Annotated in this window: 46 protein-coding genes and 1 tRNA gene (1 of these 47 running past the window's edge); 19 read left to right on the forward strand and 28 right to left on the reverse strand. The window is 49.4% G+C overall.

Annotation, left to right across the window (positions count from 1 at the left end; genetic code table 11):
* From E5354_RS05320 to E5354_RS05345, 6 genes are all read left to right on the forward strand, one after another.
* Positions 1–370, forward strand: partial view of an NUDIX hydrolase gene (locus E5354_RS05320; protein WP_135946684.1) — the 3' end only. It extends 371 nt beyond the left edge of the window; the window shows 370 of its 741 coding nt (coding positions 372–741); its start codon lies beyond the left edge, outside the window; the stop codon is at positions 368–370.
* 15 nt (positions 371–385) lie between these two features.
* Positions 386–1,876 carry a xylulokinase gene (locus E5354_RS05325; protein ID WP_135946685.1) on the forward strand — a complete coding sequence of 497 codons (1,491 nt, stop codon included), beginning with the start codon at positions 386–388 and terminating at the stop codon, positions 1,874–1,876.
* Positions 1,877–1,923: 47 nt separating this feature from the next.
* Positions 1,924–3,240 carry a xylose isomerase gene (gene xylA, locus E5354_RS05330; RefSeq protein WP_135946686.1) on the forward strand — a complete coding sequence of 439 codons (1,317 nt, stop codon included), beginning with the start codon at positions 1,924–1,926 and terminating at the stop codon, positions 3,238–3,240.
* Positions 3,241–3,539: 299 nt separating this feature from the next.
* Positions 3,540–4,715 (forward strand): SGNH/GDSL hydrolase family protein, encoded by a 1,176-nt coding sequence (locus tag E5354_RS05335; protein ID WP_135946687.1) that lies wholly within the window; start codon positions 3,540–3,542, stop codon positions 4,713–4,715.
* Positions 4,716–4,751: 36 nt separating this feature from the next.
* On the forward strand, positions 4,752–6,233 hold the full coding sequence (xylE, locus tag E5354_RS05340) for a D-xylose transporter XylE (RefSeq protein WP_135946688.1): 1,482 nt from the start codon (positions 4,752–4,754) through the stop codon (positions 6,231–6,233).
* 148 nt (positions 6,234–6,381) lie between these two features.
* Complete coding sequence (locus tag E5354_RS05345; protein ID WP_135946689.1) at positions 6,382–6,756, forward strand: hypothetical protein; 375 nt, start codon at positions 6,382–6,384, stop codon at positions 6,754–6,756.
* Here the strand turns inward: E5354_RS05345 and E5354_RS05350 are convergent.
* The 10 genes from E5354_RS05350 to E5354_RS05395 all read right to left on the reverse strand — a co-directional run bounded on the left by E5354_RS05350 (position 6,734) and on the right by E5354_RS05395 (position 16,601).
* The gene (locus E5354_RS05350) at positions 6,734–8,017 is read right to left on the reverse strand and encodes a M64 family metallopeptidase (protein WP_135946690.1); all 1,284 of its coding nucleotides are present in this window, start codon (positions 8,015–8,017) and stop codon (positions 6,734–6,736) included. The two genes, E5354_RS05345 and E5354_RS05350, sit on opposite strands and share 23 nt — an antisense overlap.
* Positions 8,018–8,027: 10 nt before the next feature.
* Positions 8,028–9,404 (reverse strand): MATE family efflux transporter, encoded by a 1,377-nt coding sequence (locus E5354_RS05355; protein WP_135946691.1) that lies wholly within the window; start codon positions 9,402–9,404, stop codon positions 8,028–8,030.
* Positions 9,405–9,432: 28 nt separating this feature from the next.
* Positions 9,433–9,957, reverse strand: coding sequence for a low molecular weight protein-tyrosine-phosphatase (locus tag E5354_RS05360; protein ID WP_135946692.1), 525 nt, complete (start codon positions 9,955–9,957; stop codon positions 9,433–9,435).
* Positions 9,954–11,108 (reverse strand): lipid-A-disaccharide synthase, encoded by a 1,155-nt coding sequence (gene lpxB / locus E5354_RS05365; RefSeq protein ID WP_135946693.1) that lies wholly within the window; start codon positions 11,106–11,108, stop codon positions 9,954–9,956. The genes E5354_RS05360 and lpxB overlap by 4 nt, the downstream gene beginning before the upstream one ends.
* Before the next feature lie 85 nt (positions 11,109–11,193).
* Positions 11,194–11,652: a hypothetical protein gene (locus E5354_RS05370; protein WP_135946694.1), complete on the reverse strand. Its 459-nt coding sequence runs from the start codon at positions 11,650–11,652 to the stop codon at positions 11,194–11,196.
* 6 nt (positions 11,653–11,658) lie between these two features.
* On the reverse strand, positions 11,659–12,264 hold the full coding sequence (locus E5354_RS05375) for a hypothetical protein (RefSeq protein ID WP_135946695.1): 606 nt from the start codon (positions 12,262–12,264) through the stop codon (positions 11,659–11,661).
* A gap of 67 nt (positions 12,265–12,331) precedes the next feature.
* Positions 12,332–13,762 (reverse strand): DUF3078 domain-containing protein, encoded by a 1,431-nt coding sequence (locus E5354_RS05380; protein ID WP_135946696.1) that lies wholly within the window; start codon positions 13,760–13,762, stop codon positions 12,332–12,334.
* A 119-nt stretch (positions 13,763–13,881) separates the two neighbouring features.
* On the reverse strand, positions 13,882–14,619 hold the full coding sequence (gene ubiE, locus E5354_RS05385; RefSeq protein ID WP_135946697.1) for a bifunctional demethylmenaquinone methyltransferase/2-methoxy-6-polyprenyl-1,4-benzoquinol methylase UbiE: 738 nt from the start codon (positions 14,617–14,619) through the stop codon (positions 13,882–13,884).
* A gap of 23 nt (positions 14,620–14,642) precedes the next feature.
* On the reverse strand, positions 14,643–15,593 hold the full coding sequence (locus tag E5354_RS05390) for a phosphoribosylaminoimidazolesuccinocarboxamide synthase (RefSeq protein WP_135946698.1): 951 nt from the start codon (positions 15,591–15,593) through the stop codon (positions 14,643–14,645).
* Between the two features lie 33 nt (positions 15,594–15,626).
* Entirely contained in the window at positions 15,627–16,601 is a 975-nt protein-coding gene (locus E5354_RS05395) for a PhoH family protein (RefSeq protein ID WP_135946699.1), read from the reverse strand.
* A gap of 194 nt (positions 16,602–16,795) precedes the next feature.
* Here E5354_RS05395 and E5354_RS05400 point away from each other — a divergent pair, with 194 nt between their 5' ends.
* Both E5354_RS05400 and E5354_RS14180 read left to right on the forward strand, forming a co-directional pair.
* Positions 16,796–17,884 (forward strand): DNA cytosine methyltransferase, encoded by a 1,089-nt coding sequence (locus E5354_RS05400; RefSeq protein ID WP_135946700.1) that lies wholly within the window; start codon positions 16,796–16,798, stop codon positions 17,882–17,884.
* Positions 17,884–20,511, forward strand: coding sequence for a DNA cytosine methyltransferase (locus E5354_RS14180; RefSeq protein WP_136419360.1), 2,628 nt, complete (start codon positions 17,884–17,886; stop codon positions 20,509–20,511). The genes E5354_RS05400 and E5354_RS14180 overlap by 1 nt, the downstream gene beginning before the upstream one ends.
* Here the strand turns inward: E5354_RS14180 and E5354_RS05410 are convergent.
* On the reverse strand, positions 20,499–21,395 hold the full coding sequence (locus tag E5354_RS05410) for a DUF6268 family outer membrane beta-barrel protein (protein ID WP_136410849.1): 897 nt from the start codon (positions 21,393–21,395) through the stop codon (positions 20,499–20,501). The genes E5354_RS14180 and E5354_RS05410 overlap by 13 nt on opposite strands.
* Before the next feature lie 239 nt (positions 21,396–21,634).
* On the opposite strand from E5354_RS05410, the gene E5354_RS05415 reads away from it, so the two are divergent.
* The 3 genes from E5354_RS05415 to E5354_RS05425 are packed head-to-tail and all read left to right on the forward strand — an operon-like array spanning position 21,635 to position 22,972.
* The gene (locus tag E5354_RS05415; protein WP_135946701.1) at positions 21,635–22,369 is read left to right on the forward strand and encodes a hypothetical protein; all 735 of its coding nucleotides are present in this window, start codon (positions 21,635–21,637) and stop codon (positions 22,367–22,369) included.
* Between the two features lie 10 nt (positions 22,370–22,379).
* Positions 22,380–22,676: a hypothetical protein gene (locus E5354_RS05420; RefSeq protein WP_123395560.1), complete on the forward strand. Its 297-nt coding sequence runs from the start codon at positions 22,380–22,382 to the stop codon at positions 22,674–22,676.
* Between the two features lie 11 nt (positions 22,677–22,687).
* Positions 22,688–22,972 carry a hypothetical protein gene (locus E5354_RS05425; RefSeq protein WP_135946702.1) on the forward strand — a complete coding sequence of 95 codons (285 nt, stop codon included), beginning with the start codon at positions 22,688–22,690 and terminating at the stop codon, positions 22,970–22,972.
* A 72-nt stretch (positions 22,973–23,044) separates the two neighbouring features.
* On the opposite strand, the gene E5354_RS05430 is transcribed toward E5354_RS05425, so the two are convergent.
* From E5354_RS05430 to E5354_RS05445, 4 genes are all read right to left on the reverse strand, one after another.
* Entirely contained in the window at positions 23,045–25,060 is a 2,016-nt protein-coding gene (locus E5354_RS05430) for an alpha amylase C-terminal domain-containing protein (RefSeq protein ID WP_135946703.1), read from the reverse strand.
* Between the two features lie 255 nt (positions 25,061–25,315).
* Entirely contained in the window at positions 25,316–27,052 is a 1,737-nt protein-coding gene (locus E5354_RS05435; protein WP_135946704.1) for a hypothetical protein, read from the reverse strand.
* Between the two features lie 17 nt (positions 27,053–27,069).
* On the reverse strand, positions 27,070–30,042 hold the full coding sequence (locus E5354_RS05440) for a tetratricopeptide repeat protein (protein ID WP_135946705.1): 2,973 nt from the start codon (positions 30,040–30,042) through the stop codon (positions 27,070–27,072).
* A 126-nt stretch (positions 30,043–30,168) separates the two neighbouring features.
* A complete protein-coding gene (locus E5354_RS05445) occupies positions 30,169–31,587 on the reverse strand; it encodes a DUF3943 domain-containing protein (protein WP_354668929.1) in 1,419 nt (472 codons plus the stop codon).
* A 297-nt stretch (positions 31,588–31,884) separates the two neighbouring features.
* Between E5354_RS05445 and asnA the strand changes: the two genes are divergently transcribed.
* A complete protein-coding gene (gene asnA, locus E5354_RS05450; RefSeq protein WP_135946707.1) occupies positions 31,885–32,919 on the forward strand; it encodes an aspartate--ammonia ligase in 1,035 nt (344 codons plus the stop codon).
* A 74-nt stretch (positions 32,920–32,993) separates the two neighbouring features.
* Here the strand turns inward: asnA and E5354_RS05455 are convergent, their stop codons facing one another.
* Positions 32,994–35,384, reverse strand: coding sequence for a glycoside hydrolase family 2 TIM barrel-domain containing protein (locus E5354_RS05455; RefSeq protein WP_123395567.1), 2,391 nt, complete (start codon positions 35,382–35,384; stop codon positions 32,994–32,996).
* Between the two features lie 209 nt (positions 35,385–35,593).
* Between E5354_RS05455 and E5354_RS05460 the strand changes: the two genes are divergently transcribed.
* The gene (locus E5354_RS05460; protein ID WP_123395568.1) at positions 35,594–35,974 is read left to right on the forward strand and encodes a DUF6291 domain-containing protein; all 381 of its coding nucleotides are present in this window, start codon (positions 35,594–35,596) and stop codon (positions 35,972–35,974) included.
* A gap of 87 nt (positions 35,975–36,061) precedes the next feature.
* On the opposite strand, the gene E5354_RS05465 is transcribed toward E5354_RS05460, so the two are convergent.
* The 8 genes from E5354_RS05465 to E5354_RS05500 all read right to left on the reverse strand — a co-directional run bounded on the left by E5354_RS05465 (position 36,062) and on the right by E5354_RS05500 (position 45,914).
* Complete coding sequence (locus tag E5354_RS05465) at positions 36,062–37,111, reverse strand: BF3164 family lipoprotein (RefSeq protein WP_135946708.1); 1,050 nt, start codon at positions 37,109–37,111, stop codon at positions 36,062–36,064.
* Positions 37,108–37,965 (reverse strand): GLPGLI family protein, encoded by an 858-nt coding sequence (locus E5354_RS05470; RefSeq protein WP_135946709.1) that lies wholly within the window; start codon positions 37,963–37,965, stop codon positions 37,108–37,110. The genes E5354_RS05465 and E5354_RS05470 overlap by 4 nt, the downstream gene beginning before the upstream one ends.
* A 12-nt stretch (positions 37,966–37,977) precedes the next feature.
* Positions 37,978–40,590 carry a TonB-dependent receptor gene (locus E5354_RS05475; RefSeq protein WP_246863749.1) on the reverse strand — a complete coding sequence of 871 codons (2,613 nt, stop codon included), beginning with the start codon at positions 40,588–40,590 and terminating at the stop codon, positions 37,978–37,980.
* A gap of 75 nt (positions 40,591–40,665) precedes the next feature.
* Complete coding sequence (locus E5354_RS05480) at positions 40,666–41,952, reverse strand: M56 family metallopeptidase (RefSeq protein WP_123395571.1); 1,287 nt, start codon at positions 41,950–41,952, stop codon at positions 40,666–40,668.
* Entirely contained in the window at positions 41,949–42,317 is a 369-nt protein-coding gene (locus tag E5354_RS05485; protein WP_123395572.1) for a BlaI/MecI/CopY family transcriptional regulator, read from the reverse strand. Before E5354_RS05485 ends, E5354_RS05480 begins: the two co-directional genes overlap by 4 nt.
* 257 nt (positions 42,318–42,574) lie before the next feature.
* Complete coding sequence (locus E5354_RS05490; protein WP_135946710.1) at positions 42,575–43,348, reverse strand: hypothetical protein; 774 nt, start codon at positions 43,346–43,348, stop codon at positions 42,575–42,577.
* Positions 43,345–43,806, reverse strand: a complete 462-nt coding sequence (locus E5354_RS05495) for a hypothetical protein (RefSeq protein WP_135946711.1) — start codon at positions 43,804–43,806, stop codon at positions 43,345–43,347. The genes E5354_RS05490 and E5354_RS05495 overlap by 4 nt, the downstream gene beginning before the upstream one ends.
* A 410-nt stretch (positions 43,807–44,216) precedes the next feature.
* Positions 44,217–45,914: a hypothetical protein gene (locus E5354_RS05500; RefSeq protein WP_123395575.1), complete on the reverse strand. Its 1,698-nt coding sequence runs from the start codon at positions 45,912–45,914 to the stop codon at positions 44,217–44,219.
* 258 nt (positions 45,915–46,172) lie between these two features.
* On the opposite strand from E5354_RS05500, the gene E5354_RS05505 reads away from it, so the two are divergent.
* Together E5354_RS05505 and E5354_RS05510 are read left to right on the forward strand one after the other, a co-directional pair.
* Complete coding sequence (locus E5354_RS05505; protein ID WP_168353833.1) at positions 46,173–46,664, forward strand: RNA polymerase sigma factor; 492 nt, start codon at positions 46,173–46,175, stop codon at positions 46,662–46,664.
* A 1-nt stretch (position 46,665) separates the two neighbouring features.
* The gene (locus E5354_RS05510) at positions 46,666–47,217 is read left to right on the forward strand and encodes a hypothetical protein (protein WP_135946713.1); all 552 of its coding nucleotides are present in this window, start codon (positions 46,666–46,668) and stop codon (positions 47,215–47,217) included.
* Between the two features lie 178 nt (positions 47,218–47,395).
* Here E5354_RS05510 and E5354_RS05515 read toward each other — a convergent pair whose 3' ends face one another.
* The gene (locus E5354_RS05515) at positions 47,396–48,481 is read right to left on the reverse strand and encodes a hypothetical protein (RefSeq protein WP_135946714.1); all 1,086 of its coding nucleotides are present in this window, start codon (positions 48,479–48,481) and stop codon (positions 47,396–47,398) included.
* Positions 48,482–48,493: 12 nt separating this feature from the next.
* Positions 48,494–49,573: a DNA adenine methylase gene (locus E5354_RS05520; RefSeq protein WP_135946715.1), complete on the reverse strand. Its 1,080-nt coding sequence runs from the start codon at positions 49,571–49,573 to the stop codon at positions 48,494–48,496.
* A 443-nt stretch (positions 49,574–50,016) separates the two neighbouring features.
* On the opposite strand from E5354_RS05520, the gene E5354_RS05525 reads away from it, so the two are divergent.
* From E5354_RS05525 to mobV, 4 genes are all read left to right on the forward strand, one after another.
* Positions 50,017–51,264: a tyrosine-type recombinase/integrase gene (locus E5354_RS05525; protein WP_135946716.1), complete on the forward strand. Its 1,248-nt coding sequence runs from the start codon at positions 50,017–50,019 to the stop codon at positions 51,262–51,264.
* A gap of 853 nt (positions 51,265–52,117) precedes the next feature.
* Positions 52,118–52,549, forward strand: coding sequence for a helix-turn-helix domain-containing protein (locus E5354_RS05530; RefSeq protein ID WP_135946717.1), 432 nt, complete (start codon positions 52,118–52,120; stop codon positions 52,547–52,549).
* On the forward strand, positions 52,546–53,889 hold the full coding sequence (locus E5354_RS05535) for a YfjI family protein (RefSeq protein ID WP_135946718.1): 1,344 nt from the start codon (positions 52,546–52,548) through the stop codon (positions 53,887–53,889). The genes E5354_RS05530 and E5354_RS05535 overlap by 4 nt, the downstream gene beginning before the upstream one ends.
* Positions 53,890–54,287: 398 nt before the next feature.
* The gene (gene mobV, locus E5354_RS05540; RefSeq protein ID WP_135946719.1) at positions 54,288–55,913 is read left to right on the forward strand and encodes a MobV family relaxase; all 1,626 of its coding nucleotides are present in this window, start codon (positions 54,288–54,290) and stop codon (positions 55,911–55,913) included.
* Between the two features lie 33 nt (positions 55,914–55,946).
* Here mobV and E5354_RS05545 read toward each other — a convergent pair whose 3' ends face one another.
* Both E5354_RS05545 and E5354_RS05550 read right to left on the reverse strand, forming a co-directional pair.
* Positions 55,947–57,053 (reverse strand): carboxypeptidase-like regulatory domain-containing protein, encoded by a 1,107-nt coding sequence (locus E5354_RS05545; protein WP_135946720.1) that lies wholly within the window; start codon positions 57,051–57,053, stop codon positions 55,947–55,949.
* Between the two features lie 474 nt (positions 57,054–57,527).
* A tRNA-Leu gene (locus tag E5354_RS05550) sits at positions 57,528–57,609 on the reverse strand.
* Positions 57,610–57,671: the final 62 nt, after the last annotated feature.

The raw sequence follows: 57,671 nt of genomic DNA on the forward strand, positions 1-57,671 counted from the left end.
GAAAATCGACCGCGCAATCGACAAGTCGCTTGATGCCCACAAGGCCGGTTGGGTGCCGTTGAACGATGTCAAGCGCCTGGCATTTGACCATAACCTCATTCTCGCCGAGGCGATGCATCGCATCAGGGATGCGGCCGAGGTGAATCCGGTGATGCTCTTTGACCTGTTGCCCCGAAAATTCACCGCATCGCAATTGCGCACAATGTTTGAGCTTATCTACGGCCATGCGATCGATGTGCGCAACTTCCACAAGAAAATAGCAATGATGGACTATGTGGTGCCTCTTGAGGAGAGGCAGCAGGGCGTGGCTCATCGTGCGGCGCGTTACTACAAATTTGACCGAAAGATATATAATAAGAACAGACGATAACCAATTATATAAGCTATGTACTTATTAGGATATGATATAGGCAGCTCGTCGGTAAAAGCGAGCATCGTTAATGCCGAAACAGGAAAGTGTGTTTCATCGGCTTTATTCCCCAAGTCGGAGGCCGAGATTATTGCAGTTAAGCAAGGTTGGGCCGAGCAGCGCCCCGAGCAGTGGTGGGAACACCTGAAGCAGTCGACAGCCGCAGTGCTTGCCGAGTCAAAGGTGAATCCGGCCGACATAAAGGCAATCGGAATCTCCTATCAGATGCATGGACTTGTGTGCATCGACCGTGACCACAATGTGCTTCGTCCCGCCATTATATGGTGTGACTCCCGCGGAGTTCCCTACGGCGAGAAGGCATTTGACGAGCTCGGTCATGAAAAGTGCCTGAGCCACCTCCTCAACTCTCCCGGCAACTTCACCGCCACCAAGCTCAAATGGGTGAAGGACAACGAGCCCGAGGTGTTTGAGCGCATCGACAAAATCATGCTTCCCGGCGATTATATAGCAATGAAGCTCACCGACCGTGTGTGCACTACCGTATCGGGACTTTCCGAAGGTATGTTCTGGGACTTCAAGAACGGCCGGATAGCCGACTTCCTCATGGAGTATCTCGGATTCAGCAGCTCGATAATACCCGAAATCGTGCCCACATTCTCGGTACAGGGTCAGGTTACCGCCCATGCAGCCGCCGAACTCGGTCTTGCCGAGGGTACTCCGGTGTGCTACCGTGCCGGCGACCAGCCCAACAACGCTTTGTCGCTTAACGTATTCAACCCCGGTGAAATCGCCTCTACCGCAGGAACCTCGGGCGTTGTTTACGGTGTAAACGGCGAGATAAACTATGATCCCAAGTCGCGTGTCAACACATTCGCTCATGTCAATCACACCAATGAGCAGACACGCCTCGGCATATTGCTGTGCATCAACGGCACCGGCATCCTTAACTCCTGGATTAAGCGCACCGTGGCTCCCGAAGGCATCAGCTATCCGGCCATGAACGACCTTGCCGCACAGGCTCCCATAGGAAGCGAAGGCGTGAGCATACTCCCCTTCGGCAACGGAGCCGAGCGCGTGCTTAAGAATCGTGAAATCGGCAGCTCGATTCACGGTGTAAACTTCCTGAAGCATGGCAAGCAGCACATCGTGCGAGCAGCCCAGGAGGGTATCGTATTCTCGTTCCAGTACGGAATCGAGATAATGGAGCAGATGGGAATGGATGTGAAGAAGATTCACGCCGGACACGCCAACATGTTCCTCAGCCCGCTCTTCCGCGAAACACTTGCCGGTGTGAGCGGTGCCACCATAGAGCTGTTTGACACCGACGGTTCGGTAGGCGCAGCCAAGGGCGCAGGCATAGGTGCCGGAATCTACAAGGACAACAACGAGGCTTTTGCAACACTCGACCGCATCGAGGTTATCGAGCCCAAGGAAGCCGACCGTCAGGCCTATCGCGACGCCTACGGATTGTGGAAGCAGCGCCTTGAAACCATCTTGAACAAATAATCACTATTACATAAAAACTAAAAGAAACTTTTTAAACAAATTCTATTATGGCAACAAAAGAGTATTTTCCCGAGATCGGTAAAATTAAGTTTGAAGGTAAGGACAGCAAGAATCCTCTCGCCTATCGTTACTACGATGCTGAGAAGGTAGTGCTCGGTAAGAAAATGAAGGATTGGTTGAAGTTTGCCATGGCATGGTGGCACACACTTTGCGCTGAAGGCGGCGACCAGTTCGGTGGCGGCACCAAGAAGTTCCCCTGGAACGAAGGCGATGCCATGACAGTTGCAAAGCAGAAGGCTGATGCTGGTTTTGAAATCATGCAGAAGCTCGGAATCGAATATTTCTGTTTCCACGATACCGACCTTATCGGTGACCTTGGCGAAGACATCGCCGACTACGAAGCCCGCATGGTTGAAATCACCAACTACCTGAAGGAAAAGATGGCTCAGACAGGCATCAAGAACCTTTGGGGTACTGCCAACGTATTCGGTAACGGCCGTTACATGAACGGTGCTGCTACCAACCCCGACTTTGACGTAGTAGCTCGCGCTGCAGTTCAGATCAAGAACGCTATCGACGCAACTATCGCCCTCGGTGGTACAAACTATGTGTTCTGGGGTGGCCGCGAAGGTTACATGAGCCTTCTCAACACTGACCAGAAGCGTGAAAAAGAGCATCTCGCAACTATGCTCCGCATCGCTCGCGACTACGCTCGTTCAAAGGGCTTCACCGGAACATTCCTCATCGAGCCCAAGCCCATGGAACCCTCAAAGCATCAGTATGATGTCGACACTGAAACTGTAATCGGCTTCCTGAAGGCTCACGGTCTTGACAAGGACTTCAAGGTGAACATCGAGGTTAACCACGCTACTCTCGCAGGTCACACATTCGAGCACGAACTTGCAGTGGCTGTTGACAACGGCATGCTCGGTTCAATCGACGCTAACCGTGGTGACTATCAGAACGGCTGGGATACCGACCAGTTCCCCATCGACAACTTCGAGCTCACTCAGGCCATGATGCAGATCATCCGCAACGGCGGCCTCGGCAACGGCGGTACCAACTTCGACGCTAAGACTCGTCGTAACTCTACCGACCTTGAGGACATCTTCATCGCTCACATCGCTGGTATGGACGCTATGGCTCGTGCTCTTGAAAGCGCAGCTGCTGTTCTTGAGGAATCTCCCTATAAGGAGATGATCAAGGAGCGTTACGCTTCATTCGACGGCGGCAAGGGTAAGGAATTTGAGGATGGCAAACTCTCACTTGAGGATGTTGTAGCTTATGCCAAGACTCAGGGCGAACCCAAGCAGACCAGCGGCAAGCAGGAGCTCTATGAAGCTATCGTAGCCATGTATGCCTAAATGACGCCTTCTTCATCAGCATTTAATTCAGATATATATTCTGAAGCTTGAATAAGGGAGAGTCTGACCGGCGGCGTGCAACGACCCGGTCGGACTCTCTTCTTTTTAACCGATGTCAAGGCTCATGATGCCGATGAACCCCGACCAATCATTATATTATAGTTAACCTTGATGAACATGACTGCCGAGCCGTGACGAGGAGTTGATCACAGCCCGTCGGCCGCTTGACAGGAGTGTGATTTAGACAATCAGCCGGACGTGCCGGGCCATAGATTGGTGATAACTTCAGATTTATGAATATGAAAAGAGTTTTTTTGTTTATAACGGGCCTGTTGCTCACCGTTTCGCTGTCAGCCGCTTCAAAGTGGACGGGTACATGGGCTACTGCTCCTGAATATACGGGCAAGGGCGATATGCCAAAGACGATGACGCTTACCGGAAATGCGCTCCGACAGGTGATTCACGTGTCGGTGGGCGGTGACGAACTTCGTCTTAAGCTGTCGAATGAATTCAGCGACGAGCCGGTTGAGATTCGCTCGGTCTACATAGCCGATGCAGCCGAAGGCGAGAAGATTAATCCCCGCACGGTGCGTTACCTTAAATTTGACGGAAAGGAGAGCGTGACGATAGAGCCTCACGGCTCGGTCTACAGCGATGCCGTCAAGTATGACCTCAAGCCGCTGCAGCTGTTGTCGATAACCATCAACTACGGAGACAAGACTCCCGAGCACGCTACTTCACATCGCGGTTCACGCACCACATCCTACATCATGGAAGGCCTCTCCAAGCCTAATAAGGAGTTTGTCCCCGCTGAAAAGCTTGAACACTGGTACAATATATGCGCCCTTGAGGTGATGGCCGACGGCAAGGAGTGCATCGCGGTGCTCGGTAACTCGATAACCGACGGACGCGGCACGACAACTGACAAGCAGAACCGCTGGACCGATGTGTGTGCTGAGGCTCTTAATGGAGAAGTGGCCGTATTGAATCTTGGAATAGGCGCCAACTGTGTGCTTCGCGGAGGAATCAGCGAGCCTGCAGTGAAGCGTTTCGACCGTGACATAATGGGGCAGAACGGATTGACCGGAATCGTGATCTATGAAGGCATAAACGACATAGGCGGAAGCCGTCACGCCGAGAAGACAGCCGCCGAGCTGATCGAGGCCTACACTTCGTTTATCGAAAAGGCGCGTTCAAAGGGCCTTAAAGTGTATGGCGGCACAATCTCACAGATTGGCAACACCGATTATTGGTCATACTTCCATGAGGCTACCCGCCAGGCGGTGAATGAGTGGATACGCACATGCGGAAAGTTTGACGGCGTGATCGATTTCGATGCCGTGCTTGCTGATCCCGCCAATCCTTTGAGATTGAATCCCGATTATAATTTTGACGGACTTCATCCTAACGCCGCAGGCTATAAGGCGATGGGTAATGCCGCCGCCGAAGTGCTCTTTCCGGAAAAAATTAGATAAAACCAAACTTTAATAATAAACTTAACTTTATTAATTATGAATTACCAAGAAAAAGGCAGTAAAACATATCTGTTTTCCATAGTCCTTGTCGCCGTGCTCGGTGGCCTGCTCTTCGGTTACGACACCGCTGTGATATCGGGTGCCGAGAAGGGTCTTCAGGCTTTCTTCCTCGGAGCCAAGGATTTCGTCTATACCGATGTGATTCACGGTATAACATCGTCAAGCGCGCTGCTCGGATGTATTTTGGGTAGTGCTTTGTCTGGTTTCTTCGCTACTCGATTCGGCCGCAAGAAGTCGTTGATTATCGCCGGATTTTTCTTCTTTGTTTCGGCTCTCGGCTCCTACTATCCCGAATTCCTCTTCTTCGAGCACGGTAAGCCCGATTTCAACCTCCTTATCGCATTCAACATCTACCGCATCATCGGCGGTGTGGGTGTGGGTCTTGCTTCGGCCATCTGCCCCATGTATATTGCCGAGGTGGCTCCGTCAAACATCCGCGGTACGCTCGTGTCGTGGAACCAGTTTGCAATCATCTTCGGTCAGCTTGTGGTTTACTTCGTCAACTTCATGATTCTTGGCGAGCACACCAACCCCATCATCGAGAAGACTGCCGAAAACATCTACTACGTGCTTCCCACATCCGACGCATGGACCATCATGACAGGATGGCGTTACATGTTCGGTAGCGAGGCATTTGTTGCCGCAGTGTTTACCGTGCTTGTTTTCTTGGTTCCCGAGTCACCGCGTTATCTTGCGCTTGTTGGCCGTGACAGCCGCGCCCTTGAGGTGCTTGCACGCATCAACGGCATCACCAAGGCCCGCGAGATTCTTGCTGACATCAAGTCGACCGTCGAGGTCAAGAGCGAACGCCTCTTCTCATTTGGCGTGATGGTGATATTTGTCGGCGTTATGTTGTCGGTTTTCCAGCAGGCAGTGGGTATAAACGCCGTGCTCTACTATGCACCGCGCATATTCGACTCAATGCACATGGGCGACCCCATGGTGCAGACCGTCATCATGGGTATCGTCAACATCTCGTTCACACTTGTGGCTGTGTTCACCGTTGAGAAGCTCGGCCGCAAGCCGTTGTTGATCTGGGGTTCTATCGGCATGGCTGTCGGTGCATTCGGTGTGGCTATATCCAACCTTGTCACCGTTCCTCCCATCGTTCCCGTTGTCAGCATCATGGTTTATTCGGCTTCGTTCATGTTCTCTTGGGGCCCGATATGCTGGGTGCTTATCGCCGAGATATTCCCCAACACCATCCGTGGTGCGGCTGTGGCTGTCGCCGTTGCATTCCAGTGGATATTCAACTTCATCGTGTCGAGTACGTTTGTGCCCATGTACAATATGCGTCTTGGCGAGATGGGCGATAAGTTCGGTCACATGTTTGCCTATGCGCTCTACGGCGTTATCTGCGTCGTTGCCGCCATATTCGTTTACAAGCTTGTTCCTGAAACCAAGGGTAAGACTCTTGAGGATATGACCAACCTTTGGCGCAAGAAATCGGCTAAGTAGATTTCCCTTATAACCAAAATAGTTGCGGTCGTCGCGTGATTGTCACGAGGCGACCGCTTTTTTTTACCCGCAAAGTGAGCTTCGCGACATTATGGGGTGAAATCGGGGCTTCCCGCTCGCTATCTTTGCCGAAAAAGGAGGAGTAATTATGAATATCAAAGCGGTTATATTGGCGGGCTTTATTTTGTGCGGATGCACGCGTATGGTCTATTTGCCTTCGGAGTCGGTGAAGAGCGATATGCTTTTGAGGGGAAGCGTGTCGGTCGACACGATATATGCCCGCGACAGCATCATTGTCGACAGGAGCGGCGACACTGTGCGTGAACGCAGCTACAGGCTCATATATAAAACAAGAGCGGTGCATGACACCACTCTTGTTGCTCGGGCCGACAGTGTTGTGTCGACTGTTGTTGTCGACGGCAAGGCCGAAGCGTCACGTAACATCAAGTGGATTGCCGTGTTTGTCGCTACGGTGGCGGCCGTCGTGTTGACCTTGAGGTTTATTTCGTATAGAAGTCGATGAGCAGGCTTAACGCGCGTTGGCAAGCGGGGCAGAATGCCGGCCAGGTGTTGTTGCGCATGCGGCATTGGTCGGCCGGACGGTAGACGCCCTTGAACACGTAGCCTCCGCCTTCATATACACCCACGGGATATTTGTCGGCATTTTTGGGATCGGTGGGCACGGGTGTGCCTTCGGGCACTATCGACTGCCATTTTGACGGAAAATCGACGAGGGTTGTGATGTTGGGCTCCCACGGCTCTATGTCGAGCGGATATGATTCGTCCATGATGTCGTTCTCGTAGAAGTATTCGTCGGCAAGTCCGCCGAAGCTGTGGCCGAATTCATGCACTACCACGGGCCTGAAGTCGCGGTGGCGGGCTGTGGTGAGGGTGTAGGAGTTGTATATGCCACCGCCGCCGTATTCGGGCGTGTTGGCGAGTATTATTATGTGTTCGTAGGGTATTCCTGCGAGAGCGTCGTGTACATCCTGCAGATTGCCGGTGGTGAGGTAGCGGTCGGAGTAGAATGTGCTGAAATGTGAGGAGAACGCTGTCTTTTTCCAGTCGCCGAGTCGCGGTACGCTTACGCCGCTGTCGATTGAGGGCGAAGCCACGGCCACGAAGTTGAAGTCGTCGGCACGCGACTTGAAGGGCTCGTGTTTCAGGATCGACTCCACGGCCACGGCTGCGTGATGGTAGAAGCTGTCCATCTCGGCGGTGGTGTAGCCCTCGGCCAGGATGGCCACATCGATTGCCTTTTCAGGGTGCGAGCTGCGGTGGATATAGCGGTGAGGTGTTACGTTGGTGATGCCTTTCACCGCAATCAGTTCATCGTCGGCGCGATAACGGTGAGTCATCGAGGCGATTGTGTCGTGGCGGTTGTTGAGCAATGCTATGTCGATTAATGCGGGAGCCTTGGGCAGGGGCACAAGATAGGTGTTCTGAAAGGCTTTGGGGGTTGTCGATGCCTCCTCGGTCGACAGCCATTCATTGAACAGCGATGAGAATGAGTGGCGGTAGATGGTGTCGCCGGTGGCCTCGTCGCGCACGGTTATCTGTCCGTTTCCGGCAAGCGGAAGCTCTTTCAGGCGATGTCGGCGGCCGCTCCATTCGGGCAGTACGGCCTGCTTGTCGAGCATAACATGGCATCCCTTTGTGTCGGCTCCGAATATGTAGTCGAGGCGCAGGGTCTTGTTGTTGAAGAAGGTGTCGAAGTCCTGAGCTGTCAATGTGCAGCACGACATGGCGACAATTGCTGATAGCAGAAGTTTTGTTATTTTCATAATCGGTGATTTATATTTGTGCTGTGGGATTGAGCCGGTTTTCGCGTGACAGCGTCCTGAATTGCCATGCGACCATCATTATGGTTACTACCGTGGCAAAGAGGTCGGAGGTGGGGAATGATGCCCACACGCCGTTGAGCCCGTACATGCGGGGCAGTGTCAGCAACAGCGGTATAAGGAAAATCACCTGGCGTATAAGGCTCAGGAATATCGATTTTCCGGCTTTGCCTATTGACTGGAACAGGGTTGTCGAAACAATCTGGAAGCCTACGACCCAGAATGCAAGCAGTGATATGTGCAGCGAGTTGACTGTGGCGGCTATTAGCTCGCTGTCGGTCGTGAAGGCCATTGCTATGATGTCGGGGAACAGTATTCCCACTGCGGCTCCTGTCGAGGTGACCACGGTGCCGGCGAGTGTCGAGAGCCAGAATGCGCGTTTGAGTCGGTGGCGCAGTCCGGCTCCGTAGTTGTAGCCGAGTATGGGCTGTACGCCCTGGCATATTCCCACCACTACCATGCACAGGAGCGAGGTGTAGGTCGTGAAGATGCCCACCGCCCCTATGGCTATGTCGCCGCCGTAGGCGTAGAGGGTGCGGTTGATGATTATGTTTATGGCCGAGCTCGTGAAGTTGACGATGCTCGGAGCCGCACCGATGGCGACGATCGACCATATTATGTGCCAGCGCAGGCGGTATATGCCCCGGGTGAAGCGCACCGTCGATGTGGGCTTGAAGAAGTGATAGAGCACAAACACCATGCCGATGGTCATCGATATGTCGGTGGCTATCGCTGCTCCTTTTATGCCCATTTTCAGGACGAATATGAAGATGGGAGCCAGGATTACATTGCACCCGGCACCGATAAACATCGTTATCATGGCCTGCTGCGGATAGCCCGAGGCTCGCATGACATTGTTGAGGCTGTACATGACATTCATGACCAGCATGCCGGGAAAGAGATAGACGATGAAATCGCGGGCGTAGGGAAGCGTGTTGGCCGATGCTCCGAATGCCATGAGAATGTCGTCGATGAATATAGCGAAGAATGTCAGGTAGATAACGGCGTTTATGAGTATCAGCACGAGCGAGTTGCCGAGCACAAGCTGGGCACCCCGGTAGTCCTTCTGTCCGAGCATTATCGACACTCTTGCGGCGGCACCGGCTCCGATGAGCACGCCTATGGCGGTGCACACATTGGTCACGGGAAATGTTATGGCGAGTCCCGCAATGGCATCGGCACCCACGCCGCGCCCTATGAATATGCGGTCGACGACATTGTAAAGCGACATGACCACCATGCCCACTACCGCGGGCAGACTGTATTCCCATAGCAGACGTCCGATGGGTCGGGTGGCGAGTGCCTTTAGATTGCCTGATGTTTTTTCCATTGCCGTTGTTGTGTGATTGGGTTTGTCGTTATCGCGATGTGTCGTTGCGCATCGCCGTTATGTCGTCGTAGAGGTTTCGGCATCCGTCCTCAAGCAGGTCGAGCACGAGTTCAAAGCCCTCGGCTCCCTCGTAGTAGGGGTCGGGCACGTGGTCATAGCGGGTGGCCATTCTCACAAATTCCATCATGGGGACTATCTTGGCTTCGTCGTCGAGGGTGGGAGCCATGGAGCGCAGATTGCGTTCATTGGCCGAGTCCATCGGTATTATCAGGTCGAAGTCGCTGAAGTCGCTTGGTGTGAACCTGCGTGCGCGGTGGGTGAGATCGTAGCCTCGGCGGGTGGCGTGTATACGCATTCGGCGGTCGGGCAGGTCGCCCGAATGTCCGCCGTAGGTTCCGGCCGAGTCAATCACCCAGTCGTTGTCGTCGTTGTGCGAGCTTACGATAGAGCGCAGGATGCCTTCGGCGGCCGGGGAGCGGCATATATTGCCGAGGCACACCATAAGCACCCTCACCGGGCTCTCTTCTTTTGCAGGTATATGGGGTAGTTTCATTTCCTTTCTGATTCTTTTTTTTCTAAAGAGTTTTCCTCGACTATTATGCGGGCTGTGCGTTGCGCTGCATCGGAGTTGCCGAGAATCTCCCTCATGCGTCGGTAGCCTTCAAGCTGGTTGTCGTGACCCGGTCGGCCGGGAAGTATGTTGCCCAGCTCGCGACCCACGAGTTTTGGGGTACACAGGTGTACGAGCATTTCAGGCACAATCGGTGCGTCGGCTATCAGATTGGGAAGTGACACGTAGGGAACTTTCAGTATCTTCTCCATGATTTTGTAGGAGAGCTTTACTCCATTGGCGCGGTAGCACACCACTTGCGGGGTATTCAGCAACGCACACTCAAGGGTGGCGGTGCCCGATGTAACGAGAGCGGCTTCGGCGAAGTGCATCAGGTCAAATGTCGCGTTGTTCACGATGGATGTTCCCGGGTCGATGTAGTAGCCGTAGTACGACAGGTCGATGCCCGGTGCGCTTGCCACTACGGGCATGTAGTCGGGATACATGTCGGCGGCCGCCTGCATCACCGACAGGTTGTTCTTGATTTCGCTTCGGCGGCTTCCCGGCACGAGCGCTATTATGGGACGGTCGGGCAGGTTGTGGCGTTTAAGGAACTCCTCGCGTGACGGGAGGTTGGTCTTGCGGTGAGCCACCTCCTCGACCGACGGATTGCCCACGTAGGTGACATCGTAGTCGTGGCGTGACTTGTAGAAGCCGACTTCAAAGGGGAAGATGGCAAACACGCGGTCGACATAACGCTTTATGTCGCGCACGCGATGCTCTTTCCATGCCCACACCTTGGGCGAAATGTAGTAGTACACCTTTACCCCCATGTCGTGGGCGTAGCGTGCAAGCTTAAGGTTGAAGCTGGGGTAGTCTACCAGGATGAGTGCGTCGGGATGCTCGGCTTTCAGTTGCTCCTTGGCACGACGCAGGTTGGAAAGCACTTGCGGCAGATGTCGCAGGACTTCGCTGAACCCCATGTAGGCCATTTCGCGATAGTGGATGAACGGTGCGTTTCCCGCCTCGCGGGCCATGAGGTCGCCTCCGAGAAAGATGAAATCGGCCTTGGGGTCGATTCGCTTTATTGCGGCAATCAACTCGGCCGCATGTATGTCGCCGGAGGCCTCACCGGCTGAAAGAAAGTACTTCATCGCTGTGGTCGTGCTAAATTGTTATCCCTGCAAAGGTAATACAAATCCATGAAAACTGAAAGCACGTAACGTTCAAGATTGCGCGTCACAAGAGGAGTGCCGACACGGGTGTGACGACGACTTTGTAGGGGCGTGCATGAGGCGAGCGCGGCTTGCTGCGTGTGGTGTGGTGATAGAATGCTTTCTGTCGGTCCCATGCTCTCATTTGAAGCTGTCGCGTGGTCCCGGGCGGAATGTCGCACTCCACGGTCACGCTTCGGCTGTGCAGTTGCGAGCCGTTCATGTCGATGTAGTCGATGTTGATGGTTATCTGAACGAGCTTGCGCTGATGCCGGTTGGTGACGAAGATAGTTTCGTAGTTGGAACGCAGAGGCTTGTCGTAGTCGGCTATCGTGATGCTGTCGGGCGACAAGGTTGTGCTTTCAGTTACGGCTGTGACATCCTGTTCCGCCTTTACGAGTTTCTTGCGTGTTGTGCGGGTGTCGGGAGCGGCAACCGATGTGACGGCAAGCACCATTAGTGATGTGACGATGACGCGAAGCATGGCAGGTTATAGATAACGTGGTTCGACAGGGCCTGAAACCGGAGTGGGAAACAGGCGAAGACATCCGTCAAGCTCCTGCGGATTGTCGTTGCGCACACGCACTCCGAGCCTCGATACATAGGGCAAAAGCCGCCATACATTGACATATACGCTTGAGCGGTGTCGGCGAAAACTCAGGTGGCCGTCGTCGTTGAGCGTGAGCGTGAACCGCTTGGGTCTTATAAGCGTCGACCCTCCGTCGCCGGCTGTATATATCTTTGCCGTGTACACGCCTCGCTTGGCCGATGGTGACAGATAGCCCATTACGGTGCCGGGCATCATCGACCGTTGAGGCGAGCGCAGGATGACGATGCGGTAACGTGCGGCTCCGTCATCGCGAGTATTGTCGGGGTTGAAGCGTTCGATTACTACTGTGGCTCCGTCGGCGGGAAATTGCCATATTCCTTCGATGATGTGCAGCGGAAGCGATGTCAGCCGTCGCTTGATGCTGTCGATGTCGGCGTAGCCCGAAAGAGTCTGCGACACCTGCGGCAGGGTGTCGATGTGGTCGGCTGCGGCAATCGATAACGATGCTGTGAGCAGCGACAATGCGAGGAGGCGAGGAAGTTGCATGGTGTATGTGATAAAGAGAGGGGGAGTAGGGGAGAGTGGTGCAATGAGGCCCGAAGCCTCATTGCTGTCAGATGGTCTTGAACTGATACTGGAAGCCGAAGCTGAGTATCTCCTTCAACTGCCACTTGTGCCATGATGAGCCATCGACACGCGGAGTGCTTGAGTCGTAACGCATGTGCACGTAAATCTGGGTCGAAAGGTAGCGGTTGATCGAGAAGTTAATCGTGTTCTCCCAGTCGCTCTGAACATAGTCATAGTCGGTAAACAGGAAGAAGCGCGAGTTGTAGGTTATGTTCCAAAGGATGTTCCATGTCATCTTCACCTCAGCGTTGCTACCGACCTCGCTCACGGTGTGGCGGCCTTCGCGTATGCCAAACGATGTTTCCTTCATTCCCGGATGGGTGCATATCTTCATGTTGTAGGAGAGCGGCGATATGGAGGCATCGATTTTGAATGTCTTTTTGGGGTTGGTGAAGTTGTAGGTCATACCGATACCGAAGTTGAGCTCACCGGGTGACATGAACGCCGCACGCAGCTTGTCGGTGTTGGGCGCATAGTTCTTAAGGAACTGTGTCTTGAATGATGTGTTCATCGAGTAGAACCAGTGCTTGAACGCACGCACACCGAATGTGCCGTTGAACTGGAACAGATCCTCGCTTATCATGTAGGAGCGCATGCTGTCCTGAGGCGCGCTGGATATTGCCAGTTTATATTGGGTGGTGGCTTCAGCCATTAGGTTGGGATGGAACTTTTGGTTAAGTTTTACGTTCCAGCGGAAGTTGGCTATCATGTTCACGTTGTTGTTGCCGCCCTGATACCAGTTGGGGCTCACGTAGGCTTGCGAGAATTGCAGGAGTCCGTTGAAAGTGTGGAGCCAGTTCTTGGGCTTTACATCCAGGGATGCGGCTGCCGCCTCAAGGTCATCCTTGTTGACAAGCACTTCCGATATTGTTATGGTCGATTTCGAGGGGTCGACAGTGGCTACATACTGTTTAGGTGGCTCAGGCAGGGTGTTGATGTTGTATCTTACCTGCGGCGCATAGTCGATCATGTAACGTTGCTTCAGCTGGCGGTAGCGGCGTATGCGGTTGCCCTCCTGCATCATGCGGTTCATTGCGGGATTGTCGGTTTCGATGTATCGCTCGGGATTCAGCGGAGATACGGTGTCGGTGTATTCAACATAGTCGAATACTACGGGCATGAACGCCGTTACGGGAAGAGTTGTGGGTGGAAGAAGTTTCAAGGGGATGTATTCGGGCACCGAGTCGGGCACGGTGTCGGCTACAAGGTCGAAGAACGGACCGAAATCATCATAACCTTCACCCTCGTCCTCGTAGTAGTACTCGTCTTCGTCCTCTTCGACAGGAACTCCGAGCAGTTCAAGCAAGCTTGGGTCGGCAGGTTCGACCGTCTGGGCGTTAGCATTGGATGACAGTAGGGCTATCGAGAGAAAAATGAAGATGATAGCGTTGAAACGATATGACAAAAGAGCCTTCATTTTAGAATCGGGAATTAAAGTGATGAATTGGTAGTACAAAAATAAGCAAAAAGAGCGATATTATGAAATATACGCATCCTTTTGCCATCGTTTTAGAGAAAAACGTGTTGATAATTGCTCTACTTTATGGCCATGTAGATGGTGCAGGTGCCGAAAGTGAGCGGGGTGAAGGTGCATTGGCTGAATCCGGCCTCGCGGAGCAGCTCAAGCATGGCGTTGCCCTGCGGCACTGCGGCTATGCTTTCGGGAAGATAGCTGTAGGCGCGCACGTCGTGTGAAACGAGTCGGCCTATTGTCGGGATTATGCGTCGTGTGTAGAAGTTGTAGAGTGGCTTGACGATTGGCGAGGTGGGTGTCGACAGCTCGATGACACACAGCACCGCTCCGGGTTGCAGCACGCGGTACATTTCGCGGTAGCCTGTGTCGAGATGCTCGAAGTTGCGCACTCCGTAGGCAACGGTGATGCAGTCGAATGTTTCGGCTCCGAAAGGCAGTGCGAGGCAGTCGCCTGTCATGAAGCTGACCTTATGGGCTATTCCCGCATCGACTGCCTTGGCTTGTGCCCGTGCGATCATATTGGGGCTCAGGTCGATTCCGGTGAGCTGATGCGGATTGAGTTTGCGATGCAGTAGCAGGGCGAGGTCGCCTGTGCCGGTGGCTACATCGAGTATTAAGCGCGGCGAGTGCCTGCGCAGCATTTTCACTGCGCGGGCACGCCACAGCTTGTCGATTCCGAAGGTCATCATGCGGTTCATGAAATCGTAGGCCGGGGCGATGCTGTCAAACATCTCCTTGACCTGCTGAGTCTTGCTCCGCTCGTTGTCGTAAGGGTTGATCTTTTCGGCTTTGACTTCCATCGGTTATTCTTAGTCGTATATTTTTACTTGCGGTTTTCAAGCCACTGAGTGACATTGCGCTCAATGCGTGCGGCAAGGTCGTGCTCGTCGCTCTTTACGAAACGCTCGCCGGTGATGTGCTCGTAAAGCTCGATGTAGCGTTCGCTTACCGATTCGCAATAGGCGTCGGTCATTTCGGGAACTGCCTGGCCGGCCTTGCCCATGAATCCGTGTTCGATGAGCCACTGACGCACAAACTCCTTGGAGAGCTGACGCTGGGGTTCGCCCTTCTCAAAGCGCTCCTCGTAGCCGTCGGCATAGAAGTAACGTGATGAATCGGGAGTGTGGATTTCGTCGATCAGGTAGACCTTTCCGTCACGCTTGCCAAATTCATATTTCGTGTCGACGAGTATCAGTCCCTTCTCGGCTGCCATTTCGCTTCCGCGGCGGAACAGTGCGCGGGTGTAACGCTCCATCAGTTCGTAGTCGTCCTTGTCGACGATGCCTTGTGCTATGATCTCTTCGCGTGAGATGTTTTCGTCGTGACCGGCTTCGGCCTTGGTGGTGGGGGTGATGATGGGTTCGGGGAAACGCTCGTTTTCGCGCATTCCGTCGGGTAGTTTCACTCCGCACAGTTCGCGGCATCCGGCCTGATATTCACGCCATGCGCTTCCTGTGAGGTAGCCGCGTATAATCATCTCGACGCGGAAACCTTCGCATTTTAGTCCTACGGTTACCATCGGGTCGGGAGTGGCGAGCTTCCAGTTGGGCACGATGTCGGCTGTGGCATCGAGGAATTTTGCGGCAATCTGGTTGAGAACCTGTCCCTTGTAGGGGATGCCTTTGGGCAGAATTACATCGAAAGCCGAGATGCGGTCGGTTGCGACCATTACCATGATGTCATCGTTGATGTCATAGACATCGCGAACTTTGCCGTGATAGACACTTTTCTGTCCCGGGAAGTTGAAATCCGTGTTGATAAGTGTAGTAGCCATTGTAGTGATGATTGGTGTTATTGTTGTTGATAGTTATTGTTCGGTTTTTTCGCGTTGCTCCTCGGCTTTCTTCTCGTCGTCCCATCGCTGATAGGCCTCGACTATGCGCTGCACGAGCTGATGACGCACGATGTCCTTTTTGCCAAACTCCACCATGCCTATGCCGGGCACGCCTTTCAGCACCTTGAGGGCCTGTACGAGTCCCGAGTTTACGCTGCGAGGCAGGTCAATCTGGGTGATGTCGCCGGTTATTATCATCTTTGCGTTCATTCCCAGTCGGGTGAGGAACATCTTTATCTGATGGGTGGTGGTGTTCTGCGCTTCGTCAAGCACGATTATTGCATCGTTGAGCGTGCGTCCGCGCATGAATGCCAGCGGAGCTATCTGGATTACGTTGGACTCCATGTACTCTTTCAGCTTCACTGCGGGAATCATGTCCTCAAGCGCATCATAGAGCGGCTGAAGATAGGGGTCGATCTTGTCCTTCATGTCGCCGGGGAGAAATCCGAGCTTTTCGCCTGCTTCCACTGCCGGACGCGAAAGGATTATCTTGCGCACTTCGCGATTTTTCAACGCGCGCACTGCCAACGCTATTGCCACATAGGTCTTGCCGGTTCCGGCAGGGCCGAGAGCGAATGTGAGGTCGTTTTTCAAAAATGTTTCGACAAGCAGCTGCTGGTTGGGGGTGCGTCCGCTGATCGGTTTGCCGTTTATTCCGTAGATGATCACATCGTCCTGCTTCAACTCTTTCGGAGCCTGACCGCGCACAATGTCGAGAATCACCTCTTCGGTGAGTTTGTTATACTTGATGCAGTACTCTTCCAGCTCCTTGATTTTCTTTTCAAAGCGAGCGGCCTCTTCGGGGTCGCCGATGACTTTGATTATCTGTCCGCGAGCGGCCATGCGCAGCTTGGGGAAGAGATTGCGTATAAGCTGCATATTGCAATTGTTTATGCCATAGAAGCTTACCGGGTCGACATTGTCAATTATTATTATGCGTTCAATCATCCGCTAAATAAATAGTTTTAAGAGTTGCTACAAAGATACAACATAAAACCGAGAATAAAAGTTAATTACCATCCCAAAATTAGCACTCCACCCCTAATTGCCCACCCCTCCATCACCTTGAATGTATTGAATTTTGATAATTACTTCGAGGCAGTGGTTTTATTGAGGAATAATTAGTAAATTCGCAATTGGAAATGGCTTGCAGAAGGAAACATCGCATAAACGCACTATCATTGTTCTCATGCATCGGAGTAGGCGAATACTACTTGAAGCGTGCAGGGGTGGATGTCGTTGTGGCAACTGACATAGACTCTCGCAGATGCAGGGTTCACGGTCAATTGTATCCGTCGACAAAGACGGTGTGCGGCGACATAACGAGTGATGATGTGAAGCGTGATGTCCTGAAAGCTGTAGGGCGTAAAAAGATACAAATGATAATCTCGACACCTCCGTGTCAAGGCATGAGCAGCGTAGGCAAAAATAAGGGTGCTGCTTTGTCAGATATTGACGACAGTCGAAATTATCTAATACTTGAAACATTTCCGTTTATCGATTCTTTGTCGCCCGACTATGTCATATTTGAGAATGTGCCGCAAATGCTTAAGGTGAAAATGCCTTGGGGCGATGGTGAGCGGTTAAAGATTCTTGAAATTCTTGAAGCGAAATATGGCGGAGTTTACGATATAAAGTGTGACATATTCAACAGTGGTGATTATGGTGTGCCGCAGACTCGTGAACGTGTGTTCATAAGGCTTTGCCGTAAAGGATTGTCGTGGCATGATCCAAAGAGAAGTGAAAAGCAGGTGACATTGCGAGAAGCTATAGGCAACCTGCCAAGCATAGAGCCCGGAGAGGTATCTGCGCTTAAAAATCATTGGGCGAGATTGCATCCTGCTAATCAGATAGAGTGGTTGCGTCACACCCCAACAGGTTGTTCTGCTTTCATGAACGATGAGTACTACCCACGCAAAAGTAACGGCGACAAAATTAAAGGTTATCTTAATTGCTACAAACGAATGTCGTGGGACCAGCCATCGCCTACAGTGACGATGCGCAATGAAATCATGTCTTCACAGGATAAAGTGCATCCGGGGCGAAGCCTTGGCAACGGATTGTGGAGCGATGCGCGTGTATTGACTTTGCGCGAATTGCTCATTGTGATGTCGCTTCCCGGCGATATGGAGCTTCCCAATGATATAAGTGATACCGCTTTACGCCAATTCATAGGCGAGGGAGTGCCTCCATTGATGATGAAAAAGATTATTGACGGAATAGAACTATAATGGTAACCGACCGTACAATTACCGGCATATCCATGTTTTCAAGTGCCGGAATAGCTGAAACATATCTCAGCAAACTGAATATTCATATAGCTCTTGCCAATGAGATACTAAAGGAAAGGGCTGAATACTATACGCATTTCTATCCCGATACCGACATGCTTGTAGGGGATATAATGGATGGCAAGATTCTTGATGAGTATGTGGCACGTGCCAGGAAACTTAATCCTTCATTCCTGCTTGCAACGCCTCCTTGCCAGGGAATGAGTTCTCTTGGTAAAAAGGAATATGCCGAGGATGTGCGTAATTATCTGATATTTGCCGTGCTGAAGGTAATAGATTCTTTGGATCTCGATGTTGTGGTAATAGAGAATGTCCCTAAGTTTCTGAAGTTATATTTCCCCTATGAGAATGACTATCTTGGCATTGTGGATATTCTGCAACGGCGATACGGTGGACGGTATAACATTCGCTACGACATATTCAATGCCAAGGACTACGGGGTGGCGCAATCACGACCACGTGCTATAATAATTCTATATAAAAATAATTATTCATGGAGCTATCCGGCTCCCGAGCATGAAATAACGTTGCGTCAGGCAATCGGGCATCTGCCATCGTTGAACAATGGGGAACACAGTGATATAAAGTATCATTATGCCTTGAATCACAGTGCAATGCAGGTAGAGTGTATGTCGCATACCGATGAAGGGTGCAGTGCCATGACAAACGAAGTTTATTATCCTAAGCGAGCCGACGGCAAGAAGGTCAGCGGATTCCATAATACTTACAAAAGGATGCGTTGGGATGCTCCGTGCCCCGCCCGAGCAACTAACAATGGCCTGATAAGCGGACATAACAATGTGCATCCCGGGCGTAAGCTTGCCGATGGTACGGTCAGCGACGCACGTGTGTTGTCGATGCTTGAATTGCTTATTGTGTCATCATTGCCTCAGGATTGGAATTTGCCTTGTGGCTATAATGAGTACCTTGTGCGCACTCTCATCGGAGAGGCAATTCCACCGATGTTGTTATATAGAATATTGTCAACCTTAAAACGTAAAGATATGAAACGTGTAAATAAGTCAGATAAATGGACCATGATGAAATACATAAAGAGTTTTGATCTGATGGTTAAGTATGCCTATGTGGCACGTAAACATGGTGCGTTATTTGATGACCGCTCGCTTGACAATATAAACGAATTGATGATGGATAGCGGAACCTATGTCCCGCGTTACGATGTGCCGAGTCGCGATACTACTATTTTCAAGATGTGTCAGGTCGCCTATTCGATGATTGCGTATAAGACTGGCCGTGGACAAGGACAACGACTGGTGTTTAGCCCGCTTGGAAATAAGCTGATTGACACATACATGGATTCTGAACTTGATAATAAGACAAAGATTGACAGGGTTGCAAAGATATATATGTCGATGTTGTTCTCGTTGCCATTCAATCACCCTTTTAATCAGATGAGTTCATCATTCAACATATATCCCTTCAGGCTTATTTTTAAATTGCTGCGTGATCCGAGGCTTGACGGTCGTCTTTATTGTGACGAGATGTTCTATTATGTGATGTGGTGCAAGACAATCGACAATGACGATTATGAATCGCTTGTAGAGAATATACTCGGACTTCGTCGAATGAATCCTGTCGACAAATTGGAAATGTTCAAGCGGACTTTGCCTGAAGAGGACACTCTTGCCAATGCTCTTCATGAAGCGGTGTATGCGTTTGGTCAACTCGCGGGAGGTGGAATAGTTACGCACCACGATGTAAAGCGCAAGAATTATATAGGGCCTCTTCATCACGGAGGTTTCGGGCGTGGCATGTTGCCTGATTATATCAGTGAAGAAGAATTGGCATCAAAAAAGAGGTCGACTCGTAACTATAGGCTCAATTATATTGAATTTAGACCTGAAATAGAGGAGTTTGCCGACAAAATGCTCGCCGCTTACAGTTATGATGAGAAACCTCATGATCTTTATAAGCTTCTTGGTACCTCCGATTATATAATGCATCTATATAATTTTTATCCCGAGGAATTAAGAGAAGAGCTTGACCCGAAACAAAAAGCACTTGTTTCCTACATTATGCAGCTTACCGATAAGATAAAACAGTATTCACGTAATCAGGAGAAGGGCGACAGTCATAGATTTGAGCAGGTGCTGAGTGACGCGTTTAACGAATTTATTGATGTCGAAGCCGAGTGGATTGCGAAGTCGGGCACTACTGATGTGGAATGTATTTACCTAACTAACAATGAAAAATTTGATCTTGAAGCGAAGTCTACCGAAACCAAACTTCAAAATGTTGTTACGCCCAGGCTTCAACGCCATCGCGAACTTATTGGAAGCAGTTATACGATAGTGGTAACCCCTTATTTTGTAAAGGGTGCACTTGAGGATATAAAAGGAACTCGCAACCTGTTGTTGACAGCCAACTCATTGTCCAATTTCCTATATCAGTCGGTGATTCACTGTGGAACAAATATCTCGTATGAGCCGATTTACAACATTGTTAAGGACTCAATGGGGCAAGACATCTCAAGGTCGCTTAACGAGTGGGTAGAGATGAATTACGGGATTGGGCGCGTGGCGGGGGCGAGGGGTCAGAAACCGTAGCGGAAGCCGGCGTTGAGGCGCATCGAGGGGCCGAAGCTGTATTTGTCGGAGGAGGCAAACATGCCCTTGAAAAATTCCTCGATGCGGCGGGGCGCAATGCGTGACGAACGACGCCACACGCAACCGCCTCCCACGTAGAAGCTCAACTGCGGGGTGATGTAGTAGCTCACCGAGAGGTCAGACTTTATCATTGTCGAGGAGTAGACCTTGGTCTTGCCGTCACGAACGAGAACGGCGGTGATTCCGTCCATGTCGACGGCCGTGCAAGTTATTTTCCATCGGTCGTCGAGCTTTGTCGAGCCTGTCACATTGAGATGCCCGGTAAAATTCACCGTGAACTGATAGCGGCCTTTGTGCTGCCAGTTGACATAGGCCATCGGCATTACCACCGGAGGACCGTAGGAGTTGGTCAGTCCGCCTCCGAATCCAAGGCTCAGCTCATCGTTGATTTTGTAGATAAACAGTGCTATGCCGTTGCCAAGCAGGCTTTTCCATCGGATGTAGTTGGTGGGTGCATAGATGCCCACACCCAGTGCGGCTATCATGCTCCATCGCCCGGCGAGCGGTCGAATGTGGGCCAGCGTGATGCTTGTATTCAGTATCTCATGCGGATTGAGCATTGCCGCTGTTTCGCTGTTGTTCAGTCGGGAGTAGTCGGCGTTTATTCTTATGCCCCATGCCGAGAGTCGGTTGGCCTCATCGCGCTTCATCTTTATAGGCAGCGTCATCTCGGCTTTTGTGCGCAGCATGCTTCCGCTGCCCACGCGCTCTCCGTCGGAATTGCGGAAGTCGGAGTAGCCGAACCTGTCGATTGACAATGAGCCTTGTGATAAAGCTGTAAATGCGATGAGCGACATTATAAACAGCATTAGAGGCTTCTTCATATCCATGATTGTAGTATATTCGTGATGTTACAACTTATAACGTAACCCGATGGAGCCCGAAATTGTTTATTGTCAGTTGCCGATTATTTACGGAATCCGGTGATTATGATATCAGAAGGTGAAGTCAAAAGCGATTTTTATTTAAATTCGACAGGTTGTTTTAAAATTTTATTTTTGTTTAAAACTTTTTAAAGCCTCAACTTGTTTAGTAGTGCGTATTATCAATATTAAAATAAATTATGAAAAAGAAATTTTTAATTGCATTGCCATTGATGCTTGTGGTGTCTATTTTTAGTTCTTGTTCTTCTGAGGATATTCTTGAAAAAGAAGATTATGTTGAAAATGATATCTATAGCATTTATAATAAATGCTTTTCGAGAGCTGATTATAATTATAAAAACATAATATATAATGTGGGATCTAGAGGAGATAATGATTGTGAATATTTGTTAGACTATCTTTTGTCTTTATCGGAAGAGGAATTTTCGGAGTTAAAAGAAAAATTATGTGATGATGTTCTATTCAACGAGGATAGAGATAGTATTTTTAATGAGAGATTTGATGAGTTAGTAGAAGAAACATCTTATGAAGAAGTTGTTGCTTATATTAATTTTGTAAACAGATATGCACAAATGGGTGGGCATTCCGTTGAATTTATAGAAGAAAATACAGTGACCTTCTGCCCCAAAATAATGCATTTATCAGTATTGTCAGCAGCTCTATTTGATCGCATGATCAGCCCTGAATTTTTGGGACAAAATGGTTCTCGAGCTTTATCGTGTAGGGATAGGCTTGCCCTTGAATGTGGAGGTATGCTTGTGGAACATGTATTAGTGAACGACATTGAGGCTGCTTTAGGATTAGAAACTGATGACCCTGGATTTATGTTAATCGGGTGCACCGAAGATGTGGCGGATATAGTGAAAGCTCTTGAATCCTATCGGATATGTGAAAAAAGAGGTTATTGGATATAATTGAATGACAATGAAACGCCCCGTATTGCCCCACGTAGGACTGTTTAAGATTGTCTGTTGGTTGGCGATTACACTTCTCATCGCCATAAGTTACGGACTGACTTCCACTCCTTTTGGTTGGATATGGATTGCTTATGCTCTATCGGTTGGCGTGGTAATCTATAATGTGTGGTACGGATTTAAGCAAGGATGCATGCAATTCTCGCTATTGATAATGGGAATATGCTTTGTGGCAGGAGTTATATTGGCTCTGATTTATCTGAACCTCGATTATGATTCATGGTTTGTGTCAAAAATAAAGTATTAATTAGAATGACAATGAAACGCCCCGTATATCCTCATCCCAAGACGCTTAAAGTATTCTGCTGGATTGTGGCATTCCTGATTCTTTTTGCCCGCTTTTTCCGGCGTGCAGGTCACTTCAATTACATCACGATGATGTGGATTGCCTATGCCTTGTTTACGGGAATTACAATCTATATATCCTGGTACAGTTTCAAGCAGGATTGCACCAAAATGTTTTGGCTCTCAATTGGCACCTGGATTTTTGCCGGACTCCTGCTTCTGTTCCTGCAATATTATTTTCAGAGCTTTTTAGCATGATGAAAACAGCGGCAGGGCGATGACCTTTAAGTCATCGCCCTGCTCGTATTGTTCCTTGCACGCTGTGGCGCGCTACTTGTTGTTGTGGCGGTAGCGGAGTACCTGGCAGGTGCGAGCCGGCAGATATAGCTTAAGCCAACCCTTGTGGTCGTCGGCATACAGCTCGTCGTGCTGGGTGAAGTGCCTGATGCCTTCGTCGATGTTGCCGAATCCGCCAAACTTCTTGTTGTCGCTCGACAGCACTACCTCATACTCGCCTTCGGGAGCGAGGAATCCGTAGTCGGTATAGGACTTGAACGGTGCCCAGTTGAATACAAACACGAGGTCGCCGCGCTTGAATGCGAGTACCTGATCGTCGTCCTTGTCCCACAGCTTCTCGACGGGCAGGGCCTGGAAGTCGTAGATGTCGCTTACAAGCTCTATCATGGCGTTGTCAAATGCATTCAGTTCGCCGTAACGCAGCTCCTCGCGGTCGACAAGGTCCCACTGGCGGCGTGCATACTTGTAGCTCCAGCCGTTGCCTTCGCGCGGGAAGTCGATCCATTCGGGGTGACCGAACTCATTGCCCATGAAGTTGAGATAGCCTCCGTTGATGGTGGCGAGTGTCACGAGTCGTATCATCTTGTGCATTGCGATGCCACGGTTTACGGCTGCGTTGTCGTCGCCCTTCATCATGTGCCAGTACATCTGGTCGTCGATAAGGCGGAATATGACGGTCTTGTCGCCCACGAGTGCCTGGTCGTGGCTCTCCACGTAGCTGATGGTCTTTTCGTCGGCGCGACGGTTAGTGAGTTCCCAGAATATCGATGTCGGATGCCAGTCCTCGTCCTTCTTCTCCTTGAGCATCTTGATCCAATAGTCGGGAATGCCCATTGCCATGCGGTAATCAAATCCGATGCCTCCGGCCTTGAACGGAGTAGCCAGTCCCGGCATGCCGCTCATCTCCTCGGCTATGGTTATCGCCTTGCGGTTGACCTCGTGGATGAGCTTGTTGGCAAGGGTGAGGTAGGTAATGGCGTTGGTGTCCTGACCGCCGTTGTAGTAGTCGCCGTAGGATCCGAAAGCCTGTCCGAGTCCGTGGTTGTAGTAGAGCATCGATGTCACGCCGTCAAATCGGAATCCGTCGAAGTGGAATTCATCGAGCCAGTATTTACAGTTGGAGAGCAGGAAGTGCAGCACCTGGTTCTTGCCGTAGTCGAAGCAGAGTGAGTCCCATGCGGGATGCTCGCGGCGGTCGTCGCCGTAGAAGTACTGGTTGTAGCTTCCGTCAAGACGGCCGAGCCCTTCAACTTCGTTCTTTACTGCGTGGGAGTGCACGATGTCCATTATCACGGCTATACCATGCTCATGGGCGGCATCGATAAGCTCCTTCAGCTCCTCGGGAGTGCCGAATCGGCTCGACGGAGCGTAGAAGCTCGACACGTGATAGCCGAATGAGCCGTAGTAGGGGTGCTCCTGGATGGCCATTATCTGGATGGCGTTGTAGCCGTCGGCCACGATGCGGGGCAGCACCTTGTCCTTGAATTCGGTGTAGGTGCCCACGCCTTCGCGCTCCTGCGCCATACCGATGTGACATTCGTAGATAAGCAGCGGACGGGTGTCGGGCACGAAGCGACGCACTTTCCGCTTGAAAGGCTTCTCGGGAGCCCACACCTGTGCCGAGAAAATCTTGGATTGCTCGTCCTGCACCACGCGTGTGGCATAGGCCGGGATGCGTTCACCCATTCCGCCTTCCCAGTGTACGAGCATCTTGTAGAGCTGTCCGTGATGCAGAGCTTCGGGTTTCAGCTTTATTTCCCATACACCGTTGCCGATGGGTTTAAGTGCGTATTTCACATATTCCTTCCATTTGGAAAAGTCGCCGATGAGGGTTATGCCGGTTGCGTTAGGAGCCCATTCGCGGAACACCCATCCGGTAGGGGTGCGGTGAAGTCCGAAATAGTTGTAGGCGTTGGCAAATGCCTTGAGTGAGCCATCGGCGGCAATTAGTTCCTTTTCCTTGTTTATTGCGTCCTGATGCCTGCCTTCGATAGCGTCGGCATAGGGCTCAAGCCAAGGGTCGTTCTTGATTATGGATAGAGTTGCCATAGTTAGGTATTTGTAATTGAATTTGGTTATTGCTACTCAATTACAAATCTAACAAAAAACAATAAGAAAACACTAAGAACGGCTACAATATTTTTGAATTTTTAATTCTAAGCCTCTGCCTGAATATCCGTTAATGGCTGAAACGGTCGGTTTTTTCAGCTGATTTGTAAACGAGAATAGGGAGCATACGTGATGTATGCTCCCTATTCTCATGCCTGAAATCGCTTTGTGACTCAGAGCGTCAATATCGGATAATCAAAACTTGTAGCCGATGCCGACGAGGCCGGTTACGCCCTTGGCGGGGATGCCATAGACTGCCTCCCACTTGCTGTTGAGGAGGTTTTCGACATTGGCCCACACGTTAAACTGAGGCGTGATGCGGTAGGTGGCTCCGAGGTTCAGCGAGTTTACGTTGCCTATGGTGTGGAGGGTGTAGTAGGTGCCCTGGAATATGTCATCGCTGTCGGATCCCACTTCATATATTGCACGACCGCTGCGCAGCTCATAGCCGAGGCTGATGTCGAGTGCGCTTATGGGCGACACTGTGAGCTGAGCGTTGAACACGCTCTTTGCGCGGTCGCTCCACATCGTGTAGCCTTTGTCGATGCCCTGCGGAGCACCTTCGTAGCTCAGTCGCAGCGACGCCATGTCGCGGTACTTGTAGCTGAATGCCATGCCGTAGTGGGTGCTCTTGAAGTCCATTCCGTAATAGGCTCCGCGTAGTGCCTCGTCGGTGCCTATGAGTGAGGGCATCGCCCAGTTGCCGGCCTTGCCCATTCCGCCCCAAAGCTCGATGGTGGCTCCCGAGAAGGGCCCGATCACTACGTTGACATCGCCAAACCACTTCTGCCAGGAGGGGGCATAGATGAGCGACGGGTTAAGATAGTGGCTGTGGGCGAAAAGGGAGCTGAGCGAATTAAGCTGACTGTCGCCTCCGTAGAGATGCAACCCTATGGAGAACTGTCGGGCCGGGGTGATGGCCAGTTTAACATCGGGGAACACGTGGGTCTTGCCTCCGTCATACCATGAGTGGCTTACGTTGACACCGAGGCGTGCGCTGAACGCGTCCATCACATACATGTAGTAGGGCTTGATTGATGCCACTCCGGCAGTGCGCGACACTAAATCGCTGAGATAGGAGGGGGTGGCGCGGCTTTCGTCATTGGCGGGAGTGAGGACTATTTCGCGTCCGTCGGAGTACTTTGCAAATGTCACGCCGAGTTCGGCGCCGATGCTGTTGCTCGGCGAGAAGTAGTAGCGCACATCGGCGTTGACCGAGCCGTTGATCTCCTTGGCTGCCTTGTCGAGGAGGGTGCTGTAGGCCTTGGAGAATCCGAAGTAGCCGAAACCGGCCTTGATGGTGTAGTCGATGTTGCTGAGCGCCGAACTCCAGCCGAGCCCGAGATTGAAGCGATTGACCGACTGGTTGAAGTCGTCGGCTGTCAATGTGGGGTAGTTGTAGGATGAGAATCCGTAGCCTATGTTGGCCTCAAATGTGCCTATGTCGCCCACATAGTGCGATACACCCAGGCCCAACTCGGCTGAGTGGTCCTTGTAGGTGAGCTTGTTGGCTTCGGAGTTCTCGCGCTTGTACTGGCTGCCGTCATACTGAAGCCATCCGTTTACGATGGTCGATTCGGTGTCGAGGAACCGGTAGCCTGCCGATGCCCCAATCTGCATCGAGGGGAAATATCCGAGGTCGAGATAGCCGCGATAGGGCGAACGAGCCATCGTTGATGCGTAGGATGCGGGGGGAAGCAGCGAAATGGAGTTGGTCACGGGAGCCGGGACGGCTGTGTCGCTCCAGCGCAGACGCTTCATGTCGATTTTGGGCAATGAGAGCGAGGGGGTGCGGTTGAGGCGCGAAGCCTCGCGCTCCTGCGGCACGATGTCCTTTTCGACGGTAATCTCTTTGGTAAGGTCGTCGGCTGCTCCGGCAATACCGGCCGTTGCGAGTGCCACGGCCAATGATGTTATATATCTTAGTTTCATCGTAGTCGTTGATGGGTTTATTTGAGTCGTTGGTCAATCATCATGAAAATGTCGCTCTCTTCGCCGGGATAGTTCTCCTTGAGGCTCTTGAGGTACTCGTCGGCCTCAAACTGATTGCCTTGCTTGCGGTATATGTCGCTGAGAAGGATGAATCCTCGGGCGAGCCAGTACTGATGGGGCGTGTTGGAGTCGACAAGTCGCTCGACTTCGGTGCGGGCCTTCTTCTCGGCTCCGTTGTCGAAGTGATATTGGGCGAGATAGTAGGCCGATTTGGCTCCGTAGAGGTCGTCCATGTCCTCGGCGAGCTGCTTCCACTCCTTGACTGCCTCATCGCCTTTGCCGAGCTGGGCGAGGGCGTAGGCGCGAGAGTAGCGCACTTCGTTTTTCTGGGTCGAGGGTATCGCTGTCGAGGCGAGCATTCGGTCGGCCATGTCGACTACGTCGTCATATTTTCCGAGGTCGCGTGACACTCGCATTATGCCGAGTCGTGCGGCGTGGATGTTGCGTGACGCTGAAGCGCGTGACTCGAGCTTGCGGAATGTCGCGAGCGCCTGCTCGCCGTTGCCTGCCGCATATTCGGCTTCGCCCTTTATGGCAAGTGCGTCCTCGGCGGCTTCCGAGTCGGGATAGCGTTCGGTAATCATTGTGGCATACTGCAGTGCGTCGGCCTCGTTGCCTGCATTGACGGCCGCGGTGGCAAGATAGCTCAGTGCCTGAGGCTCGTACTGGCCTCCGGGATAGCGTGAAACGTAGTCGCGAAGCTTGGAGGTGGCGGCGTTGTCGTTAAGATAGGCCTTCTCGGCTGCGCGGAATGTGAGTTCGTCCATCTCGGCAGCTTCGAGCTTGGGAGCGTTGGGCACCGAGGCGATGAACTTGGCGTAGTCGTCAAGGTTGCCGTCGTCGGCATATATGCGCTTGAGGTCGTCGGATGCCACGCGGGCCTCCTCGCTTGTGGGATAGGATGATATTACTTCCTTGTAGGTGTCGATGGCCTGTCGGCGGTTGCCCTGGCTCATCAGGGTTATGGCGAGCTGCAGGTATCCGTTGCGTCCCTGTGAAGTGGTGGGATAACGCTTAACGAGGTCGCGGTAGACCTTGACGGCATCGTCGGCGCGGTTGAGTGCTACGTAGCTTTCGGCTTTCTCGAGAAGGGCCGAGGGCATAAGTCCCGAGGTGGGGTAGCGCGACATCATGTCGTCGATTATCTCGAGCTTGCCCTTGTAGTCGCGTGCCAGGCCGCGCATCATCGCTTTCTGGAACAGCGCATAGTCGCCGGCTTCGGGATTCAGTGAATAGGCTTTGTCGTAGTTGGCGGCCGCTTCGGAGAATGCTGATGCGTAGTAGTGGCAGTCGCCGATTCGGTTATATGAGTCGGCCACGATGTCCTGACCGAGGTTGCCGGGTTGTTTTACGACTTTCTCGAAGTTCTGTCGGGCCTCGGAGTAACGCTTTTCGCCAAATCGGCTGTAGCCGAGGTCGTAGGTGGCGAGCATTCGGTTGCTTGAGTTGGCGCCTGAGTATCGGAGATAGTCGGAGTAGGCCTTTGATGCCTCTGTGTATTTGCCTTGGCGGTAGTAGCAGTCGCCTATCCAGAGGTCACACTCGGTGGCCATGGCCTTGTTCTGGCTTGAGAGCGCCTTAGCTCCCTGGAAGCGTTTCAACGCCTGTGACACATTGCCGGCGGCGAGGTCGCGTGAGCCGAGGATGTAGAGTACGCGCTGCTTGGCGGTAAGTATGGCCGACGACGGACGCTTGATGCGTTCAATCGATGCAAGCGCTTTCTCGTAGTTGTTGTCGGTCATGTATCCGGTTACGAGGTACTCCTGCACTGAGGGCGCATAGCGCGAGTCGGGGTAGCGGCGCAGGAAGTCCTCAAACATTGTCACGGAGCTGCCGAATGGTGTGCGGCCGCCTTCCATCTTGGCTACGGCGTAGTTGTAGAATGCCGTTTCCTGCACTTTCTTGTCATAGTCCATGCGGTAGGCTTTCTCAAGGGCGAGGAGCGCCGAGTTGACATTGCCCTGCTTGAGGTAGGCTTGTCCGATGTATAGATAGGCCGATTGTCCCATAGCGTCGTCACATGCGGTGACGGGGCCGAGTGTCGACACTGCCTCGTCGAGGTCGCCGCTCTTGTATTGGCTCACTCCGAGGATGTAGAGTGCCGATGGCTTGGGATCGTTGGTTGCGGCCACATATTTTTCAAGATATGTCACGGCTTCGGCTTCATCGCCGAGGTTGTAGAGCGATTCACCGGCAATGCGCTGCATCTCTGGGGTGAACTCGGCGACGGTGTTCATCGCTTTGCGTGCCATCGAGAGGGCTTTGTCGTAGTCGCCCTCGGTGAAGGCTATCTGGGTGAGGTAGTAGTCGGCGCGGTTGCCGGGAGCGGTTGAGGTGTTTACGCTCGACAGGAGCTCCTTGGCTTTGGAGTAGTCGCCCTGGGCGTAATATATGTAGCCCTGGTAGAAGCGTGCGGCGTTGGAATAACGCTTGGTCGAGCGCAGTGAAGCGAATCCGTTCATTGCGGCATCCCAATCGTCGAGCTTCATGAGGCTGTAGGCCTTGCGGTAGCGGTAATCCTCGGCGGCGGCGAGGTCGAGGGCCGATTCGGGGATTGCATTGTAACGTGCAAGGGCCTGCTCGTATTCGCTTTCGTAGAAGTCGCAGTCGGCAATCGACATGAGCGCGGTGAGCATGTGGCTCGACGAGGGGTAGTCGCCGACAAATGCTTCGAGAAGCTGTCGGGCTTCACTCAATTCTCCGCGATAGAGGCGTGATAGGGCGATGTAGAAGTCGGCCTCCTCGGCTTGATGCGAGTCGGGCGACATGCGCTTCAGCTGTGTGAGCTGGTCTATTGCCCCTTGATAGTTTTGGTCACGATACATCAATGTGCCGCGCGACAGATATCCGTCGATTTCGGGCGCATTGACTTGTGCGGTCATGCCGGCAACGGTGGCTGCCATTGCCGACAATATTGTCATTCTTTTCATTCTTTACACATATTGATATGCAAAGATAGCGAATATAGTTAAAAATTTGTTTATGCAACAATCGAAAATTGCATAAGAACCGGCTCTTAGCCACCGTTCTCCATGATTTGTTAACTCCGTGGGAGGTTATAGCTTGTAGGTCAGCATCAGTCGAGCGGCCATTGATGATGACTTTATGTGTCCGAAGTCGCGGTAGTGGGTCGACCTCATGTAGTGGGTAAACGACAGCGTGAGATAGAGCTTGCGCCATAGCTTGAGATCGCATCGGGCCTCGGTGACGATGAACGATGCAACAGAGTGGTCGCCCTGGGCGTCGAGCACCTTGTAGCTGATGTTGTCGAGGTCGGAGTATTGGTGGTAGCCTTTCCACGTGAACAATCGGTAATAGGCGTGGGAGAGTGAAGCCGAGAACTTGTCGCGGTTGAACACCATGTTGGCTCCTCCCTTTATGGAGAATCCGCTTGCAAGATTGTAGTTGCGCTCGTCGACCTGGTAATAATCCGATAACACCGAGCCAAGTATTACGGCATTGGAGTGCAGATAGGCGTCCAATACCCATCGGTTGCGCTCGATGTCGCGAAACATTATTCCGCACCCGAGGCTTGCCGGAATACCAAGTTTGTAGGGGCACTTTGCCGAAACTTCCGATATCGTGTCGGAGTCGTAGTAGTCGAAGTGCTGGTACAGTCCTATGCTCATGTGGCTGCGCTCTTTCTCGAGCAGTTCGCGGGCTATTAGTCGTCCGGTTATGTCGAGCTGTCCGAGCAGCGGCTGCGAGTTTACGATGTTAATGTCGGCGCGCACGCGAAAATAGTCGTAGGGACGTGAGCTTTTCACTTCAAAGCGGTCGCCGTATTCAAGGTTGAACTGCATCGAGAATCCGAGGCTTGAATCGTAGACCTCGTTCTCAAATTCCAGTCCGCGTATACCTGCCGAAAATTCCATTGCCACGCTCGGTGTTCCAAACTGGCGTCCTGTGGTGGAGCGTTTGCGCCATGCGTCACCGTTGATTATGCGTGTGAGTCCGCGCATGGGCGATATCAGGAATGCCGCAACCTCACGGCGCACTCGCTCGCCGCCTGTCGTGCGGTCGTCAAGCACGGCATCGGATGCGCGGTAGCACACTTCGCCTATGGCCATGCCGCCTATGGGGGTTGCTATTATGTCGTTGGTCGACGGATATTCGCATTCCATAAACATTTCCCACATCGCGCTTCCACCGATGGCGAATAGTCCCGATTGCCAGTAGTTATAACCGTTGGAGCGTGCGGCATTGTAGAAGAGGTTGCCGTTATATGGGTGCAGAAACATGTTGGTGCCCAGCTTGTCGTTGTCCCATTTGAATCCGTGCTTGAAATTCTCCTTGACGGAGTGGAGGGATATGCGTGCAAAGTCGCCGTTCTGGACATAACGGTCAAATGCCCAAAGTCCGATGTTGAATCCGACTACGGTGCCTGCGGCGCGCCAGAAATGCTTCTTGCCGTAGTAGGCGAGGTCGACGCTGTCGGGATCGACTTGCGGTGCTACCTGCAATTTTATAGGCATTTGAGCCCATGCTCCCACATGGGGCATGAACAGGATAAGACTTGCAATCAGTATTTTAAGCACACGCGCCATACACTTTTTAGTTGAAACGTAAACGGTGATTCAATTGATTCATCGCATCATTATAACAAATAAAGGGTGTAAAGTTCCTTTCAAAATGGCGGAAAAGTTAATGAGTAATTGAGCAAATTGAAAAGATTATTTAAATATTTTTGAACAAAATGCCAATAGAATTTGTGATATTGGAAATATTTGTTTTACTTTGCATAAAATTTATAACATTTTGATTTTTATATTATGTCACTTATCATTCCTCAAAAGTACAAGCAGAAGTTGCTTCCTGAAACCACCGAGATTGCAATCAAGACAATAAAGGAAGGGTTTCAAACCGAACTTGCGGCGGCTTTAAACCTGCGTCGCGTAACAGCCCCGTTGTTTGTGTTGGCCGGAACCGGTCTTAATGACGACCTTAACGGTGTGGAAAAGGCCGTGTCGTTCAATATCGAGGCGATGGACAACAAGCGCGCCGAGGTTGTGCATTCGCTTGCAAAGTGGAAGAGAGCCAAGCTTGGAGCCTATGACATTGCTCCCGGTTACGGATTATATACCGATATGAACGCAATACGCACATTTGAGGAGCTTGACAACCTGCATTCACTTTATGTTGACCAGTGGGACTGGGAGAAGACTATTACCGCAGCCGACCGCAATCTCGACTATCTGAAGGCCACGGTAGCGAAAATTTACAATGTAGTGCGTGAGATAGAGCGCAGAATTTACAAGCAATTTCCTCACATAACGCCAGTGCTGCCCGAGAAGGTGACATTCATTCACTCCGAGGAGCTGTTGAAGGAGTACCCTGATCTGTCCCCTCGTGAACGAGAGGCCAAGGCCGCAAAGAAGTATGGCGCCATATTCATTATAGGTATAGGAAATCCGCTCAGCAACGGTGAGCCTCATGACGGCCGCGCCCCTGACTATGATGATTGGATAACCGAGAACGAGGACGGATATTCAGGTCTTAACGGTGACCTTATTTTCTGGAACACCGTGCTCGATGCTCCATTTGAGCTTTCATCGATGGGCATCAGGGTCAACCCGGAGTCGCTTATGCGTCAGCTTGAGCAGCGTGGATGCACCGAGCGTGCGTCGCTAAACTTTCACAAGGCGTTGCTTGCCGGCGAGTTGCCATTGTCGATAGGCGGCGGTATCGGACAGAGCCGTCTGTGCATGTTCCTGTTGCAGAAGGCCCACATCGGCGAGGTTCAGGCTTCGATTTGGCCCGAAGATCAGATTGCCAAATGCAAGGCTGCCGGAATTGATCTGCTGTAAACGGAGTATTTGTTAGTTATAGAAAATGTAATCGCCCCCGGTGACAGTTGCTGTCATCGGGGGTGATTGTTGTGTTACTGACCGGCTCTTAGAGTGACGGTGTGTGACTTCAATCCGGACGATGTAGCTTTCACTTTTATTGTGCCTTTGTTGTGCGATGACTTGGCTACGGCAATGGCGCGGCCTTTCCACGCTTTACGCTTGGGCGACTTGTAGCTTGACGCATCCTTCAAGTCGGCGCTTCCGGTGGCTATGAGTGACCCGTTGCCTGTCACGCTCACCTCGATCAGGTTGTCGGCAATGGGAACTACGTTGCCGTCCTTGTCGACGACTTCAATAACAATGTAGGCGAGATCCTGATTGTCGGCCGACAGGTTGGTGCGGTCGGGTGTGAGGCGTATTGCGGCGGGCTCTCCGGCTGTGGCGAGAGTCACCTCTTCAACCTCGTTGCCGTTGGCATCGATGCCTGTTGCGCGCAGCTTGCCGGGAGTGTAGGGGATGGGGAATACGGCTTTGAAGCCGGTGTCGCGTGACACATTGCGCTCGCCTATGAGCTTGTCGTCGAGATAAAGTCGCACGCGGGGATAGTGTGACACGATTTCCACATCAATCTGCTTGCCTTCATGTCCGGGCCAGTTCCATGACTCCCATGTGGGATAGGCGCTCCACTGCGTTTCCTTGATTTCGCCATAGTAGCCGTCGGGCTCGCGCACGGCCATGTAGAGCTTCTTGTCGGGATTGTAGAGCATTTCGCGGTAGTGCGATATGGGTTTGCGCCATCCGGTGAGGTCAATGTCGCCGCAATAGGCTCCGTGCCACGGCCATTGGTTGCGGTGATAGTGTTCGCCTTCGCTTTCGCCCTTGTAGTAGAATCGGCCTATGCCCGACTCTCCGAGGTAGTCTATGGCGGTCCACACGAAGTCGCCTATGATGTAGGGGTTGTCGTTGACTTTGCACCAATTGGCGAAAGCGTCACGCGGATAGCTTTCGGTTTGCCACATAACGCGCTCGGGAACGCGCTGATGGTCGCTTTCAGCTTTGTGAATCATGTAATTGTAGCCTACTATGTCATGTTCGGCGGCAAGCGGGTCGTAGATTTCCCAGTCGGAATCCCATGCGGCGAGAGCCGATGTGACGGGGCGGGTGGGATCGAGTTTGCGACACAGCGAAGCAAGCTTATGAGCGGTGGTGACGACCTCGATGCGCTTGCGCTCGATGACCTCGTTGCCTATGCTCCAGCAGAATATAGAGGGATGGTTGCGGTCGCGCAGCACCATCGATTCAATGTCCTTGTCCCACCATTGGTCTATGTCGCGCGAATAGTCGTAGGGTGTCTTGCTGTCGCGCCATCCGTCAAATGATTCGTCAATCACGATAAGTCCCTGTCGGTCGCACTCGTCAAGGAATGCCGGCGACGGCGGGTTGTGGCTTGTGCGCACGGCATTGAATCCTGCCTGCTTCATAAGCGACACCTTGCGGGCTTCGGCGGCATCGTAGCTGTTTGCTCCGAGCACTCCGTTGTCATGATGGGCGCATCCGCCGTTGAGCACTATAGGCTTGCCGTTGAGGGTTAAGCCTTTATCGGCCGAATATTCAAATGTACGTACTCCGAAGTGTTCGTCAACCGAGTCAATCACATTGCCGTCGGCGGCAAGTGACACCGTGAGGTTGTAGAGCGCAGGGGTGTCGGGCGACCATAGCGCCGGATTGTCGATTGTAAGCTCCATTGTGCATGGCGTTACTTGACGGACCGATGCGGTTACGGGTTTTCCCGTGCGGGTTGCCACGACCTTGCCTTCGGAGTCGGTTATGGTGATTGAAGGAGTGATTGTGCGGGCTTTGTCGGATGCGTTGTCGATGTCAAATGTGACATTGGCATTGGCCGAAGCTGCCGATACCTTTGGAGTGGTGACATACAGGCTCCAGGGCTTTATGTTGACTTCGGGGGTGGTGAGCAGCCACACGTGACGGTAGATTCCCGAGCCTGAGAACCAGCGGCAGTTTTTCTGGCGGGAGTTGTCGACATCGACCTCGATGAGATTGTCGCCGGGGTGAAGTTGCGGCGTTATTTCATATATCACCGATGAGTAACCGTAGGGACGTCGGCCCACGCTGTCGCCGTTGACCGTCACCTTGGCATCCATGTAGGCGCCTTCAAGATAGAGGTAGTGACGCTTGCCGGCATCAGCTGCCGGAATGTTGAGGTTTTTGCGATATAGGCCGCGGCCTGTGATAACGTAACCGCCATCGTTGCCCGAGGGGTAATCGGCTTTGAAGTCGCGTGTGATGCTCCAATCGTGAGGCAGGTCGACATTGGTCCACGCATCGGCGTTGCCGGCGGTTGAGTCGGGTGACAGCAGTTTGAACTGCCAATTGTCGTCGATTAGCTGACGACGAGGAGTTGCGCCGTTGACAGCCGTTGTCATAAACAGTGCTACAATAAAAATTGAAAGTGATTTAAACATAACGATTGGTTTTGGGTATTGGATTTTTGTAAAGAGTTACATCTTTTTGCAAAGATACGAATAAGTCGAGTGCAATGCCAAAATTATTTGGGCATTGCCGAGCGTGAGTATCTAAGATGTAATCAAAGATACGAAAAATTGGCGCTTCGCGACATTATGGGGTGAAATTCGGGATTTCGGAGTATTATATTTGACAAAAAAACAAGATTATGGAAAATACAACGAAAACACAAGGCCGCAGAGGTAAGGGATTAAAGTTTGATCAGGAGTGGAAGGATGCAGTCGATCGCCTGCCAAAGCACTATCGCGACGAGATATGCGCTGCAATAGAGGCCTATCAGCGTGATTTGACGGTAATTGAGGTTTCGGAGGGAGTGCCACGCGCAATATTTATGCTTATTATGCCCACAATTCGCCGCCGTTATCGCGCACGTGAATTGCGCCGCCTCGCCCGTGAACGCAAGACAGCTTCGTCGCGCAGCACAAAATCCGCTAAGTCGGCATCTGTCGCCTCTGCAGCTGCGCAGTCAACATTGCAGCCTGTTGATTCCGCATGCACCCAACACCCGACTCCGGCACCGCAAACGTAGGGACGCGATACATCGCGTCCGCAAATAAACATTGCCATTGTTGATACGGACGCAAATATTGTCCTTTTTCGATGCGGACGCAAAATATTACCCTTTTTCGATGCGGACGCGATATATCGCGTCCCTACCGGCGGGGATTTTGACGAAATTGTTGCCGGTCCATCCAATCAAAATATTGTCATTGTAAGCTGCAATGCCTTTCAGCACTGAGTTTACCGGGTATCGGGCGACAATGTTGCCGTCCCAATCGACTTTGTAAATTGTCGATTTTGCATCATGGGCTTGGTGTTGGCGAGAGGTATGTCCCCAATATAGGGCATAGATGTAATCATCGGTCGTGGTAATGTCAACGAAGTGTAATGGATTCATATCCTCGAAGTCGGCCTCATCAAGTGTAGCGGGGTCGAATGTGGGCTTGGCGACTTCGACGCTTGTGAGTACGGAACCATCCAATCGAAATATCTCGATTACCGGATGCAGCCGGTAGGCAAAAGCCAGGCGGCGATGCTTGCGCGAGTAGGCCATCTCCCCTGTATTTGGCATCCATGTCTGCAATTCGGGTGATATGTTGATTTGCCGTATTGTGTCGATTTTTGAAGAGGTCAGGTCGGCGGCCATTGCAAACTGGCGACCACCGTTGGGCTCCCGCCCCATGAATACATATTGGTCGGAATCTGACATAAAGATGTCCTTAACGTATCGCGACAGAGGAAACGGCACGGTGCTGTTGCCATCCATAAGATAATGTTTTGTCCTGACAAGCGAGGTGTCATTCTCAATAGAATAAATCTCGCCGTCGTCCTGGCTGATAACGCGGATTGTACCGTTGTCGGCGATGACGGGATAGGGCATAAATGACACATAGTAGCCGTCGTCACGTTTGCCGACATCAGGACTTGTCTTGAGCTGATTACTTCCAAAGTCAATAAAGGCGCGACGAAGGAATCGTTGACCGTATCCATCGTTACTTTCATAAGCAAACAGCAATGTGTCACCTGATATTTTCATCTCTGTTACATGCCTTATTGCAGGTAATGAATCTCCGGTTATGTCAAGATTGGTTTCGGTTGTTGTTGACTGTGCGTCGGCGCATCCGGGCATGAGTGCCAAGAGTGCTATTATCTTTAGTGTCTTCACCTTATTTCTATGGGTTTGTATGGGATGGGGGTGTCTTCGACTTCTGTGACATCGCGGGTTTTACCGTCTTTGCCTACAATGTATACGCGTCCTTTGCCTCCGCCTATTGCTGACAGTTGAGTGGTAATCGGCGATTTGAAAAAGCGGGCTATTGTCTTGTCGGCTTCTTCGGCTGTGCAGCGTTTTTCGCTTTCGTACTCGTAGATGAAGATAGGCTCATGGGTGCGCTCAAAGCTCTCGGCAGTCCACATGAATTGGCCTTCGTCGTCCTGCAATTGAAGGATGAGTCCCGGCAGACCACCAAATTTGTATGGCCCGTAAGGCAACGGCAATTCGGTGCTGAACCATGCCGAATAGTGCCGTCCGGCGAAATCGCATTGTGCCAACCGACATTCGTAGCCGAGGATGTTGCGTGTAGTGTCGGGAACGAAACTCCAGTCGATTGCGGGCACGATGTCGGTGTAATGCAGGACTCCGATTCCCAATGGGAGCCGGTATTTCATGTCGGCCGACTTATCCTTGGGCGAAAGGAGAATCTCGTAAGGCCACGGGGAGCCGTTGGGATTGCGATAAGCATCGGCTCCTTGGTGCATATCGGCGGTCATGAGCGAGTCGTAGTGACAAATTATGTCGCTGAAATCCTTGATATAGCGGCGACCTATGAGCAGTGTGCGTACATCGTCGAATCGGTTCTCCACCCCCGGATGACAGGTGTAGTTAAGCGAATAGGTCACTTTGTAACGGGCGGTGTCAACCGCCGTGGCGCGGTCTTGGCTCATTGAGTATAATCCTACTTGTCCATTGACGGTGAAGGCGGTCAAAATGGAGATTGCGATGATAAAAAGATGTTTCATGACTTACGTTATTTAGAGTATTCTGAATCGAATTTTGAGCAACACGCTGCGCGGGCGGATGTTATAGAGGGCCTTTGACTCGGTAAGAGCCGACAGATCGGAGTAGATGTATGACTTGCGGTTGAGCAGATTGTCGCATGAAAGCGTGAAGCTGAAACGCCTGAAAGAGTATCCGGCCTCGGCATTGAGCAGAAAAAACGACTTGTCGCCATCGTTGAAATTGTTGTAGTAGTGATAGAGCGAGGTCGTAAGCGTCACACCGCCGGGGATTGTGAAGTCGAGCGATCCACGGTTGGTGACGGTTCGGAGCCACGGGAAGCGCTCGAGTCCCTTCTGTCGTGTCGCCGACTGAGAGTAGTTGCCTTGATATGACATGGCGAGCCATCGGAATGGGGTGAGGCTTATGTCGGCCTCGATTGCAAGGCTGTTGCCGGTGTAGCGCAGAATTTCTTCTTGAACGAGCAGCGGATTGTCGTAACGGGAATATGAAACCGAAGCTCCTATTTTAAGCCGGCGCCAATCAAATCCTTGGCTCGCGTGAACTTTAGCCGATAACATATTGCCGATTTCGGATGTGCGGCGGCTGATGGTGCGTTGCACTATGCCGTCATAACAGGAGCCGTAAAGCACATCGGGTGACTGACGGCTGTAGGATAGATCCACTCCTGCAAAACTCATCGACAGAATGTTGCGATAGTTGTAGGCCAATGAGCAGTATTGGGCGTAGCCTTCGTAAAGTCCTGCCACATCGTAGGCCGACAGTTGGCGGTAGGATGTCAATATGTAGCCTGAGTAAAGCGTTTCAATCGATGGCGTCATGTAGGACAATGAGGCTTTCGCGTTCAGGGTGTGGCTGTTGTTGATTCGATAGGTGAAGTTGAATGACGGCTCCATGCGGAATCGCTTATTGTCGGTTATGTTGCCGTCGAGGCGGTTATGCAGGCGGAATAAACGGTATTTTACGGGCATATACAGCGAAGCGTGGATTTTGCGGATGCTGAATACTGCTTCGGCACCGATGCCGGTATCGAGATTATCGAGCGAAAGGTCGTTGCACATGGCATCGAGTCGGCTTCTAAGTGAGTTGTGATGGTAGTTCAGGATTACCGAGGGGTGAAGGGTGAAATTGCCTATCTTGAATGATGACAGCAGCCCTGCGCTGTTTTCGGTGGACAGGTTGCGGAAATCGACACTTTGATGAAGCATATCGCCGACAACAATATTGGAGAACAGGTTAGGGGAAACTGACAGCGAGTGAGGGCGTTTCTCCAGATTGACCAGTGAAGCAATCTCAAAACCTCGGTTTGCAGAGTTGCGACGGGTCAGGTGGAGTTTATTTAGAAGCCGATAGGTGTCGGTTTTTCCTGCCTGGGTTATGTCATCGCTTTCGGCAAGAATGCGGCTATCGGCACGGGTTGTACTCCAGTCAAATTTCAACTGTTCCTTGAGGTAGTTTTCATCGCCGTTGTTCATGTAGGTGAGATCGCCGTAGGCTTTCTGCATACGCGCTTTTCCATCCATCAGCTCGTCGACACGGTTAAGGTCGCCGTCGGGCAGATAGTTGGTGGTGGCCGAATAGTTTCGGCGGGTGTCGCGGTCGTTAAGGTAGGCGGCGTTGATGCCGAACTCGCCCGACTTGCCTACGCGATACACATTGTTGAATGTGGCGTTGTGGGAACGGTTGAAGTAGTAGAAACGCTTGTCGATGCCCGGAGCCGACGGCATGGTGATTGACGAGATGTTGCGTGTGCGCGACCGGTCGTTGTCAAATGAATAGAGCTCTTGCGAGAGGTCTTCGCCGGTATTGTTGCCCTTGTAAGTGGCGAGAAACTGGCTGTTGCGACGGAAGTAGGTAGCTATCGCCGAGTTGTTCCACAGCCCTTCGCCGCCATAGCCGCCACCGAGGGTTGCGATGAGGTTGAACACCCCCTTCACTCCCTCCTTGAGCCGCAGGTTGATTGAAGCCTGCTCCTCGGGCCGCAGTCCTTTAAGAGCCTTGATGTCCTGATGGTTCTCAAGCACCTGCACGGTGGCGATGTTGTTGGGGTCGATATTGTTGGTCGCTATCCCGTAATGACCTTTCATGAGATCAAGACCCTCGATATAGAGATTCTTTATGGGCTTTCCCTGATAGGATACCTGACCGGACTCCGACACGCTTATTCCCGGCATCTTTTTCAATACATCGGCGATAGACTGATCGGACTGCGAGAGAAAGGAGTCAACGTTGTAGTTGATTGTGTCGCCTTGCGAGTAGATTTTCTTGGCCTTGACAACAACCTCCTTCAGCTCAACGGTGCGCTCCGTCACGATGATGTCGTAAGACCCGGAGCGATTGGGAATCTTGATGGTTGTCGGTGAAATTTCCATGCCCGATGCCTTTAGAATGAGGCTGTCACAGTCGCTGTCGATGCTTAAGCTGAAACTGCCGTCATCGGCCGTAAACGTAGAGCCGATGATGGTTGGCGGGGAGTCGGCGGGAGAGGCGATGACGCTTACAAAATCCATGTAGTCGCCTTCGCTCAGCCTCACAAATCCGTTGATTACGCTTTGGGCAGATGTCGTGAGGTGAAAAAGGAATAATACACTTAATGTGCTGATTATATGCTTCGTATGTTGTGACATGACCATCGGTTTAGGTGTAAGATAGGCTGCTCGCTGTTGTGACAGCAAGATTGAAAGGAGTTTTATTTCGGACGATTATACTGCTTTCCTGACAGGGATGACTATTTTGACCTGAACAGGTTCTCCCTCTTTATTGAGGGTGGGGCTAAATATGATTTTGGATAAGGATTCCTCCAACTCTATCTTGACTTCGGAGGGGATTTCCCCGGAATAATCAGTGCCGATAACTTTCCCGTCTTTGTCTATTGTGATTTCGATATTTGTCTTCAGCGGAGAGTCGTTTTTGTCTAAAAACTTGAAGGAGTATTCAATCACTTTGTGTAGATCCTGTTGGTCGGTCAATGGCGAGGGTAGTTGAATCGGGCTTGTGGCAGGGGCATCATTGATTTCGTCTTCTGCCTCGTCAGCGATGGCTGCAACGGGCTGAGGCTCTGAAATCTCCGATGCCTCGGGCATCTTGAAATTCGTTATCGAGGATAATACATTGGCGGAAACCGGATGGGTCAATAGGGCGGCAGCGATGACAAATGACGGAATCATGAGGGCTGCAAGCAGTTTCCTCGCGGAGGAGGTTTTGCCCTCGCTCATTATAAGAATGCGGCGGCGGAAATTTCGGGTTCCGTTGGTCAAGCTGTTGGTCAGCGGCATTATTCTGCGGCCTAACGCTTTTGAAATGAGTAAATGTTGGTATTCGGAAATGTCCATGCCGCTGCTTATAACATAGTGATCGGCTTCGTACTCGTGGTTCAGTTTGATGAGGTTTTTGTAGAGCCACATAAATGGATTGTACCAAAGCAGGATGCAACCTGATTCAGCTATGAGAATGTCAATCCAGTGGCTGGCATCGACATGGCCGCATTCATGCTTGATGACCGGGTCGTTGCGGTCGCCCTCTGACAGGAATATTGATTTTCCAAAGCTGAAAGGAGCTATCAGATCGTTGTCGTGGATATACAATGCATGGTTGTCATGCGACTCTTTGCGACAGTGTCGTTTAAGCCGATTTAACTGCAATAGGGAGTAGAGAGTCTTTAATGTCAGCACCAACACGCCGCAATAGTAGATTCCCAACAGTGCCATGATGACAGGGATGCCGGAGTCGGGAGTTTGCGGTGTGACGGTGACCGCATTTTTGATGACGATGTCGCCGGTTAAAACGGCGGCGGTGTCGGCGAGATGTCGGATAGGCGTGACATTAAGTGTCATAATCAACGGCAGAGCAAATGCCGCCAACAGCCCGAATCCAAGAAGCAGGCGGTTGAACCGGAAGCTATTGTTGCGACTGACCGTGAGGTAAAGTACCGGATATATGAGCACCAGCACTGCCGACACTGCCATCGAATAGGAAAACAGGGCGTTCATGACTTTCCGTTTCTTTGCTCGACTTCGTCAAGCAGCTTCCTTAAATCCTCCACGGGGATATTGCCGTCTTCGACAAACGATGATACCACGCGCAGGTAGGAATTCTTAAAATAACGGCCTACGATTGAGTAGAGGGAGTTCTTTCCCATGTCCTCTTCGGCCACTGTGGCAAAATATTTGTAGGACTTTCCCTGTTGCTCATGTCGGACATACCCCTTATCCTCAAGGGAGCGGACAATGGTTGAGATGGTGTTGAAATGAGGCTTGGGATCATCGTAGATTTCAACAATCTCTCTTACAAACAGCGGACCTCGTTCCCAGAACAGGCCAAGGATTTCTTCTTCTTTTGCGGTAAGTTTTTCCATATTGCAAAAAGTTTGATATTGCAAATATAACCTACAGCTTATAGTTATAACGATAATTCGTAGTTAATAATTGTTAAGACGCTGATAATTATTGAATTTGTTGTTGAATATGGAATTGATGGAAGAAGTAGGGACGCGATACATCGCGTCCGCAAATAAACATTACCATTTTTGATACGGGCGCAAATATTGTCCTTTTTCGATGCGGACGCGATGTATCGCGTCCCTACCGGCGGGATTTGCGCCACCGGTGGTGGCTATTTGTTGGGATTGAAGGGCTGGATTGTGCAGGTTATTTTGCAGTCGTTGAATGTGTCGGTCAGGGTCATTTCGAGTTGCTTTACAGGTAGCGATTTGGATGCTATGCTCGTGCCCCAGTCATACCCAAAGTAGGATTCAAACAGCCTAAGACATTCCCAATCGCCGCCTATGGTGTAGCTGAATGCTTCCAGCTCCTCTTCGCGTTTTGAATGGAGGGCCATGTCAAGCGTAAATATGTTGGTAGAGCTTTGGGTGATGTCAAAATGTCCGTTTGCCACATATTCCATTTGATGGGTCAGGTTGTTGTGACGCATGATTTTTACCTGCTTGGTGTTCTCCTCATCTCTGATGAATCGGATTTCACCTCCTTTGGTCAAATAGGAGTTGGCGTTTTCACCGGTGATTTCATCAATCCTGAAGGAGAGATAGAAATCCTCTACGGTAAACCGCAGCGTGACCGAGCTGTGGGCATTCACATCGGTAATTGTCAACGAGGATTCGCCCACGCTTGCAGGAAACACTTTCAGCTGATGGTTCTCCAAGTCAATGGTGACTTTACCCAATACATCGGGATTGCTTGCCTCAAGTTCATAAACACCGCCGCCGTCATAAAAATCGATGCTTGCGGTTGTGCCAAACAGGATGGTATAGTCTTGATGCGTAAAGCGTATAGGGAATACTTCAGGCTCCTTGTCGTCGTCATTGCATGCGATTGTGAGCAGGCTCATTATGAAGAGCAAGGTGATTGTGAAAATGTTAAGTGACTTCATTTTGTTGATTTCCGAGCTTTAAATTTGTAGAGGGTATTATATTGATCGGGATATATCACGGGATCCTGTTGTGCCCATTCCACCCATAACTCATTGGCGGTTAGTTTTTCAATAAGCCAGTAACCATCCACCGCATTGCCCGTCATGTAGATGACCGTAAAGTTTCCCGTGGTGAATGTCCACTGATAGTATCTCGTGTTTTCCTTTATTGAAGCGTCGGTAAATGATCCGTTGGCGACCCATCCCTTGCCTGTGCGGTCAAACTTGTAAATCTGCGTTTCGTTGTCGTAGCTTTGCTCATCACCGATGCTTGGGCGGGAATATGACAGCAGCCACTCCACATCGGTGAGCATTAAGACAGTCGATTGCTGATCGTCGTCGAGATAGCCCGAGCGATTGTCACACGATGCTAATAGCGTGATGGCGATGACCAAGAGAGATGTGATTGCTGATTTCATTTAGGGATTGCCTCCAATAAGATTTTATGTAGCGGGTTGATGACGATTGACCCATCGGCAAAGTTATACAATTTTTGCAATATTGAATCATGTACCGGCATAAATTGTTGGCCAAAAGAGGATACAAAGTGATTGAGGTTGTTGCTGACTTGGTCGGCAGGATTGTGGCAATCGGCCGTTATTCCAACAGGAACTCGGTCATCAACCACACGGGAGCTTGCTCGTCGGTGAATTGGATTTGTTTGTACAGCCGATAGGTTCCGGGCTTGTTCCTGTTAAGCTTGGGATTTAGCGCGGCCTTAATTGTGTATTTGCCGGCGGGTCAATCGTCATCAGCGCGATATTATATATTGTCGTGATTTACAAATATAAGCATCTTTTCAATGCCACGACATCAGACATGAAATTTTCTATATGTTAGACTTCATTTTGGAAATTCGGCAATAGCTTATCAGAGCCATAAGGCCTATTAGAATAGCGGCAACAGCACACACTATGATATAAATTTGATTCTCAATACTGCCGGAGCTATAATATATATCCATGCCTTCCTGACGAGTTATTCCGTTTTTTAGCTGCTCTTTCCAGTAATCCAATGAGTAGCCTTTCAGTGCAGCCTCCCTGGCTCTTAATTGCTTCTCGTTGTCAGGGTCAAAAATATGATTATAGCCGATGTTGGTAAATTGTTCCTCAGGTGCTTTATAATGGATAAAGCCGGTGAACATGTCCTTATATTTTAAAGCACGCACATGATTCCAAGGCATGACAAAATGGTCAAATTCATCCTCCCCGAAAGGAGAGCCGTCAAAGTCAAATGCACAATCCGAATCTTTGACCTGCTTGAAAGCGGCATCCCATTTACCGTGTAAGGTAGGGAGCATGGTTTCTTTTCCAAATAGCAGGTCAATTAGGCTGACACTTCCTGTGTTAATCATCACATTGGCCACTTTGCCGGGGAAGGCCTGTGAAACATAATAGCCGCAGTTTTCGGGGGTGAGATAGGCATGCCTGTAATTCATTATGATTAAGGATTTTCTCAGACTGTCGTTCTTTAGCGTTGAAACAATATTTTCAGCCATAATACTATCTCTGCTATCAAGCTCGGACCTGTCAATCCAATTACGGTCGGCAAAGAGTAAATTTACTTTTGTGGATTTCCCGTGATTGAGATAGTACAATCTTTTGAGAAAGTTGAACCAGTTGGTATTAGGCCATAGCAAGTGAACTGATTGGTTGACAGTCATAAAAGATGCCAGACTGCTGTCCACTTCTTCTTCGTTTTTAAATTCCCTATCAAGAAATGCTTTGTATGCTTCACGCGAATCAACACAGCCAATTTCAGTAAACACATTCCCGACACTATCCACGAAGCGATTGTCACTCACAATACTATAAATCATATCATATTGTGTCATTTCCGGATGGGCTCTTTCACAGAGAATGACATGATCGTATTTATCAAACAAGCTGAAAATATAATCGTTAATATCAGATTTATTCTCGTGTAAAAAGTCGACATATTTCCCAACCGAATGACCTGAAGGACGAGGCACTGCGCACATCGGTCGTTCCTTAAGCAATAGATTGTCATTGGTCGCCAGTGTGTTAATGGCTCTGACCGCAGTTGCTGAAATGATCAGCACAATGAATGTATATGCAATATTCTTAAAAACACGCTTTTCATCCGATGAATATGACTGCGCCATCTTTTCAACCTTAATTCTGAATATTTTCTTTCGGAATATAGCGAAAATACTACAAATGAGAAGTGTTGCTAAAAATCGGATTGGTGACAAATGGTTCCATCCGAACAGCAGAAGTATTACAGCCGGCAAACTGGAAGTTAATTCTCTCAATATAAGGCGGAGTGCGAATAAATTCTTATTGCCGAAGTCTATAATTCCGGCATTGAAGAAATATTGTCCCAAAGTTCGGCGACATATTATGTAACTTACTATATAATATAATACCCATGTAGCCAAAAAGTCGTTTAAAGGAGGCATATAGTAAAAATAGGCCAATAGTCCTGCAACTATTTGAAACAGGAAGAAGGAGAATACTGCGTCTAACAGAATAATCAACAACTTAGAGGATATGTTAAGCTTCATTTATGCATGTCTGATTGGTTGATAATGCAAAATTAGCTATTATTTTTCAATGCATGTTTATTTATAACCTCATGTCGGTGGTAGCTCCGTTCTCCGGCAGTACACTTTTAGACATTATAGACTTTTGGGGCATTATAGAATGTGTAGAGTCTTGATTATTACTAACTTTGTTGAGAATCAAAAAATTAATTCGTGTTTATGAAACTTTCGGGGCTAAATATGCACCTAACGAGGCAAAGCAAACAAAACAAAAGAAGTATGACAGACCCACCAACTAACGAAAGGGATTTTGCCTCGCTCATAAAGCAGCACTCCCGAATCATCAACAAAGTCAGCTATTTTTATGCTAACGACAAATTGCCGTTTGATGACCTCCGGCAAGAAATCTATGTCAACATCTGGCTGGGATTAAAACAGTTTCGAGGTGACAGTAAGATGTCAACATGGATTTACAGGGTAGCGGTAAACTCGGCACTCATGGCCTTGCGCTCGTCAAAGCCCAAAATCGAAACCGTGTCGCTTAATTTCGGACTTCTTGACATTTCATCAGAAGCCGATGATGTGCAAAGAGAAAATCTTCAAGCGCTTCAATCGTTGATTAACCGACTTGAAGACATTGAGAAAGCAATCATGCTCCTTTGGCTTGACGAGCATTCGTATGATGAAATTGCCGACATCATCGGCCTTAAACGCAACACAGTTGCCGTTAAAATCCACCGAATTAAAGATAAACTCTCAAAACAGATGTAATATGGAACTCGACGAACTCAAAAAAAGTATGTCTACGCTTGAGCAGGTGCTCGCAAAGACCAACTCTGACATCAAAATAAATGTATCAGCTTCTCAAACGGCTAAAACCAAGATACTCAAAAAAATCCGTCAAGGATTCGTGTCATGTATCGTCATCGCTGTTGTTTTCGCTGCAATGGCACTTGGCAACATAGAACCTCAATCATTTCCCAACTATCTCAAAATCTGCATGGCTGTTTGTCTTGCTGTGGGTGCGGTATGGTATATTTTCGTGTACTCCCAATTAAACCGTATCGATATTGCAGCTCTCCCTCCGGCCAAACTATTTTCCCGGACAGCGAGCATAAAATTGATGATGATCTCAGGAGAGGTGTTTTTCATTGTTTGCCTCGCGGTATTTTTCACGCTCCTTTTCCAATCTTTTTGGAGTTATAACCAAACAGCTTTTTGGGCAACGGTTGCTACTATACTGTTTGCTATCGTTTACGGCATAGTCCATACATGGCCACAGTACATAAAGCTGTTCCGTGACCTCAATTCCATAAAGGAATAAACATTTTGTCGTCAGTACACTCTCTGAGTACACGCTATAAAAGAATAAGAGCTGACAATCACGTGATTGTCAGCTCTTATCTGTACCCAACTGTGCCGTATTAGGATCAATCTTGGCTGATTTAGACAGGTTATGGGAAATGCGTCATTAGATATCTGAGCCAGGGAAACACATATAATCATTTTACGATAAATAAAATATCAGCGAGAGTTGAATACTTTCTTTTCTTGAATTCAAACTGTACTTTTTTTAGAGAAGCTGAAGAGAAGCTCTCGATATATTGTTTAATCTTAGGCTCGATTAAAGAAAATGCCCTCTTCATTTTCCAAGCTTGCGTAAAATCATTGGAGTCTGCAAGAACAAGGTATAATCGATTTTCAGCGCCAAAGCGCATTTCGCCTTGATTCTCATACAGCCACCTTATTAGCTCAATAGGATTTCTTTGAGATTCTTCGATTATTTGGCCTCGAACGACCTCTAATTCTCTGATTATATCGCTTCGGCCAACTTCCATTAGTTTTTCTGTTAACGTATATATTTGTTGTGGTTCCGAGGCTTTTGTATCACATGAGATTCCAAGATTCTTGCATTTCTTTTTCAACCATGATTTTTCAGATGTTCCTAAAATATTCTTAAGCTTCTGTTCCATAAATTGATTAGGGAAGAAAGTAACTTTTAAATCAATCGGATATTCATCAATGAAAAAATCTACACTCTTTATCTCTCCAACGGCGGATATCACTCTTGGATTTTGTTTAAACAATGATTCAATGATAAAAGAAGTCCAATTATTATACCAGCTGTTTTGTACGTAATTCCATGCATTTGCGCCAATTTCGGATTGTCTGCTCTGCAATTCTGAAAACTTACTGATTATTTTAACATATCGACTGATAAAATATTTATCAAGTGAGTTGTTTTGGTCGCCACCCCAAGAATAATATTGAACTTTGTATAAATCCTCTTTGAGCTGTCGAATATCCACTCCCATTTCATTATACCATTCATGATTCATACATTGTAAAAATCTGTCAAGTATAACAGAAGCATCGACTCGATTTATCAAGATATCAAACAATTCCCGATTTTGATCTGATACTTTGGTGGAATTTAATGTGATATTATTTTCTGCTAAAAATTCTTTTAATTGTCTGCCGCGACAAATTGCTCGGACTTTTAGCCATAGAAGTCCTTCTATATTATTGTTAAAGACATCCAGTTTTTGTTCTCTGAATGCAATATCCCATTTTTCAAATCCATTCATATATAACATTTATTATGGTTCACATACCAATAAAATTTCATTACTGCCTGCAACACTTCCTTTACCTCCTCTTCCTGTTTGGTAAAGTTTTCTGTCTATCGATACTTTCCTATAAGGTCTAATCAAATCAACAAGAGTTTGTATGTCTGGGTAACTTCTATCGTTGTAGCTAATTAACCAATATGGAATATCTTTGGAAAGAGAAAATAATTTTTTAAAGCTTCCAATTATTTCTTTTTTAGTTTCAAAACCGCTTTCTTTTTTAGGACTATATCTTTTTGTGCCATTAATAAACTCCTTATCTTTCCAATAATTTGTATATGTTTCCAATAGATGATAAAATCCTTGATAATCTGCATGGCTATTGCAATATGGAGGATCAAAGTATGCTAAATCTATATTCGACAAGGTCGGCAGAAATTTAATGATATCTTCATTGCATGAAATGCACTCGCATCCATTGTCAAACACAGCGTTGTTATATTCCGATATTAATTCTGAAAATATATCTTTAATTGGTCTTATAAGGCTGCGATTTCGTTTTATTCTATCGGGGTTGGCAGCATAGACTAAAGCTTGGGTATGAGCAAAATGCCCCATTGTCACTTTGCGAGTTAAAGCTCTATTCATAATGGTAAAAGCCAACGCTTTTTTATATTTATTCTTAAGTCTATCGATATTACTTCTAAAGGCATCTAAAAATTTAGTTTCTTCACGTACGAAAAATATATTAGTAAAAAGCTGTTCCATCAGATTGTATTCTTTTGGATCAGAATTATCAGAAAAAAGGATTGAAATATCCTCGGGCATGAGTATTTCGTTTTTATTTTCAATCAGAGCCTTGCCAATTTCGCTATTGAATTTTAAAAAATCGTTGGTAATAACTTTTTTACCCAATTGTTTACAAAGAAAGGATATTGATTGCGAACCGCTAAAAGCATCTAATACAACCTGAGCACACTCTGGTATATGCCGAGTAATCCATTCTCCATGAATATATTTAGCCCCTAGGTACTGAGGTTTGGGGAATTTAATGTCCATGAAATCATATTCCCCAAATAAAGAAGGCTGTATTAACTGATTTGTTAGCATAAAGCAAAGTTAGAAACAATATTTGAATTATACAAACATATAACTGTTTCCAACAATAGGATGCTTGACCTTATCTATAGGCTGGACAATGAGTTGCAAGTACGAATGTCAATTAATCCCCCTTAAACCTAATCTGTCTTAGTCCGAGTAGTGTGGCAAAAGAGCATAAAAAAGGGAGCAGATTGTTCTGCTCCCTTTTTTGCGTACCCGGACCCGGGATATATGGTAGAAAACGGATAGAATATGTTAGAACTCATTCTAATGAACATCAACGTGTTAAGCGCAATTCCATTTCTATCCATTTAGTGTTGTTTTCTATTATTTTTGCCAAATAGTACACTTTTAGTACACCTCGGTTGTTATAGAACTGTTAACGACTCTTTAATGCAAATTTACAATTTATTTCTGAATTGGTAACTTTGTATCAAAGAAATAATTACTCTATGGCAAATCTCAAGACAAAGAACAAACAGAACCCCAAGCTCCAACAATCGAAGCTTAGCGATGGGCGCGCGAGCCTCTATCTTGAATTTTACCTCGGACGTACTGAAACTCCCGTACTTGACGAGGACGGCAATCCGGTGTACTACACATCGGGAGCTATGGCTGGTAAGCCAAAATATAAAATCAAGCACGACCGACGAAAAGAAAACCTCAACCTCTACATCTGGATAGCTCCGCGCACACAGCAGGAACGCCTCCAAAACAAGAACACACTTGCCCTCGCAGAAAAGATTCGCTTTGAGCGAGAGCAGCAGCTTCTTGAAGACCGTGAGGGTTATCGCTTGAAGAAAGAGCGAATAGCCAACTTTCACTCTTTCTTTGAGGAATATATCGAAAACTATACAAAGGCAGACAAGCGAATGATTAAGTTGGCGCATCGCCGTTTCCGTGCTTTCCTTCAAGAAACGCCCGGATATGCTATGTACGACAAAATCATCCGTCCTCAGCAATTGACAAAAGAAATGATGATTGCCTTTGTGGAATATCTGCAAGCCCACGGCAAAGGCGAGGGGCCACAATCCATATACCAACGCTTCAAAAAGGTGCTGAATTATGCGGTTGAGAAAGACATACTGCCCAAAAGTCCATGTGACGGAATAACAATCCGGATTGATGAAAAGACGCTGAAAAAAGAAGTGCTGTCGCTTGATGAAATCAAACGACTTATGGCAACCCATTACGCCAACGAGAATCCTGTGATTCAGCGGGCATTTCTTTTTAGCCTCTTTTGTGGCTTGCGTTGGTGCGATGTGAGTACGATAACTTTCCGAAATATTGACTATGCCAACAAGTTGCTTATTTTCGAGCAGAACAAGACCAAAGGTCATAGCTCGGCAAGTGGGGTCATTATTCCTCTTAACGATGATATTCTTTCATTGGTAGGAGAACCAATATCCGCAGAGGAACGCGATAACATCATCTTCCCACTGCCATCTCACACCGCTTGCCTCAAAGCGGTCAAACGATGGGTAAAACGTGCTGGCATTGATAAACATATTACTTGGCATTGCGCCCGTCATAGTTTCGGAGTGAATCTGCTAAACGGTGGGGCAAACATCAAAACGGTGTCAACATTACTCGGTCACAGCAGCCTAAGGCACACGGAGAAATACACCCGAGCTAATGACGGATTGATGGTTCAGGCAATAAATAGTCTTGGTGCGGTTAATTACTCTACCGCCGAATGATTTTTTTCTTTTCATCGCACAAAATCACAGTGTTAAGCGTTATGGATTTTGTAAGTCGCGAAGAAATGGATAACTTTGCGATATAATTCGACGTCATAAATGTTTTTGTTTCATTACTTGACGTGGATTTAGTGGTGGACGCTGGGAGGGATACCCGGCGTCTTTTACTTTACCTGCCACTTGAATCCAACCCACATTTGCATTTTCCGAAAATTTTGAGTAACTTATATAGAGAAACGGCACGGCAATTAGTCAAGTACAGCCAGATATTAGTCATTGAAATTCACAAGTAGCTGAATACTTGCACAATCCGTCTGCCATTTCTACCTTTGCCGTGCCAACATCGGAAAACCGCTGAAAGAAAAACACATCAGTCATAATCCGGAATAAATCGGACAATGCCGGACAGTACGAACCATTGCGGTTTTTCTTTTGTTGAAAGTAACGGCATATTGCAGTCGATGTGTCGGACGCACTGATTAAAACCGCTGTGATGGTACAGACGGCATCAGTTGCTCCCCTCTGCCATGCCTGCCCCTTGTGAAAGGGCGAATCTCACTGAAAAAACATCTGTATCAAGACCTCGCTGTGACAAGTGCCAACACACCCACGGCAAGTGTCAGCTCCTCTATTGCCCTTGCTGAACGGTGATATTGAGGGAGAAACAAACCATATTTCAGTGATTTTCGCCATTTTGCGTATAACAATGACGGTGAACCGTCGCTAATTTTGCAAGTGCCGAGCGGCTTATTCCCTCCGGGTGTAGTCAAGGCTGCGCGGCATTGATTAACATTTTTGACAACACCCCCCGCATCAGTATGATGAACACCCATCAGTTAATGACCAAATGTGTATGCCTAATGCGCTAAACACCCCCATCACCACTAATCCATCCAAAGTAATGAACATGCAGGAACTTATGACTATGCCCTTCATACAGGCTCTTAGCCTCATTGTGAAGGGTGCGGTTGAGGAATACCTCACCGAGAACGGACTGCTCGCGGCAATCGCCAACGCAGCCCGCAAGGACAGGCAGAATGAATGCGAATCGCTCGACACCAAAGGGGCGTTGGAATTTCTCAACGCCAACGGCTACCCCATATCCAAAGGGCAGCTCTACAAGGAAACGAGCAACGGAACTATCCCATTCCAGAAATTCGGATCCAAACTGCATTTCCGCAAATCCGAACTGCAACAGTGGGCGGAAAACCGACTGATTGACGGCAACGCAATCGGGGTTCTCACTCCGGCTGAAACATCAACGAGGAAAGGAGGTCGCCGATGAAAAAGGAAACCACCGAAAAGAAAAAGAGCGTCGGCAACAACTTTCCGGTTGATGTGCTGCCCGACAAACTCCGCAAGATAATCAACGAGGCTCATGCCACTCTTGGCTTTCCGAAAGATTACCTCGCAGGGGCTATGCTCACGGCAATGGCATCGGCAGTCGGAAACACCCACGCGGTGGAACACATGGACGGATGGAAAGAGTATGTTATTCTTTTCGTTGCCCTTGTCGGCTCGCCCGGCTCAAACAAGAGCCACCCTCTGAGCTTCGCAATGCAGCCTCTGATTGACTTCGACGCGGAGCAGGCGGCACTCCATACCGAGGCGTTGAAACGCTACAATGCGGCTATGGAACTACCACTGAAAGAAAGGGCAGCCAACGGTTATGACCTCAATCCGGCAGAGCCAATCCGAAAGCGGTTCACCATGCAGGACGTGACACCCGAAGCCGTCCACCGCATTCTCTCGGAGAATCCTCGCGGCCTGTGCCTCGTTTCCGATGAGCTTGCCGGATGGTTCAAGAATTTCAACCGATACAACAACGGTTCGGAATCGGAGTTCTGGATGTCGGTGTTCAACCACAAGGTAGCCATGTCCGACCGCAAGAGCAGTCAGAGCGGCGTGTTCATCAAGAACCCTTTTCTCTGCGTCATCGGTACTATCCAACCGAAAGTGCTTGGCGAACTTGCCGGAAACAACCGCAACGCCAACGGCTTCATGGAGCGCATACTCTACGTTATGCCGTCCGACCAGAAAAAGGTGAAATGGAACCGCGACCGCAAGGCTCCCTCTTTCGACATCGCCGCCGAATGGAGGTCTATCCTCGGCAGACTGATTGACATCGCCCCTAAGACTACGGAGCATGGCGAGATTGAGCCAGAGATTGTGCCTTTCATGCCGGAAGCACTCGACTGTCTTTTCTCCTGGCAGAACGAGGTCACAGAGAGGTGCAACACTGACGGTAGTGACACGCTGACTTCCATCGCAAGCAAATTGGAGATCTACGCCGTCCGCTTTTGTCTTTTGTTGGCTCTCGCTGATTGGGCGTGCAGCGGCAAAAAGAAAAAGGTCGTCGAGGTTGCCACCGTTGAGAGAGCAATCCGGCTGACGGAATATTTCCGGGTGACAGCAGCCGGGGTGCAGGGTATCGTCAGCGAGGATTCTCTGACCGAGATTCAGGCCGCGGTGTTGTCCGATTTGCCGGACACGTTCACCACCGCCGAGGGCGTGGCGATCGCCGCCAAAAACGGAATGAAGGAACGCACCTTCAAGAAATTTTTGAGCGACCGCCGAGGTGTATTCTTTACCCGTGACAATCACGGGATCTATTCCAAAATCTGATAAGTACCCCTATGCACTTCTTGCACTTTTGCATTTTCTCCCCGCTGGGCGATTGTGCAAAAATGCAAGAAATGCAAGGGGGTATTTTTCTCACGTCAAAAATTTGAATGTCCCGTGAAACATTGTTTTTTCATTGCCGTACCCGCTATAATCAGTATAGCCAGTACACCACTGCGCCACCTCTATGGAGGTGCAGTTCCATCCGTGCTGCGGCGGCACGGAAATTACGCCATCCGGAAATTCCTTAGCTCATTAGGGAATTTTCCGAGCCGCATACCGTTCCGTTACGCTGAAAATATCCCTACTGAGCCCAAGGGGGCAACCCCTTGGAGAACCCCGGAACGACTTCTAATGAAGCCGTGCGCTCCGATTGTTCCACAACATAACCACGCTTGCCCATGAGTTTCGCTGTACTCCACATCATGAAGGCAAGCGGGTCATGCACCGCCATCGCCCGACACATCGAGCGAAGCACACAGCCCGACAACGCCCACCCCGAATTGCGTCATCTCAACCGCGATGACTTCATCAAATATCCCGACGGTGTAGTAGGATTGGGCGAGGCTATCCAGCACCGCATCGACCATGCCAGGCTGACGCGCAAGGTCGGCAAGAACCAAGTCCTCGCACTCAATGTTCTGCTTTCGTCCGACGGCGAAGCCCTGCGTCGGCTTGCCGATGAAGGCAGGTTGAACGAGTGGGCGGAGGCGAGTGTCGGCTGGGCAAAGGAAACATTCGGAGCAGCCAACGTGGTGGGCGCACACCTGCACATGGACGAGCAGACACCGCACCTTCATGTGACGGTCGTGCCTATCGTGACCACCGAGAGAAGACGGAAGGCGAGCGAGGCAAAAGCCACCAAGCGTTACCGCACCAAGCCGAAGAACGGCCCCCGGCTGAGTGCCGACGACATCATGACACGCGACAACCTCACATTGTTCCAAGACACCTACGCAAAGGCGATGGAGCGTTTTGGGTTGGAGCGTGGAGTGAGAGGTTCGGAGGCGCGTCATGTTGACCAACACGAATACTACCGCGATTGCCAACGGAAGAAAAAAGACCTCGAACATGATGTAAGCCAACTTTCCATTGAGAAAAGCGTGCTGAGTATTGAGAACAGGTCGTTGAAGGCTGCAAAGGAGAAGACCGAACGGGAGACAAAGGTATTGGAGGGCAAGAAAATTCTTATTGAAGGCTACAATTCCAAGATGCTCCAAGAGAACGCTCAACTCACCGATGCCAATGAGCGGCTGCAATCCGAGAATGAATCTTTGTCCGGCAGCAATTCTTCTCTCGTTGCCCAAAATCGGGAACTCACCGAGGTAAAGGAGCGCGTATCCGGCGAACTTGCCGTTATAGAATCCGACAGGAAAAAACTCACCGCCGAGAAAAAGGCTTGTGAGGAAGAAACGGAAACGGCAAAGAGGGAAACCGAGGTAGCCAAGAGGGAGGCGGCAGAGGCGAAAGCCGAACGCGACAGGCAGAAGAAAGAGGCGGTGAGCAACATCGCCAACATCTTCACCGGGTCAAAGACCAAGCGGCTTGAATCCGAAATTGCCGACCGCGACCGCACCATTGAGAACCTGAAATTGCAGATGTCCTCTCAAAGAGAAACGAGCAGCCGTGAAATCGGCAATCTCCGTGACAGTATGCGCCGTCAGCAGGAACAGCATGATAGTTTCAAACGTGGCTTCGATTCTCAGATGAGCCGAATTGAAAAATACTTTCCGTCTGTAAAGTTGCTCATGCCCGCAATTCTTGATTGCGAGAGCGTGAGAATGTCTGAGGGAACAATCAAGGCTTTGCTTGACTGTAACCCCCGCGTATTCAATTCCGGGCAAAAACTATACGACCCGACAAAACAGGAATACGCGGATGTTGGAGGCACTGAAGTTCAAATCAAGCCCGACCCGAAGGACGGCAACCAATTCCGTCTGTATATTAACGGCAAGAATATTTTTCAGTGGTTCAAAGACCTGTGGCAATCACTGAAACAAACCATAAGCCGAGGAATGCGCCGTTAAAAAAAGCCGCCGACTAAACTCGGCGGCTTTCATCTAATTTTCAATTAGGTACTTATCTTCAATTGCTTTAACAAGTCTTGATACAGCAGGAGATATGGGTTGTAAATCTTTTGGGTATTGGAATGACAACCGACCGTAATCTTTTTGGAACTCTTTATATTCATCAATAGTGCAATTAGTTAGATCTACGGGATATAATTCCAAGTAGGAGTTCATGTCTATTGGATGGGTAGTATTGAAAATCTTTTTAATCCATTTTCCTTTACCAACAAGATGTATATTGTAAGTCCCGCTTATAAAATCCTGAATTCCAACAGAATTAGAGCCATTGTCTGCGAAAGTCAAATTCCAAGTTCCATTATCAATGTCAACAGTCATTCCAATAAGCTTAAATATAAAGGGAGACCATTTTCGGTTTTTGTGATTACTCAATACATCGGCTGTCTTTGTAAAGATATTATTTTTTCTTTTAAATACGAATTGAGGCCCATATTTACCATAAATTGTATCAGTTTCTTCGCCAGCTTTAATTGCCTCTGGATAGACTATTTTATCCGTCGGAACAAACGCCATAAAATCATACCACGAAAGTTCAGCAATATCATCATCATATTTAGGAATAAAGATACTATCATTGCCATTTTTAGAAATACGTGCATATCGCTTATAACCCTTTGCGGTTGGTCTTGCATCAAAACTTTTATAACCTTTGACCTTACCATCAGCAACAAATGCTTCTGCCATATACTCACAGTAATATTGCATGGTGTCTGACCCCGCGATTCCACTGCTATATTCACGAGCAAAACACAAAATTCGTTTTATTGGACGTTCTATTGGCTGAATAATTACTTCGCTCAATTCGTATGTCGCAGGACTAAGTTTAATAGTATCTGTAGGTGAGATTGTTACAGGTTTATATCCCATATAACGGATTGTGATTTGCATATCTCCTTGATTGTCTACAGAAATACATCCGTCATCATCTGTTATGCCTATTATAATACCGTATTTGTCTATCACAGTTGCCCCTGCTAATGGAGAGTTGTCGTTTTTGTCAACGACACTTATTGAAGTTTTAGCAGACACCACACCATAGCATATGGATATTATGCTCAGTAAAATTATATAGTATTTCATAATTATATATTAGTAGTTTTGTGTATTGTAATAATCTGGTTGTCAGTTGAATATGGGCGTGTTTGTGGGGTATTGCGTTGCTGAAAGAGTTATTTTGGCATCTTGTTTACATTCCATGTCAATCAAGACACCTCTACTCCTCTCAGTTTCATCTGCATATTCGTTCATTTTGACAATAAGCATATTAGGGCAATCACGTTTTCAAGTTCAAGATAAGCATAATGCTTCTTATTTTCCAAAATGTCGTGACAAGATATATCTCATCAAGTGCAAATATACGGATTTTATTTGTGACGGAAAGTGCCTTGTAAAAGAATTTTAGGCAAACAAATAGAATTAAATAAAACTAATAGACCTTAAAAATCGCTAAATCAACACTATCGGTTTGCCTTTATTTTGCCGATTAGTACACTTTTAGTACACCTCCAAACAAAAATAATGACTGAAAATCAAGCGATTAACAGTCATTATCAGTACCCAGACCCGGGATCGAACCGGGATGGATTGCTCCACTGGTGTTTGAGACCAGCGCGTCTACCGATTCCGCCATCTGGGCTTCTTTGCGGTGCAAAGGTAATGACAATTTTTCTCTTGTGCAATATCGGAGCGACTAATTTT

Source organism: Muribaculum sp. NM65_B17 (assembly GCF_004793735.1).
Classification (GTDB): Bacteria; Bacteroidota; Bacteroidia; order Bacteroidales; family Muribaculaceae; genus Muribaculum; species Muribaculum gordoncarteri.

What these genes read in the sequence shown, in the direction of transcription:
- E5354_RS05325 (WP_135946685.1), top strand. Translation starts at nt 386, where the DNA reads ATGTACTTATTAGGATATGATATAGGCAGCTCGTCGGTAAAAGCGAGC.
- xylA (WP_135946686.1), top strand. Translation starts at nt 1,924, where the DNA reads ATGGCAACAAAAGAGTATTTTCCCGAGATCGGTAAAATTAAGTTTGAA.
- E5354_RS05335 (WP_135946687.1), top strand. Translation starts at nt 3,540, where the DNA reads ATGAAAAGAGTTTTTTTGTTTATAACGGGCCTGTTGCTCACCGTTTCG.
- xylE (WP_135946688.1), top strand. Translation starts at nt 4,752, where the DNA reads ATGAATTACCAAGAAAAAGGCAGTAAAACATATCTGTTTTCCATAGTC.
- E5354_RS05345 (WP_135946689.1), top strand. Translation starts at nt 6,382, where the DNA reads ATGAATATCAAAGCGGTTATATTGGCGGGCTTTATTTTGTGCGGATGC.
- E5354_RS05350 (WP_135946690.1), bottom strand. Translation starts at nt 8,017, where the DNA reads ATGAAAATAACAAAACTTCTGCTATCAGCAATTGTCGCCATGTCGTGC.
- E5354_RS05355 (WP_135946691.1), bottom strand. Translation starts at nt 9,404, where the DNA reads ATGGAAAAAACATCAGGCAATCTAAAGGCACTCGCCACCCGACCCATC.
- E5354_RS05360 (WP_135946692.1), bottom strand. Translation starts at nt 9,957, where the DNA reads ATGAAACTACCCCATATACCTGCAAAAGAAGAGAGCCCGGTGAGGGTG.
- lpxB (WP_135946693.1), bottom strand. Translation starts at nt 11,108, where the DNA reads ATGAAGTACTTTCTTTCAGCCGGTGAGGCCTCCGGCGACATACATGCG.
- E5354_RS05370 (WP_135946694.1), bottom strand. Translation starts at nt 11,652, where the DNA reads ATGCTTCGCGTCATCGTCACATCACTAATGGTGCTTGCCGTCACATCG.
- E5354_RS05375 (WP_135946695.1), bottom strand. Translation starts at nt 12,264, where the DNA reads ATGCAACTTCCTCGCCTCCTCGCATTGTCGCTGCTCACAGCATCGTTA.
- E5354_RS05380 (WP_135946696.1), bottom strand. Translation starts at nt 13,762, where the DNA reads ATGAAGGCTCTTTTGTCATATCGTTTCAACGCTATCATCTTCATTTTT.
- ubiE (WP_135946697.1), bottom strand. Translation starts at nt 14,619, where the DNA reads ATGGAAGTCAAAGCCGAAAAGATCAACCCTTACGACAACGAGCGGAGC.
- E5354_RS05390 (WP_135946698.1), bottom strand. Translation starts at nt 15,593, where the DNA reads ATGGCTACTACACTTATCAACACGGATTTCAACTTCCCGGGACAGAAA.
- E5354_RS05395 (WP_135946699.1), bottom strand. Translation starts at nt 16,601, where the DNA reads ATGATTGAACGCATAATAATAATTGACAATGTCGACCCGGTAAGCTTC.
- E5354_RS05400 (WP_135946700.1), top strand. Translation starts at nt 16,796, where the DNA reads ATGGCTTGCAGAAGGAAACATCGCATAAACGCACTATCATTGTTCTCA.
- E5354_RS14180 (WP_136419360.1), top strand. Translation starts at nt 17,884, where the DNA reads ATGGTAACCGACCGTACAATTACCGGCATATCCATGTTTTCAAGTGCC.
- E5354_RS05410 (WP_136410849.1), bottom strand. Translation starts at nt 21,395, where the DNA reads ATGAAGAAGCCTCTAATGCTGTTTATAATGTCGCTCATCGCATTTACA.
- E5354_RS05415 (WP_135946701.1), top strand. Translation starts at nt 21,635, where the DNA reads ATGAAAAAGAAATTTTTAATTGCATTGCCATTGATGCTTGTGGTGTCT.
- E5354_RS05420 (WP_123395560.1), top strand. Translation starts at nt 22,380, where the DNA reads ATGAAACGCCCCGTATTGCCCCACGTAGGACTGTTTAAGATTGTCTGT.
- E5354_RS05425 (WP_135946702.1), top strand. Translation starts at nt 22,688, where the DNA reads ATGAAACGCCCCGTATATCCTCATCCCAAGACGCTTAAAGTATTCTGC.
- E5354_RS05430 (WP_135946703.1), bottom strand. Translation starts at nt 25,060, where the DNA reads ATGGCAACTCTATCCATAATCAAGAACGACCCTTGGCTTGAGCCCTAT.
- E5354_RS05435 (WP_135946704.1), bottom strand. Translation starts at nt 27,052, where the DNA reads ATGAAACTAAGATATATAACATCATTGGCCGTGGCACTCGCAACGGCC.
- E5354_RS05440 (WP_135946705.1), bottom strand. Translation starts at nt 30,042, where the DNA reads ATGAAAAGAATGACAATATTGTCGGCAATGGCAGCCACCGTTGCCGGC.
- E5354_RS05445 (WP_354668929.1), bottom strand. Translation starts at nt 31,587, where the DNA reads ATGCCTATAAAATTGCAGGTAGCACCGCAAGTCGATCCCGACAGCGTC.
- asnA (WP_135946707.1), top strand. Translation starts at nt 31,885, where the DNA reads ATGTCACTTATCATTCCTCAAAAGTACAAGCAGAAGTTGCTTCCTGAA.
- E5354_RS05455 (WP_123395567.1), bottom strand. Translation starts at nt 35,384, where the DNA reads ATGTTTAAATCACTTTCAATTTTTATTGTAGCACTGTTTATGACAACG.
- E5354_RS05460 (WP_123395568.1), top strand. Translation starts at nt 35,594, where the DNA reads ATGGAAAATACAACGAAAACACAAGGCCGCAGAGGTAAGGGATTAAAG.
- E5354_RS05470 (WP_135946709.1), bottom strand. Translation starts at nt 37,965, where the DNA reads ATGAAACATCTTTTTATCATCGCAATCTCCATTTTGACCGCCTTCACC.
- E5354_RS05475 (WP_246863749.1), bottom strand. Translation starts at nt 40,590, where the DNA reads ATGTCACAACATACGAAGCATATAATCAGCACATTAAGTGTATTATTC.
- E5354_RS05480 (WP_123395571.1), bottom strand. Translation starts at nt 41,952, where the DNA reads ATGAACGCCCTGTTTTCCTATTCGATGGCAGTGTCGGCAGTGCTGGTG.
- E5354_RS05485 (WP_123395572.1), bottom strand. Translation starts at nt 42,317, where the DNA reads ATGGAAAAACTTACCGCAAAAGAAGAAGAAATCCTTGGCCTGTTCTGG.
- E5354_RS05490 (WP_135946710.1), bottom strand. Translation starts at nt 43,348, where the DNA reads ATGAAGTCACTTAACATTTTCACAATCACCTTGCTCTTCATAATGAGC.
- E5354_RS05495 (WP_135946711.1), bottom strand. Translation starts at nt 43,806, where the DNA reads ATGAAATCAGCAATCACATCTCTCTTGGTCATCGCCATCACGCTATTA.
- E5354_RS05500 (WP_123395575.1), bottom strand. Translation starts at nt 45,914, where the DNA reads ATGAAGCTTAACATATCCTCTAAGTTGTTGATTATTCTGTTAGACGCA.
- E5354_RS05505 (WP_168353833.1), top strand. Translation starts at nt 46,173, where the DNA reads ATGACAGACCCACCAACTAACGAAAGGGATTTTGCCTCGCTCATAAAG.
- E5354_RS05510 (WP_135946713.1), top strand. Translation starts at nt 46,666, where the DNA reads ATGGAACTCGACGAACTCAAAAAAAGTATGTCTACGCTTGAGCAGGTG.
- E5354_RS05515 (WP_135946714.1), bottom strand. Translation starts at nt 48,481, where the DNA reads ATGAATGGATTTGAAAAATGGGATATTGCATTCAGAGAACAAAAACTG.
- E5354_RS05520 (WP_135946715.1), bottom strand. Translation starts at nt 49,573, where the DNA reads ATGCTAACAAATCAGTTAATACAGCCTTCTTTATTTGGGGAATATGAT.
- E5354_RS05525 (WP_135946716.1), top strand. Translation starts at nt 50,017, where the DNA reads ATGGCAAATCTCAAGACAAAGAACAAACAGAACCCCAAGCTCCAACAA.
- E5354_RS05530 (WP_135946717.1), top strand. Translation starts at nt 52,118, where the DNA reads ATGCCTAATGCGCTAAACACCCCCATCACCACTAATCCATCCAAAGTA.
- E5354_RS05535 (WP_135946718.1), top strand. Translation starts at nt 52,546, where the DNA reads ATGAAAAAGGAAACCACCGAAAAGAAAAAGAGCGTCGGCAACAACTTT.
- mobV (WP_135946719.1), top strand. Translation starts at nt 54,288, where the DNA reads ATGAGTTTCGCTGTACTCCACATCATGAAGGCAAGCGGGTCATGCACC.
- E5354_RS05545 (WP_135946720.1), bottom strand. Translation starts at nt 57,053, where the DNA reads ATGAAATACTATATAATTTTACTGAGCATAATATCCATATGCTATGGT.